The following is a 53,848-nucleotide window of genomic DNA, read 5'->3' as shown; positions in this document are numbered from 1 at the left end:
CCCCGCGGGGGTTTGACGGGGGGGCGCTCCTCGGGCTCCCGCCCCGGGGCTGCGGGCCGGGGGGGGGGGGGGGGGGGGGGCGGGGGGGCGCCCGGGCGGGGGGGGGCCCCCCGCGCCCCCCCCACGGCGGGTGCCGCGTCGCCCAGCCGGCGGGCTCCGCTCACCCCGTCGAGTCCGACGCGGGCCAGCGGCCGGGTGAGGTCCAGGGAGACCTGCGGGACGATCGTGGCGGCGGAGGCGTCGACCGCGTACAGGCCGCCGTCGTCCGCGGGCACCAGCAGCAGGTCGGCGACGGCCGCGTCGGCGATGCCGGGCAGTTCGCCGCGGAGCAGGCCGTCACCGGCCGGTACGGTGGCGAAGCCGGCGCCGGGAGCGGTGTGCAGGCCCACGGCGAGCGCGGCGACCGCGGTCCCGGACGCCAGGCGCGCGAGCAGGTCGCCGGCCCCGCACTCCAGCAGCGCCTCGGTGGCGGCGACGGCGCTCGTCAGGTACGGCACGGGTGCGACCGCCCGCCCCAGTTCCTCCAGGACGACGGCGGCTTCCCGGTGCGTGGCGCCCTGGCCGCCCAGTTGCTCGGGGACCAGCAGGCCCGCGAGGCCCATCCCGCCGGTCAGCTTGCGCCACAGCGGGACGTCGTGGGGTGCGTCCGACTCGGTGCGGGCGAGCAGCGCGGCCGGGTCGCGGCGGTCGGTCAGCAGGGCCCGGACCGCCGACCGCAGGGCCTCTTCCTCCTCGGAGTACAGCAGGTCCGTCATCGGGCGAGGTCCTTCCAGGCGACGTCCTTGTCGGTGCGAGGTTCGGCGGGCAGACCCAGGACGCGCTCGGCGACGATGTTCAGCAGCACCTCGCTGGTGCCGCCCTCGATGCTGTTGCCCTTGGCGCGCAGGTAGCGGTATCCGGCGTCGCGGCCGGTGAAGTCGACGAGTTCGGGGCGGCGCATGGTCCAGTCGTCGTACAGCAGGCCCTCCGCGCCGCGGAGTTCCACCTCCAGGCCGCTGATCTCCTGGTTGAGGCGGGCGAAGGCGAGTTTCGTGCCGGCGCCCTCGGGTCCCGGCCGGCCGGCGGCGAGCTGCTGGCGCAGCCGTTCGCCGGTGAACCGGGTCACCTCGGCCTCGACCCACAGCTTCAGCAGCCGCTGGTGCAGCTCGTGGGTGCGCAGTGCGGGGCGTTCGCGCCAGGTCCTGGCGACGGGGCCGATCATGCCGCCCTCGCGGGGCAGGGCCGTGCCGCCGATGGCGACGCGTTCGTTGTCGAGCGTGGTCCGGGCGACCCGCCAGCCGTCGCCGGTCTCGCCGAGGCGGTGGGTGTCGGGGATGCGGACGCCGGTGAGGAAGACCTCGTTGAACTCGGCCTCGCCGGTGATCTGGCGCAGCGGCCGGACCTCGACGCCCGGATCGGTCATGTCGCAGACGAAGTAGGTGAGGCCCTGGTGCTTGGGTACGGCGGGGTCGGTGCGGGCGATCAGGATGGCCCAGCGGGCGAGGTGGGCGCCGGAGGTCCACACCTTCTGGCCGTCGACCACCCAGTGGTCGCCGTCCCGCACCGCCCGGGTGCGGAGCGCGGCCAGGTCGGAGCCGGCGCCGGGCTCGCTGAAGAGCTGGCACCAGACCTCCTCGCCGGTCCACAGGGGCCGCAGGAAGCGCCGCTTCTGCTCCTCGGTGCCGTACGCGAGGATCGTCGGGGCGGCCATGCCGAGGCCGATGCCGATGCGCCGGGGGTCGTTGTCGGGGGCTCCGGCGGCCTGGAGTCCGGCGTCCACGATCCCCTGGAGCGAGCGCGGGAGGCCCAGTCCGCCGAGGCCCTCGGGGTAGTGCACCCAGGCGAGGCCCGCGTCGAAGCGGGCGCGGAGGAAGTCCGGTCGGGCGGTGCTCGCGGGGGGATGCGCGGCCAGCAACTCCTCGGTGCGGGCCCGCAGTTCCGCGGCGCCGGTCATGCCGCCCGCTCCGGCACGACGGCGATCCGGCCGGTCGTGCGGCCGTCCGCCACCCGCTGCACCGCGGCGGCGGCCCCGTCCAGCGGTACCCGCTCGCTCACCAGCGGCCTGATCGCGCCGCGGGCGGCCAGCGCGGTGAGCTGCTCGTGGCAGTGCCGGACCAGCTCGGGGTTCCGGGTGTTGTAGAGGCCCCAGTGCAGGCCGAGGATCGCGTAGTTCTTCACCAGGGCGTGGTTCAGGGCGGGGCTCGGGACCGTGCCGCCGGCGAAGCCGACGACGACGATCCGGCCCTCGAAGGCGGCCAGCCGGGCGGACTGCGCGTACGCCTCGCCGCCGACGGGGTCGTAGACCACGTCGGCGCCGCGGCCGCCGGTGGCGTCCTTCACGGCGGCGACCACGTCCTCGGCGCGGCGGTCGACCACCACGTCGCAGCCGAGGTCCCGGGCGACGGCGGCCTTGGCCGCGCCGCCCACGACGCCGATGACGGTGGCGCCGGCCGCCTTGCCGAGCTGCACCGCCGCGCTGCCCACGCCGCCGGCGGCGGCGTGCACCAGCAGGGTCTCCCCCGGCTCCAGGCGGGCCCGGCGGTGCAGGCCGAACCAGCCGGTCTGGTAGCCGATGTGCAGGGCGGCGGCCTCGGCGTCGTCCAGCGACCCGGGCGCGGGGAACAGGGCGCGGGCGTCGGCGAGGACGTACTCGGCGAAGCCGCCGTGGGGCAGCACCGGGTTGGCGATCACCCGGCGGCCGTCCGCGGTCTCGCCGCAGATCTCCACGCCGGGCGTGAAGGGCAGCGGCGGGCGTACCTGGTACTGGCCGCGGCACAGCAGCGCGTCCGGGAAGTTGACGTTGGCGGCGCGCACCCGCAGCAGCACCTGGCCGTCACCGGGCACCGGGCGCTCCACCTCCGCCAGGCGCATCACCTCGCTCGGCTCGCCGTTCTCGTGCACTTGCCATGCCTGCATGCGGGGCCTCCACGGGACTGCTTCGTCTGACCGGGTCCGAGCGCATACTAAGCGGTCGCTTGCCGATCGGGGAACAGCCCCCCGGCGTCACTTCCGCGACGCCGGCCGGGCCCGTACGTGCATCCGCTCCCCCTGCGGCCCGAACAGGGAGAGGAACTCCACCGGCCCCTCCCCCGTCGACCCGAACCAGTGCGGCACCCGCGTGTCGAACTCGGCGGCCTCCCCCGCGCCCAGCACCACGTCGTGCTCGCCGAGGACCAGGCGCAGCCGGCCCGCGAGGACGTAGAGCCACTCGTAGCCCTCGTGGGTGCGCGGGTCGGGCTCCTGACTGCGCTGCGGTTCGAGGACCTTGTAGGCCTGGAGGCCGCCGGGCTGGCGGGTCAGCGGCCAGTGGGTGCGCCCGCCCCGGAGGATCGGTTCGGAGCGCACCCGCGGGTCCCCCACCGGCGGCGCGCCGACCAGTTCGTCCAGCGGCACCTGGTGGGCCTGGGCGATCGGCAGCAGCAGCTCCAGGCTGGGCTTGCGCAGCCCGGACTCCAGCCGGGAGAGGGTGCTCACGGAGATGCCGGTGGCCCCGGACAGGGCGGCCAGCGTCACCTCGCGCTCCTTGCGGATGCGGCGCAGTCTCGGGCCCACGTCCGCCAGTACGTCGTCTGTGCTCATGTCCAACATTTGCGGGAACGGCAAGTGTGTTTGTCAATCCCGCGCACGCCGGGCGACCGTCGCGGCATGAGTGAGAACCGCAGGTACGAAGCAGTCGTCGTCGGCGGCGGGGCCGCCGGCCTGTCCGCCGCGCTGGTGCTGGGCCGGGCCCGGCGCCGCACCCTGGTCGTCGACGCGGGCGAGCCGCGCAACGCGCCGTCCGCGCACATGCAGGGCTACCTCTCCCGGGACGGCATGTCCCCGGCCGAGTTCCTGGCCGTCGGGCGCGAGGAGATCGCCCGGTACGGCGTCGAACTGGTGCGGGACCGGGTGGTGGACGCGGCCCGGGACACCGGCTTCACCCTCGCCCTGGCCGGCGGCGGGACCGTGCGGGCCCGGCAGCTGGTGATCGCCACCGGTCTGCGCGACGAGCTGCCGCCCGTGCCGGGGCTCGCCGGGCGGTTCGGCCGGGACGTGGTCCACTGCCCGTACTGCCACGGCTGGGAGCTGCGCGACCTGCCGACCGGCGTGCTCGCGACCTCGCCGCTCGGCGTGCACCAGGCGCTGATGGTCACCCAGTGGTCGAAGGACGTACGGCTTTTCCTCCACGAGGCCGACGAGTCCGCGCTGACGGCCGACGACCGGCGCCGGCTGCGCGCCGCCGGGGTCGTGGTCGTGCCCGGCGAGGTGGCGGAGCTGGTGGTCGCCGACGACCGGCTGACCGGGGTCCGGCTCGCCGACGGAACGGTGCACGACCGCGCCGTCCTGTACACCGCCCCGCGGCCCGTGCCGGACAACGCCCTGCTCGCCGGGCTGGGCGCCGAGCTGCGCGAGACGGCGTTCGGCAGCTACCCGGTGGTCGACGAGCGGGGGCTGACCAGCGTGCCCGGGCTGTGGGCGGCGGGCAACGCGAGCGGTTTCGCCGAGCAGGTGGTCAACGCGGCCAGCCGCGGCTACCGGGCGGGCGCGGCCGCCAACGCGGAGCTGCTCTTCGCCGACCTGGACGGCGCGGCCCCCGCGGACGGCCTGTGACACGGCCGGCCACGGCACCGCACCGCACCGCACCGCACCGGACGACACCGCGCCGCGCCGCACCGCACCGGTCCGGGCGCCGCGCGTCCGGCGGACCGCGCGTCCGGCGGAGCGCTGGGGCACCATGACTGCATGTTGCTGACCCGGCTCGCCCAGGTGTCCCGGGAGGTGGCCGCCACCGCGGCCCGGTCCCGCAAGACCGCTCTGCTCGCGGAGCTGTTCCGGGAGGCGGAGGCGGACGACGTGCCGATCGTCATCCCCTACCTGGCCGGACGGCTGCCGCAGGGCCGGCTCGGCGTCGGCTGGAAGGTGCTCGGCCGGCCGGTGGAGCCCGCCGCCGAGCCCGGCCTCACCGTCCGCGAGGTCGACGCCCGGCTCACCGAGCTGGGCAAGGTGTCCGGGCCCGGCTCCCAGGCGGAGCGGACCAGGCTCGTCGGCGAGCTGATGGGCGCGGCCACCGAGGAGGAGCAGCGCTTCCTGCTCGGCCTGCTCACCGGCGAGGTCCGCCAGGGCGCGCTGGACGCGGTCGCGGTGGAGGGCCTCGCCCGGGCGACCGGCGCCTATCCAGCGGACGTGCGGCGGGCCGTGATGCTCGCGGGGTCGCTCCAGGCGGTGGCCCGGGCCCTGCTCGGCGAGGGGCCCGCGGCGCTGGAGCGGTTCCGGCTCACGGTGGGCCGCCCGGTGCTGCCGATGCTGGCGCACAGCGCGTCCTCGGTCGCCGAGGCGGTGGAGAAGCTGGGCGCCTGCGCGGTGGAGGAGAAGCTGGACGGCATCCGGGTCCAGGTGCACCGGGACGGCGACACGGTCCGGGTGCACACCCGCACCCTGGACGACATCACCGACCGGCTGCCCGAAGTGACCGCGGCGGTGCTCGGGCTGCCCGGCGAGCGGTTCATCCTGGACGGGGAGGTGATCTCCTTCGACGCCGCGGGCCGGCCGCGGTCCTTCCAGGAGACGGCGGGCCGGGTCGGTTCGCGCACGGACGTGGCGAGGGCGGCGGGCGAGACCCCGGTCTCCCCCGTCTTCTTCGACGTCCTCGCGGTCGACGGCCGCGACCTGCTCGACCTGCCGTTCGCCGAGCGGCACGCGGAGCTGGCCCGCCTGGTGCCCGAGCCGATGCGGGTGCGTCGCGTGACGGCCTCGGGGCCGCGGGACGCCGCCGCGGCGGAACGGTTCCTCGCCGACACCCTGGCCCGCGGCCACGAGGGCGTGGTGGTCAAGGCGCTCGACGCCCCCTACAGCGCGGGCCGGCGCGGCGCCGCCTGGCTCAAGGTCAAGCCGGTGCACACCCTCGACCTGGTGGTGCTGGCCGCCGAGTGGGGGCACGGCCGCCGCACCGGCAGGCTGTCCAACCTCCACCTCGGGGCCCGCGACGCGGACGGGTCCTTCGCCATGCTCGGCAAGACGTTCAAGGGCATGACGGACGCGCTGCTCGCCTGGCAGACCGAGCGGCTCGGGGAACTGGCCGTCGAGGAGCGGCCCTGGGGGATCCGGGTCCGCCCCGAGCTGGTCGTCGAGATCGCCTACGACGGCCTCCAGCGCTCCTCCCGCTACCCGGCCGGCGTCACCCTGCGCTTCGCCCGCGTGGTCCGCTACCGCGAGGACAAGCGCCCCGAGGAGGCCGATACGGTGGAGGCCCTGCTGGCAGCCCACCCGGAGGTCAGGCCGTGACGGTGCGGACGACGAGGCGCAGCGCCGGACTGCTGTTGTTCCGGCACACGGACGAGGGCCTGGAGGTATTGCTCGGCCATATGGGCGGCCCGTTCTTCGCGAAGAAGGAGGCGGGGGCCTGGACCGTGCCGAAGGGCGAGTACGACCCGGACGAGCCGGCCTGGGAGGCGGCCCGGCGGGAGTTCCGGGAGGAGCTGGGCCTGCCGGCCCCCGACGGGCGGGCCGTGCCGCTCGGCGAGGTCGCCCAGGCCAACGGCAAGATCGTGACGGCGTGGGCGGTGGAGGCGGACCTCGACCCGGCGGCGATCGTGCCGGGCACCTTCACCATGGAGTGGCCGCCGCGGTCCGGCCGCACGCGGGAGTTCCCGGAGCTGGACCGGGTGGCGTGGTTCGGCGTGGACCGGGCGCGTGCGGTGATCATCACGGCGCAGGCCGCGTTTCTCGACCGGCTGGCGGAGCACTCGGGCTGACCAGGGGCCTGTCGCGTTGCGCCTTGCCGTGCCGCGCGCGAAGGTCGAGACAAGCCCGCTCCCAGGGAGGCCAGCCATGCCCATCGCCACGGTGAACCCGGCCAACGGCGAGACGCTCAAGACGTACGAGGCCATGGGCGAGGAGGAGCTGGAACGCCGGCTCCAGCTCGCCGAGGCCACGTTCCGCACGTACCGGACGACCTCGTTCGCCGACCGCGCCCGACTGCTGCGCAGGGCCGCCGACCTGCTGGACGAGGACCGGGCGGAGATCGGCCGGACCATGACCACCGAGATGGGCAAGCCGGTCGGGCAGGCCCGCGCGGAGGCCGCCAAGTGCGCCAAGGCGATGCGCTGGTACGCCGACAACGCCGAGCGGCTGCTGGCGGACGAGGAGCCCGCCGAGTCGGACGTGCGGGACTCGGGGGCCGCCCGGGTGCGGGTGCGGTACCGGCCGCTGGGACCCGTCCTCGCCGTGATGCCCTGGAACTTCCCGCTCTGGCAGGTGGTCCGGTTCGCCGCGCCCGCGCTGATGGCCGGGAACGTGGGGCTGCTCAAGCACGCGTCCAACGTGCCGCAGACCGCGCTGTACCTGGAGGACCTGTTCCACCGGGCGGGCTTCACGGAGGGCTGCTTCCAGACGCTGCTGATCGGCTCCACCGCGGTGGACGACGTCCTGCGCGACGAACGCGTCAAGGCGGCCACCCTGACCGGGAGCGAACCGGCGGGCCGGGCCGTCGCCTCCACCGCCGGGGAGATGATCAAGAAGACGGTGCTGGAACTGGGCGGCAGCGACCCCTATGTCGTCATGCCGTCCGCGGACCTGGACCGCGCGGCCGAGGTGGCGGTGACCGCGCGCGTGCAGAACAACGGGCAGTCCTGCATCGCCGCCAAGCGGTTCATCGTGCACACCGAGGTGTACAACGCCTTCGCCGAGAGGTTCGTCGCGGGCATGGCGGCCCTCAGGACCGGCGATCCGCTGGCGGAGGAGACCGAGGTCGGGCCGCTCGCCAGCGAGCAGGGCAGGAAGGACCTGGAGGAACTGGTCGACGACGCGCGGCGGAGCGGGGCACGGGTGCTGTGCGGCGGGGAGCGGCCGGACGGGCCCGGCTGGTACTACCCGCCGACCGTGCTCGCCGGTATCACCCGGGAGATGCGCATCCACCGCGAGGAGGCGTTCGGGCCGGTCGCCACGCTGTACCGGGCGGACGACCTGGACGAGGCGGTGCTGATCGCCAACGACTCTCCGTTCGGGCTGAGTTCGAACGTGTGGACACGGGACGAGGACGAGGTGGAGCGGTTCGCCCGGGACCTGGAGGCGGGCTCCGTGTACGTCAACGGGATGACCGCCTCGCATCCGGCGTTCCCGTTCGGCGGGGTGAAGCGGTCGGGGTACGGGCGTGAGCTGTCCGGGCAGGGAATCCGGGAGTTCTGCAACATCACCACGGTTTGGCAGGGTGCGTGAGCGCCGCGCGGCTACCATCCCGTTCTGTGAACCGCGAAGTGACCCTGCCTCTGATCGTCGACGACCGCGGTGCCTTGCAGGTATCGGCGGCCGACGTGAGTAAGTTGTTGCGGACCGTCGGCGCGCGGTGGCTGCACCTCGTCGAGGCCGGGGAACAGGGGCTGGACGAGGACACGGTCGCCGCCCTGACCATCGAACTGGCGAAGCTGGCGGACCGCATCGACGTGGCGTGCATCGCGCACAGCAGCGGGGCGCCGTAGACGTGGGCCGCGGGGCCGTGCCCGGCGGGGCGCGTGCGCGAACCGCACCCGCCCGCCGGCTCGACGGCCGCCCGGCCGGGCACGGTCGGGCGTGACGGCGGCCACGCCCTCCGGCGGATGACACGGCCCCCGCCGGCCGGGACCGCCCCCGGCTCGCCCCGACCCCCCGCCCGGGTCCCGCCCGGCCGCTCCCCCGAGAACGTGCCCCGGCCGGACGCCCCCGCCGTGCGGCCCTCCCCCGGCCCGACGGCCCCCACCACAGCGGGCCCGGCGGTCGTGGGTGTCCGTACCGCGGGTCGGCGGCGGCCCGGGCCGAACCGGCCGCCGTGGGCGGACGGGTCCCGGCGGGGTGGCGGGGGCGTCCTCGCGCGGTGGGCGGCCAGGGGCCCCGGGGTGCCGTCGCGCCCGGGCGGCCGGCGTTTTCCGGCGGGCGCGCGGGCGTAACGGCGACCCGGGCGTTTTCCCTCGTCCGGCGGCGGAAATCGCCGTCCGGAGCCGACCCGGCGTCCCCGGTTCGGAGTAATCCAGCGCGAGATCGTCGCCCTCCCGGGTGACGGTGGGTGGAGCACCCAAGAGGTGGACCCACCTTCTGACCGGTGGGCGCAGGTCTTCCGGAACACGGAAAGCAGGGACGGTTCATGGCGACTTTGTGCAGGCCCACGGTGTCGGTCCCGGAGTACGTGATCACGATGGAGGAGACGCTGGAGCTGGCGCGCCTCCATCACGCGGACCATCCTCAACTGCCGCTGGCCCTCAGGCTGATCGAGAACACCGGGGTCAAGACGAGACACATCGTCCAGCCCATCGAGGAGACCCTCAAGCACCCGGGCTTCGAGGAGCGCAACAAGCTCTACGGGGCCGAGGCCAAGGCCCGCGTCCCCGCGGTGATCCAGCGCGCGCTCGACGACGCCGAGCTGCTCACCCGCGACATCGACGTGATCATCTACGTGTCGTGCACGGGCTTCATGATGCCCTCGCTCACGGCGTGGCTGATCAACGAGATGGACTTCGACAGCACCACCCGCCAGATGCCGATCGCCCAGCTCGGCTGCGCGGCCGGCGGCGCGGCGATCAACCGGGCGCACGACTTCTGCTCGGCGTACCCGGACGCCAACGCCCTGATCGTGGCCTGCGAGTTCTGCTCGCTGTGCTACCAGCCCACCGACCTCGGCGTGGGCTCGCTGCTCTCCAACGGCCTGTTCGGCGACGGTGTCGCCGCCGCCGTGGTGCGCGGGCGGGGCGGCACGGGCGTCACCCTGGAGCGCAACGGGTCGTACCTGATCCCGAAGACCGAGGACTGGATCGCGTACGACGTCCGGGCGACCGGTTTCCACTTCCTGCTGGACAAGCGGGTGCCCACGACCATGGAACCGCTCGCGCCGGCGCTCAAGGACCTGGCCGGCCTGCACGGCTGGGACGCGACCGACCTGGACTTCTACATCATCCACGCGGGCGGCCCCCGCATCCTCGACGACCTCAGCAAGTTCCTCAAGGTCGACCCGCACGCGTTCCGGTTCAGCCGGGCCACGCTGACCGAGTACGGCAACATCGCCAGCGCCGTCGTCCTGGACGCGCTGCGCCGGCTGTTCGACGAGGGCGGCCCCGGCGACCGGGCGCGCGGGCTGCTCGCCGGGTTCGGCCCCGGCATCACCGCCGAGATGACGGTGGGCCGCTGGGCCGACGGGGACGGCTCCGCCGGATGACCGCGCAGACCACGCTGACCGGCGTCCGGCCGCCGGTGCGGCACTGGCCGGCGGTCGACCTCCCGGGGGCGCAGTTCGACCCGGTGCTGGCCGAGCTGATGGCCGCGGGCCCGGTCAGCCGGATCCGGCTGCCCAACGGCGAGGGCTGGGCGTGGCTGGTCACCCGGTACGAGGACGTGCGCAGGGTGGCCAACGACCCCCGCTTCGGCCGTGAGGCGGTCCTGGCCAAGCAGGTCACCCGGCTGGCCCCGCACCTCATCCCGGACCGGGGCGCGGTCGGCTTCCTCGACCCGCCCGACCACACCCGGCTGCGCCGCGCGGTGGCGTCCGCCTTCACCTCGAAGGGGGTGGAGCGGGTGCGGGAGCGGGCGCGGGCCGTGCTGGACGGGCTGGTCGGCGACCTGCTGCGGGGCGGCCCGCCCGCCGACCTCACCGGCGCGGTGCTCGGCCCGTTCCCGATCGCGGTGATCTGCGAGGTGATGGGCGTCCCGGCCGGCGACCGGCACCGCATGCGCCGGTGGACCCGGCGCATCCTGTCCTCCTCCCACGGCAAGGAGGTCAGCGAGCGGGCCAAGCGGGAGATGGCCGCGTACTTCTCCGGCCTGATCGGGCGGCGCGGGGACGGCTCCGGCGAGGACGTCACCTCGCTGCTGGGGGCCGCGGTGGGCCGCGGGGAGGTCACCCGGGAGCAGGCGGTCGGCCTGGCCGTCCTCCTCCAGATCGGCGGCGAGGCGGTCACCGCCAACAGCGGGCAGCTCTTCTACCTGCTGCTGACCCGCCCCGACCTGGCGGACCGGCTGCGGGCGGAGCCGGAGATCCGCCCCCGGGCGATCGAAGAACTCCTGCGCTGGATACCCCACCGCAACGCGGTCGGGCTGTCCCGGATCGCCCTGGAGGACGTGGAGGTCGCCGGGGTGCGCATCCGCGCGGGCGACCCGGTCTACGTCTCCTACCTGGCCGCCAACCGGGACCCGGACGTCTTCCCCGACCCGGGGACCGTCGACTTCTCCCGCAGCCCGAACCCGCACCTGGCGTTCGGCTCCGGACCGCACTACTGCCCCGGCGGCATGCTGGCCCGACTGGAGGAAGAACTCCTCGCGGACGCCCTGCTGGACCGCGTGCCGGGTATGAGACTCGCTGTACCTCCGGATCAGGTCTTCTTCAGGAAGGGCGCCTTGATCCGGGGCCCCGAAGCCCTTCCGGTGACCTGGTGAGCGGCCCATGACGACCGAAGGACTGTACGTGCCGCCGGGCCACGGCCGCGTGGTCGAGACCCCGGCCCAGCGGGTGACGTTCAAGGTCACCGGCACCCATTCGCGGATGGCCTCGACGTTCGAGGTGGAGGTCCCGCCCGGCTTCGACGTGGGCGCCCACGTGCACACGCGCAGCGAGGAGCTGTTCTACGTCCTCGACGGCGAGCTGGACGTGCTCGCCTTCGAGCCGCGCATCCGCACGCCGGACAACTGGCAGCGGTGGGAGTCGAGTTCGGGCAACCGGGTGGTCCGGGCCACCCCGGGCACGGTCATCGTGGTGCCGCCGGGCTGCCCGCACGCGTTCTCCAACCCGACGGACACGCCGGCGAGGATGTTCTTCCAGGCGAGCCCGCCGCCGGACCACGAACTGTACTTCGAGGAGCTGCTGGAGATCCTGGGCTCCGGCGGCCCTCCGGACCAGGAGGCGATCGAGGCGCTGCGGGCGAAGTACGACATCGAGCAGCTCACGCCCCTGCGGCACAGGTGAGCTGCCCGCCCGCGGGGGCGCGGCGTGCCGGCCCGGGCGCCCCCGCCGGGCGGGCGGGGCGGGGGCGCGGCACCCGGCGGCGGGCCCGCGCCCGCCGCGGCGCTAGCGGATCGGCATCCCCGCCAGCGTGCGCGCGATGACGAGCCGCTGGATCTCGCTCGTCCCCTCGAAGATCGTGTAGATCGCGCTGTCCCGGTGCATCCGCTCGACCGGGTACTCGCGGGTGTAGCCGTTGCCGCCCAGGATCTGGATCGCCTGGGCGGTGACCTTCTTCGCGGTCTCGCTCGCGTACAGCTTGGACATCGAGCCCTCGGCCGCGGTGAACGGCCTGCCGTTGACCGCCATCCACGAGGCGCGCCAGACCAGCAGGCGGGCGGCGTCGATCCGGGTCCGCATGTCGGCGAGCTGGAAGGCGACGCCCTGGTTGTCGATGACGGGCCGGCCGAACTGCTCCCGGGTGCGCGCGTAGTCGAGGGCGACCTCGTAGGCGGCGCGGGCGGTGCCGACCGCCATGGCCCCGACGGCGGGCCGGCTCGCCTCGAACGTGGCCATCGCCGCGTTCTTCACCCGCTCGCCGCCGCCCGCCCTGGCCCGCTCCCGGGCCCGGGCGAGCCGCTCGTCCAGCCTGTCCTTGCCGCCGAGCAGGCAGGAGCCGGGCACCCGGACGTCCTCGAGGACGACCTCGGCGGTGTGCGAGGCGCGGATGCCGTGCTTCTTGAACTTCTGGCCCTGGGACAGGCCGGCCGTGCCGGGCGGGACGATGAAGGAGGCGTGGCCCTTGGAGCCAAGCCCGGGGTCGACGACGGCGACGACGACGTGGACGTTGGCGATGCCGCCGTTGGTCGCCCAGGTCTTCGTGCCGTTGAGCACCCACTCGTCCTTGGCCTCGTCGTACACGGCGCGCGTGCGCATGGAGGCGACGTCGGAGCCCGCGTCCGGCTCGGAGGAGCAGAAGGCGGCGACCTTGACGTCGTTCGGGTCGCCGTACATCTGCGGGATCCAGGTGCCGATCTGCTCCTCGGTCCCGTTGGCGAGGACGCCCACGGCGGCCAGGCCGGTGCCCACGATGGACAGGGCGATGCCCGCGTCGCCCCAGAACAGCTCCTCCATGGCCATCGGGATGCCGAGGCCGGTGGGGTCGAAGTACTGCTGCGCGTAGAAGTCGAGGGAGTAGATGCCGACCTTCGCGGCCTCCTGGATGACCGGCCAGGGAGTCTCCTCGCGCTCGTCCCACTCGGCGGCCGCGGGGCGGATGACGTCCGCGGCGAAGCCGTGCAGCCAGTCGCGGACCTCCTTCTGTTCGTCGTTGAGCTCCATGGTGAACTCGGCCATGTCCCCTCCAGCGGCGGCGATGCGATGTTACTAACGGTAACGGAAGTCTGTTACCGGCTGGTAGGAAAAGTCAACCGCCGAGGGCGCGTCGGCCTCCCGTTCGATGTCAGGGGCGCGGTCAGTGTTACTTTGCGCGTGCGTCACCGAATCAGCACGGGTGGGGAGAGCACATGGACACCACGCAGCGGACCGAGCAGCAGCGGTCCGCCGACCGCCGACGGCGCGAGCTGCTGGAGGCCGCCGACCGGGTGGTGCTGCGCGACGGCCCGCAGGCGTCGATGAACGCGATCGCCGCGGAGGCCGGTATCACCAAGCCCATCCTCTACCGCCACTTCGGCGACAAGGGCGGCCTGTACGCCGCCCTCGCCCAGCGGCACACCGACGCCCTGCTGTCCTCGCTGCGGGCGGCGCTGGACGCCCCGGCGGCCCGGCGCGAGCGCGTCGAGGCCACCCTCGACACCTACCTCGCGGCGATCGAGGCCCGGCCCCAGGTGTACCGGTTCCTGATGCACCCGGCCGAGGGCAGCTCCGGAAGCGACCAGGGGTTCGACGTCGGCAAGCACAGCGCCCCGCTGCTGCGCAGGATGGGCGAGGAACTGGCGCAGGTCATCGAGGAGCGCGTCGACCTCGGCCCGGAGAGCCAGCGGCTCGCCCGGGTCTGGGGGCACGGCATCGTCGGGATGATGCACGCGGCCGGCGACTGGTGGCTGGGCGAACGGCCCTGCTCCCGGGCCGAGCTGGTCCGCTCTCTGGCCGACCTGCTGTGGGGCCGGCTCGCGGCCGCCGGGGACCGGGTGGGCGGCCCCGGGTTCTGACGGGCGCCCCTCGGCCACGGGCGCGCGGCGGCCGGTCCCGCCGGTCATGCCGGTCCCGGCTCCCCCGCCGCGCCGCCCGCCCGGTGCCACGGCGCCCGCGCGATCTGCCGGTCCAGCCTGCGCCTGCGCCATCCCGCGAGGTGGTCCGCGTACACGCGGCCCGCCAGGTGGTCGTACTCGTGCTGCAGGCACCTGGCGAAGAAGCCCGTGCCGTGCACGGTGACCGGATCCCCCGTCACCGTGCGGCCCTCGACGACCGCGTGGTCGTGGCGCTCGGTCCCGGCCTCCAGGCCCGGCAGGGACAGGCAGCCCTCCGGCCCCCGGACCACCACGCCGTCCGCCTCCACCAGCCGCGGGTTCACCACGTGCCCGAGGTGCCGCACGTCCTCGTCGTCGGGGCAGTCGTAGACGAACACCCGCAGACCGACCCCGATCTGGTTCGCGGCCAGACCCACTCCGCGGGCCGCGTACATCGTGGCGAACAGGTCCTCCACGAGCGCCGCGAGGTCCGGGCCGAAGTCGGTGACGTCCCGGCACGGCCGGTGCAGCAGCGGGTCGCCGAGCAGGGTGAGAGGCCGGACGCGCCCGCGGGCGCCCGGAATGGATCCGTGTCGCATGGCGGCAAGGGTACGGTTCCTACAGCCCATGCCCGCCGCTCGAGACATGGGCCGGGATTCGGGTGTGCGAATGGATCTCGATAGGCTGAGGCTCACACCACGCTGCCGGATGGCCCCAGGCGCGGCGCGTACGCAAGGAGGATCGAGAACTGATGGCAGGCAACTCGGACCCGCTCTCGCCGCGGGCCAAGCTGGCCGTGACCGCGGGCAAGGCGGTCGCCGCGGCATCGCGGGCCGCGGGACGCGGCAGCGGGTCGGTGATCGGTGGCCGGGTCGCACTGAGGCTCGACCCCGACCTGCTCGGGCGGCTCGCCCAGAACCTGGACGTCGTCCTGGTGTCGGCCACCAACGGCAAGACCACCACCACCAGGCTCATCGCGGAGGCGCTGCGCGCCGCGGGCCCGGTCGTGTCGAACGCGCTCGGCGCCAACATGCCGGCCGGCATCACGTCCGCGCTCGCGGGCGGCTCGGAATCGAAGTTCGGCGTCATCGAGGTCGACGAGAAGTACCTGGCCGGGGTGGCCCGGGACACCGACCCCAAGTGCATCGCCCTGCTGAACCTCTCCCGGGACCAGCTCGACCGCGCCGCCGAGACGCGGATGCTCGCCGAGAACTGGCGCGAGGGACTGGCCGGCACCAAGGCGGTCGTCGTCGCCAACTGCGACGACCCGCTGGTGGTCTGGGCCGCGTCCTCCTCCCCGAACGTGATCTGGGTCGCGGCCGGGCAGATGTGGAAGGACGACGCCTGGTCCTGCCCGTCGTGCGGCGGCGTGATGCAGCGTCCCGGCGACGACTGGTTCTGCGGTGAGTGCGGCTTCCGCCGGCCCACGCCGACCTGGGCGCTCTCCGGCGACCACGTGCTGGACCCGCACGGCTCCGCCTGGCCGATCCACCTCCAGCTGCCCGGCCGCGCCAACAAGGCGAACGCGGCCAGCTCCGCGGCCGTCGCCGCCGTCTTCGGCGTGCCGCCGCAGGTCGCGCTGGAGCGGATGTACCAGGTGCAGGCCGTCGCCGGCCGGTACGACGTCGTGCAGTTCCAGAACCGCGACCTGCGCCTGCTGCTGGCCAAGAACCCGGCCGGCTGGCTGGAGACGTTCTCCCTGATCGACCCGCCGCCCGCCCCGGTGATCCTGTCCGTGAACGCGCGCGGAGCCGACGGCACCGACACCTCCTGGCTGTGGGACGTCGACTACACCCGGCTGACCGGCCACCCGATCTTCGTCGTCGGTGACCGCAAGCTGGACCTCGCCGTCCGCCTGGAGGTCGCCAACCAGCACTTCCAGGTCTGCGACGACCTCGACCAGGCCGTGCAGATGTGCCCGCCGGGCCGGATCGAGGTCATCGCGAACTACACCGCGTTCCAGGACCTGCGCCGCCGCGTCGGCAACTGACCTTCGAAGGGCGACCACCTCATGAGCGACAACCAACTGCGGCTGGTGTGGATCTACCCGGACCTGCTGAGCACCTACGGCGACCAGGGCAACGCCCTCGTGGTGGAGCGCCGGGCGCGGCAGCGCGGCCTGGACGTGGCCCGGCTGGACGTGCGCAGCGACCAGCCGATCCCGACCTCCGGGGACATCTACCTGATCGGCGGCGGCGAGGACCGTCCGCAGCGGCTCGCGGCCGAACGGCTGCGCCGCGACGGGCACCTCCAGCGCGCGGTGGAGAACGGCGCGATCGTCTTCTCCGTCTGCGCCGGCTACCAGATCCTCGGCCACGAGTTCATCAACGACCTCGGCCAGCGCGAGCCGGGCCTCGGCCTGCTCGACGTGGTCTCGGTGCGCGGCGAGGGCGAGCGGTGCGTCGGCGACGTGCTGGGCGACATCGACCCGCAGCTGGGCCTGCCCCAGCTCACCGGCTTCGAGAACCACCAGGGCGTCACCCACCTCGGTCCCACGGCCCGCCCCCTCGCCCGGACGGTGGTCGGCCGGGGCAACGGCACCGGGGACGGCACGGAGGGCGCGTACAACGGGACCGTCTTCGGCACGTACATGCACGGGCCGGTCCTCGCCCGCAACCCGCTGATCGCCGACCTGCTGCTGAAGCTGGCCCTCGACGTCAACGCGCTGCCGCCGATCGACGACCGCTGGTACGAAGCGCTGCGCGACGAGCGCATCGCCTCCGCCCAGCAGCCCGCCTGACCGGCCGGCGCCGAGGGCGCGCGACGGCTCGCGCGCCCTCTCCCCGGCGGGCTTCCCGCGCGGTCCGAAGGGCCCGCCTGACGGCCCGTCCGCTCACATGTGCGGGCGCGTCCAGCAGGCGGACGCCCGCTACGGAGCCACCCCCGGACGCCGGTAGGGTGACCGGGAATCCGCCGGACAACGTGGTCCGGTCTACCCGGCCCACGTCGAGAAGGTAATACGGGCTATGCGCATTGGTGTCCTCACGTCCGGGGGCGACTGCCCCGGCCTGAACGCCGTCATCCGGTCCGTCGTGCACCGTGCCGTCGCCGACCACGGCGACGAGGTCATCGGCTTCCGGGACGGCTGGAGAGGCCTGCTGGAGTGCGACTATCTGAAGCTCGACCTCGACGCCGTGGGCGGCATCCTGGCCCGCGGCGGCACCATCCTCGGCTCCTCCCGGGTCCGCCCGGAGCACCTGCGGGACGGCGTGGAGCGGGCCCGGGGCCACGTCGCGGAGCTGGGCCTCGACGCGATCATCCCGATCGGCGGTGAGGGCACGCTGAAGGCGGCCCGGCTGCTGTCGGACAACGGACTGCCCATCGTCGGCGTGCCCAAGACGATCGACAACGACATCGCCGTCACGGACGTCACGTTCGGCTTCGACACCGCGGTGACCGTCGCGACCGAGGCCCTGGACCGGCTGAAGACCACCGCCGAGTCCCACCAGCGGGTGCTGATCGTGGAGGTCATGGGCCGTCACACCGGCTGGATCGCCCTGCACTCCGGCATGGCCGCCGGCGCCCACGCCGTCGTCGTCCCGGAGCGGCCCTTCGACATCGACGCGCTGGCGCGGAAGGTCGGCGAGCGGTTCGAGGCGGGCAAGCGGTTCGCGATCGTCGTCGCCGCCGAGGGCGCCAAGCCGCGCCCCGGCTCGATGGAGTTCGACGAGGGCGGCAAGGACGTCTACGGGCACGAGCGCTTCGCGGGCATCGCGCGGCAGCTCTCGGTCGAGCTGGAGGAGCGGCTCGGCAAGGAGGCCCGGCCGGTGATCCTCGGGCACGTGCAGCGGGGCGGCACGCCGACGGCGTACGACCGGGTGCTGGCGACCCGGTTCGGGTGGCACGCGGTGGAGGCCGTGCACCGGGGCGAGTTCGGCACGATGACGGCCCTGCGCGGGACGGACATCGTGACGGTGTCGCTGGCGGAGGCCGTGGAGACGCTGAAGACGGTGCCCGCCGAGCGGTACGACGAAGCGGAGTGCGTCCTGTAGGGAGGCGCCGCAGGGGGGCCGTGCCGTTCTCACCGCGTGGGCGCGCCGCAGCCGACCCCGGTCGAGGAAGTGACCGGGGCCGGTTCTACGCTGGGGCCGGACAGAATCGCCCAACCCCCACGAAACAGGAGCCGGCGGATGGATCACAGCGGGCACGGCATGACCATGGATCTGCCGCCGTTCACGCTGGCGCGAGGGCTTGAGTGGTCGGCCGACCCGTTCTTCCTCACCGCCTGCCTGGCCGGCCTGGCCCTGTACGGCTGGGGCGTGGTCCGGCTGCGCCGACGCGGGGACGCCTGGCCGGTGAGCCGTACGGTGGTGTACGCCGCCGGGGTGCTGACCGTCGCGCTCATGATGTGCACCCGGCTGAACGACTACGGCATGGTCATGTTCAGCGTGCACATGGTGCAGCACATGGTGATCAGCATGCTGTCGCCGATCCTCATCCTGCTCGGCGCCCCGGTCACGCTGGCGCTGCGCGCGCTGCCGACCGCGGGCAAGGGCCGCAAGGGGCCCCGCGAGCTGCTGCTGATGCTGCTGCACAGCCGGTACATGCGGGTCATCACCCACCCGGCGTTCACCATCCCGATGTTCATCGCGAGCCTGTACGCCCTGTACTTCACGCCGCTGTTCGACTTCCTGATGGGCTCCCGGACCGGGCACATCGCGATGATGGTGCACTTCTTCGCCGTCGGCGTCGTGTTCTTCTGGCCGATCATCGGCGTCGACCCCGGACCGCACCGGCCGGGCCACCTGATGCGGATGCTGGAACTGTTCGCGGGCATGCCGTTCCACGCGTTCTTCGGCATCGCGCTGATGATGGCGTCGACACCGATGGTGAGCACCTTCGAGCACCCGTCCGCCTCGCTCGGCATCGACGCCCTGTCCGACCAGAACGCGGCGGGCGGCATCGCCTGGGCGTTCAGCGAGATCCCGTCGGTGCTGGTGCTGATCGCGCTGCTGTTCCAGTGGTACCGCTCCGAGCAGCGCCAGGCCAAGCGCAAGGACCGGGCCGCCGACCGCAACGGGGACCAGGAGCTGGAGGCGTACAACGCCTACCTGGCCTCGCTGAACGGGCGCCAGGGCTGAGCCGCCCCACCCCCCGCGGGCCGGAGCCGTCACGGTTCCGGCCCGTCGCCGTATGCCGTCCGGGTGGATTCCGGGGCACCATGGTCAGGGACGGACCACGACGAGGGGGTCGCGATGCCCGGTTCCACGCACGGTTCCACCAAGGCGATGGGGGCGCTCACGGTCGGCGGGCTGGTCGTCGTGACCGCCTACACGGTCGCGCTCGGCAGCAACGGCTGGCTGTGGTTCGGCTGGGTCGTGCTGGGGCTGCTGACACTCGCCCTGGTCGTGACCCAGTCCTGACCGGCGGCGCGCGGGCGGGCCTGGTTACAGTGCCCGCATGAACAGCAGGGCACCGTCGTACGACGAGCTGGACCGCCGGATCGTCACCGCGCTCATGGCGAACGCGCGGACCAGCTTCGCCGAGATCGGGGCGGCGATCGGGCTGTCCGCCACGGCGGTGAAGCGGCGCGTGGACCGGCTGCGGGAGACCGGGGTGATCACCGGGTTCACGGCGACGGTGCGGCCCTCCGCGCTCGGCTGGCGCACGGAGGCGTACGTCGAGGTGTACTGCGAGGGCGCCGCCCCGCCCCGGCGGCTGGCGGAGGTGGTCCGCAACCACCCGGAGATCGCGGCGGCCATGACGGTGACCGGCGGCGCCGACGCGCTGCTGCACGTGCGGGCCCGCGACGTGGAGCACTTCGAGGAGGTGCTGGAGCGGATCCGCGCCGAGCCGTTCATCCGGAAGACGATCAGCGTCATGGTGCTGTCCCATCTGCTCCCGGAAAGCCCGGAAGCGGGCGCCAGCCACGCTGCCCCGCACTGACCCCCGCGACGCGCCGGACTCGTGCGTCGCCGCCGGGAACAACGCAGCGATGCTGCACAGCCACGCAGCTCTCCGCGCTTGTCGCCCGTCTGCCGGGGTTCCTACCGTGGTGTCACCCCTCAGTGACACACTGGAAACCGGAGGAAACCCTCTGTGTCCGAACGTCGTGTGCCGCGTTCCCGGCGTTTTCTCGTCTGCGAACCCAGACACTTCGCCGTCCAGTACGCGATCAACCCCTGGATGCATCCCGACCGGCCCGTCGACGTGGACCTGGCCCAGGACCAGTGGCAGACGCTGATCAGCGCCTACCGGACCCACGGCCACACCGTCGACACCCTGCAGCCGGTCGCCGGCCTGCCGGACATGGTGTTCGCCGCCAACGCGGCGTTCGTGGTCGGGGGCCGGGTCTTCGGCTCCCTGTTCCACGCCCCGGAGCGACGCCCGGAGTCCGGGCACTACGACACCTGGTTCAAGGCCGCGGGATACGCCGTGCACCGTCCCGAGTCGGTGAGCGAGGGCGAGGGCGACCTGGTGTGGACGGGCCGCTACGTGCTCGCCGGCACCGGGTTCCGCACCACCCGTGAGGCGCACCGCGAGGCGCAGGAGTTCCTCGGCCACCCGGTGATCGGCCTGACCCTGGTGGACCCGTACTTCTACCACCTGGACACGGCGCTGTTCGTCCTCGACGAGGACAACATCTGCTACTACCCGGAGGCGTTCTCGCCGGGCAGCCGGGAGGTCCTCAAGCGCCTGTACCCGGACGCGGTGCTCGCCACCCGCGGCGACGCGCTGGCGTTCGGCCTGAACTCCGTGTCCGACGGCCGGCACGTCTTCATCGCACCCCAGGCAGAGGCGCTGGCCGAGCGCCTCGCCGACCATGGTTACGCCCCCGTCCCCGTCGACCTGTCGGAGTTCCACAAGGCCGGCGGCGGCATCAAGTGCTGCACCCAGGAGATCCGCTGATGACCGCACCCGCGCACACCCGCACGTCCGGCGACCTGATCCGTGCGGAGGAGCCGGTCCTCGCGCACAACTACCACCCGCTGCCCGTGGTCGTGGCGCGGGCCGAGGGCACCTGGGTGGAGGACGTCGAGGGGAACCGCTACCTCGACATGCTCGCCGGTTACTCGGCGCTCAACTTCGGCCACCGGCACCCGGCCCTGGTGGAGGCCGCCCACCGCCAGCTCGACCAGCTCACGCTGACCTCCCGCGCCTTCCACAACGACCGGCTGGCGGAGTTCGCCGAGCGGCTCACGGCCCTGACCGGCCTGGACATGGTGCTGCCGATGAACACCGGCGCCGAGGCGGTGGAGAGCGGCATCAAGGTGGCCCGCAAGTGGGCGTACGACGTGAAGGGCGTCCCGGCCGACCGGGCGACGATCGTGGTCGCGGCGGAGAACTTCCACGGGCGGACGACCACGGTCGTCGGCTTCTCCACCGACGAGACGGCGCGGTCCGGCTTCGGCCCCTTCACCCCGGGCTTCCGGATCGTCCCGTACAACGACCTGGCCGCGCTGGAGGAGGCGGTCGACGAGACGACGGCTGCCGTGCTGATCGAGCCGATCCAGGGCGAGGCCGGTGTGATCATCCCGGACGACGGCTACCTCACCGGGGTGCGGGAGCTGACCCGCCGCGCGGGCTGCCTGTTCGTCGCGGACGAGATCCAGTCGGGCCTCGGCCGCACCGGCCGTACCCTCGCCGTCGAGCACGAGGACGTCGTGCCGGACGTGCTGCTGCTCGGCAAGGCGCTGGGCGGCGGGATCGTGCCGGTGTCGGCGGTGGTGGCCCGGCGCGAGGTGCTGGGTGTGCTGCACCCGGGCGAGCACGGTTCGACGTTCGGCGGCAACCCGCTCGCCGCGGCCGTCGGCACGGCCGTGGTCGGTCTGCTGGAGACCGGTGAGTTCCAGCGCCGGGCGGCCGAGCTGGGGGCGGTCCTGCGCGAGGGGCTCGGCGACCTGGTGGGCCGGGGCGTGACCGGTTTCCGGGCGCGCGGGCTGTGGGCGGGCGTGGACGTCGACCCCTCCCTCGGCACCGGCCGGGCGATCAGTGAGCGGCTCATGGGCGAGGGGGTCCTGGTCAAGGACACCCACGGCTCGACGATCCGGCTGGCGCCGCCGCTGACCATCACCGCGGAGGAGCTGCGCTCGGCGCTGGCGGCCCTGGAGAAGGTGCTGGCCTGAGGGACCGGGCGGGGGGGGGGGGGGGGGCCCCCCCCCCCCCCCCCCCCGCCCGGGCCCCCCCCCCCCCCCCCCCCCCCCCGCCGCACAGGGGCGGGGGGGGGGGGGGCGGCTTGGGGGCGCCCCCGGGGGGGGGGGGCGGGGGGGGGGGGCGCCCGGGGGGGGGGGGGGGGCCGGGGGCCCGGGGGGGGGGGGGGCGGGGCCCCCCGCCCCCCCCCCGCCGTGGCGTCAGCTCGTGCCGAGGAGCTGCCTCATCTCCCTGATCTCGGCGTTCTGCGCGGTGACGATGGCGTCCGCCGTCTTCTTCGCGGCGGCGCTGCGGCCCTTGTCCCGCTCGGTGACGGCCATCTCGACGGCGCCCTGGTGGTGCCGGACCATCAGCGCCAGGAACCTGGTGTCGAACTCCTTGCCGGTGGCCTTCTCCAGGGCGGACATGTCGGCGTCGCTCATCATCCCGGACATGCCGACGTGGCCCGAGTGGTCCATGCCCGCCATGGGCACGTCCTCGCCCCACGACTTCAGCCAGCCGGTCATGGTGCGGATCTCCGGGTCCTGCGCCTTCTCGATGCGGGCGGCGAGGTCCTTCACCCGCGCCGAGGAAGCCCGGTCGTCGGCGAGCCGCGCCATCTCCAGGGCCTGCCGGTGGTGCGGGATCATGCCCTGCGCGAAGGCGACGTCCTGCGCGTTGTGCGCGGCGGCCGGCGCGCCCGCGGTGGCGGAGGCGCCCGGGGCGGCGGAGGAGCCGTGGCCGGTGTGGCCGCCGCCGTCGTTGCCGTCGTTGCCGCCGCAGGCGGCCAGGACGAGGGCGCTGGTCACGGCGGCCGCGGCGAGGGCGGCACGGCGCGCCCGGGTACGGATGGTCATGCGGGTTCTCCTGGTGGATCGCTGGGATGTCGGGACACGCGTGGGAACGGCCGCGGCGGCTGCCGGGCCGTGGGTGCCTCTAGATCCGCAGGAGCTGGAGTTCCGCAAGGGAGGGTGGGGCGCGGGCGCCGTCCGGGGTACGGGGCCGGCACGGGCGCGGGGCGGCGGCCGGCACGCCGGCGGTCGCCGGGGCGGCCGTGAGGGCGGGCAGCCGTGGCCCGTCGTCCACGGCGCCGGAGGCGCAGGCGGGGTCCGCGTGGTGCAGCCGGCCGCCACCGCAGTGGCCGTCCCCGCCGGGGCAGTCGTCCACGGCGGCGAGGGCGGTGGCGAGGTGCCCGCCCCGGGCGTGCTCGGTTCCGCCGCCGGGGGCGAGGGCGTGCATGCCCAGCAGCCCGATCAGCAGCGCCAGCACGGACAGGGCGCGGCACCGCCGGAGCGGTCGCCGAGGGTGCTCTGCCGTGCTGCGCATCGGGGCCATCGTACGGGGGCCGGGCCCGGCGGACGCCCCCGGCCCCGCGGGGCCCCGCCCCCCCCGCGGGGGGCGCGGGGCGGGGGGGGGGGGGGGCGCCCCCCGCGCCCCCCCCCCCCCCGGGGGGCCCGGCCCCCCCGGGCCGGGCCCGGCGGGCCGGGGTGGTTCAGCGGCGACCGCGGCGCAGGGTGCGGCCGAACCGGCGGCGCGGGCGGCGCGGGCCAGGGTGTCGCGCCAGGCGGCGAGCCGGCCTCCGGGGGCGCGCAGTTCGCCGGCCGGGTCGGGGGCCGGGCACCCGGGGCGCCCGGCCGGTGGCTGGAATCGGGGGGGTACGGCCAGGTCAGGCCGTGACGGTGATCTCGCCGAGGTCGGGGAGGGCCAGCAGTACCGGCGGCTCGGTGAACCGGCGGGTGAAGCTGCCCGTGCTGCTGTAGCCGACCTGCACGGAGATGTCGGAGACGCTGAGCGGTGTCGTGAGCAGCAGCCGTTTGGCCTCCTGGAGCCGGACGGCGCTGAGGAACCGGCCGGGCGTGACCCCGGTGACGCGGCGGAACGTGCGCAGGAAGTGGAACTTGCTGACCACGGCCGACTGGGCCGGTTCGTCCAGGCTCAGTGGCTCGTGGTACCGCTCACGGATCGTGTTGACGGCGTACATCAAGTGCTCCATAACCCGTCCCCCTGAAAGTGGCATGGGGACGGGTTATGGAGCTCATGGACGAGACGTCGTCCTGGCAGAGGCGCGGAGGCCGGCCGGCGGTGGTCTTCGCGTCGGCCGGTCCCCGAGCGGCACGAACCGGCGGAGCCCCGCCCCGCGGCCCCGGGAGGCGCTGCTCCCAGTGCGCGGGACGGGGCTCCGCCGGGCGCTCGTGACCGGCCGGCGCCGGCTCAGCCCTCCCAGCTCCAGTCGGCGACCTCCGGCAGGTCCGTGCCGTGTTCCCGGATCCAGTCGTGGTGGCGCTGCCGCGTGTCCTCCATGTGCTGGCGGACGGCCGCCGCCCGGACGGCGAGGCCGGGCACCCGGTCGATGACGTCCATCACGAGGCGGTAGCGGTCCAGGTCGTTGCTGACCAGCATGTCGAACGGCGTGGTCGTGGTGCCGATCTCCTTGTACCCGCGCACGTGGAGGTTCCGGTGGCCGGTGCGCCGGTAGGCCAGGCGGTGGATCAGCCACGGGTAGCCGTGGTAGGCGAACAGGACCGGCTTGTCCGCGGTGAACAGCCCGTCGTACTCGAAGTCGCTCATGCCGTGCGGGTGTTCGCCGCTCGGCAGCAGCCGGGCGATGTCGACGACGTTGACGACGCGCACGGCCAGCTCGGGCAGGTGCCGGCGCAGGAGCTGGGCCGCGGCCAGCACCTCCTGGGTGGGCACGTCGCCCGCGCAGGCCAGCACCACGTCGGGTTCGCGGGTGCCGTCCTCGGTGCCCGCCCACTGCCAGACGCCGGCGCCGCGCGCGCAGTGGACCTTCGCCTCCTCCATGGACAGCCAGTCGAAGCAGGGTTGCTTGCCCGCGACGACCACGTTGACGTAGTCCCGGCTGCGCAGCACGTGGTCGGCGACGGACAGCAGCGTGTTGGCGTCCGGCGGGAAGTACACCCGCACGGCCTCGGGGCTCTTGTTGAGGATGTGGTCGACGAACCCGGGGTCCTGGTGGGAGAACCCGTTGTGGTCCTGCCGCCACACGTGCGACGTCAGCAGGTAGTTGAGGGAGGCGATCGGGGCGCGCCAGGAGAGGCGGCGGGTGGTGCGCAGCCACTTGATGTGCTGGTTGACCATCGAGTCGACGATGTGCGCGAACGCCTCGTAGCAGGAGAACAGCCCGTGCCGTCCGGTCAGGAGGTAGCCCTCCAGCCAGCCCTGGCAGGTGTGTTCGGACAGGATCTCCATCACGCGGCCGTGCCGGTCGAGGTGCTCGTCCACCGGCAGCGTCCCGCCCTGCCAGGCCTTGCCGCTGGCCTCGTACACGGCTTGGAGCCGGTTGGAGGCGGTCTCGTCGGGGCCGACGAGCCGGAAGTCCCGGCGGCCGGCCGTGGCGCGCATGACGTCTTCGAGCAGGTCGCCCAGGACGCGGGTGGGTTCGTGCCGGGTCGCGCCGTGCTTGGTGACGTCGACCGCGTACTTCTCCAGCGGCGGCAGGGGCAGTTCGCGCACCAGCAGGCCGCCGTTGGCGCGGGGCGTGGCGCCGAGCCGCCGGCGGCCCTCCGGGACGCACGCCAGGACGTCGGCGCGCGGGGCGCCGTGCTCGTCGAAGAGTTCCTCGGGCCGGTAGGAACGCAGCCACTGTTCCAGTTGCCGCAGGTGCTCCGGGTTGTCGCGCACGGCGGCCAGGGGCACCTGGTGGGCGCGCCAGGTGCCCTCGACGGGCACTCCGTCGACCTCGGCGGGGCCGGTCCAGCCCTTCGGGGTGCGCAGCACGATCATCGGCCAGCGGGGCCGCTCGGTGGCCCCGTCCTCGCGCGCGGCGCGCTGGAAGGCGGCGATGCGGTCCAGCGCGGTGTCCATCGCCGCGGCCATGGCGCGGTGGACGGCGGCCGGCTCGTCGCCGGTGACGTGGATCGGGTCGTGGCCGTATCCGCGGAGCAGCTCGTCCAGCTCGCTCTCGGGGAGCCTGGCCAGCACCGTCGGATTGGCGATCTTGTAGCCGTTCAGGTGCAGGACCGGCAGCACGGCTCCGTCGTGCACCGGGTCGAGGAACTTGTTGGAGTGCCAGGAGGCGGCGAGCGGGCCGGTCTCCGCCTCACCGTCACCGATCACGCAGGTGACGAGCAGGCCGGGATTGTCCAGTGCGGCGCCATAGGCGTGCGAGAGCGCGTAGCCGAGTTCCCCGCCCTCGTGGATCGAGCCCGGGGTCTCCGGGGCCACGTGGCTGGGCACCCCGCCGGGGAAGGAGAACTGCTTGAACAGCCGCGCCATGCCGGCCGCGTCCCGTGTGACGTCCGGGTAGGTCTCGGTGTACGACCCCTCCAGCCATGAGTTGGCGAGGACGGCCGGGCCGCCGTGCCCGGGGCCCCAGATGCACAGGGCGTCCTGGTCGCGGGCCTTGACGACCCGGTTGAGGTGCGTGTGCACCAGGTTCAGGCCGGGTGAGGTGCCCCAGTGGCCCAGGAGGCGCGGTTTGACGTGCTCGGGGCGCAGTGGTTCGGTCAGCAGCGGGTTGGCCATGAGGTAGATCTGGCCCACGGCCAGGTAGTTCGCGGCGCGCCAGTGGGCGTCCAGGGAGGCGAGCTCCTCATCCGAGATCTCGGCGGGCGCCTGCTGCGTGTCGACGGACATCCGGGTTCCTTTCGGTGTCGAGGCAGCGGTCGGGGTGTCGTGCGCCTTCGCACGATCCACCTTCCACCGGTACGGCGAGTACCCGACAGGGCCGTTCGGGCCACCCCGGACGGGAGATCCGGCCCGCCGCGCGGGGCCGGCCGGGTGCCGTGCGGGGGTCCGGGGCTCCGTCCGGGTACCGCGCGGAGGGGTGCCGCGCGGGGGTCCGGCCGGGTGCCGTGCCCGTGCGCGCCGCTCACCGGGGCGGGAGGCGGACGGCGAGGAGGGCGACGTCGTCGTCGAAGACCCGGTCGCCGCGCGTGATCAGGGTGTCGCAGAGGTCGTCCAGGGGCGCCCCGGCCAGCCGGGCGGCCCGCTCGGCGAGCCGGGCCAGGCCGGTGTCGATGTCCTCGCCGCGGCGCTCCACCAGACCGTCGGTGAACAGCAACAGGGTGGCGCCGGGCGGAAGCGGGTGCGTGTGGTCGAACCGCGGCAGGGACGCGTCGATGCCCACGGGGATACCGTGCCGGGCGGGCGCCAGGTAGCGGGCGGTGCCCTCCGCGCCGATCAGCAGCGGGGGCGGGTGCCCGGCGTTGGTCCAGACGAAGGAGTGTCCCCCGGGCCCGGACTCGACGCGGCCGAACACGAGGGTGGCCGTCGGCGGCTCGGCGAACATCGTCAAGGCGCGGTCCAGGCGGGAGACGACGGCGGCGGGCGGGCCGCACCGGTCGAGGGCGAGGGCGCGCAGCATGTTGCGGATCTGGCCCATCAGCGGCGCGGCCTCGACGTCGTGGCCGGTGACGTCGCCCACCACCACGCAGGCGGCGCCGTCCGGCAGCATGATGGCGTCGTACCAGTCCCCGCCGAGCCGGGGCGGCTCGGACGCGGGCTCGTAGCGGGCCACGACCGACAGGGGCGCCAGGTCGGGCAGGACGGGCAGCATGCGGCGCTGGAACTGCTCGGCCGCGCGCGTGACCCGCCGGTACAGCCGGGCGTTCTCGATGCTGATGCTGGCGGTGCTCGCCAGCGCGGTCAGCAGGTTCTGGTCGTCGTCGGTGAAGGGCGTGCCGTCCGTCTTGTCGGCGAGGTAGAGGTCGCCGTAGACGGTGCCGCGGACCATCAGCGGTACGCCCACCAGGGTGCGCATGACCGGGTGGCCGGGCGGGAAGCCGGCGGACCGGGGGTGGGCGGCCACGTCCGCCACCCGCAACGGCCGCCGGTCGTCCACCAGGACGTGCAGCACGCCGTGTCCCTGCGGCAGGCCGATGGCGGCGCACAACAGGTCCGGGTCGTCCATGCCCACGGTGATCAGGTCCGTGAAGGCGCCCTCGTCCCCGAGCACGCCCAGGGCGCCGTAGCGCGCGCCGATCAGGTCGGCCGCCGCGTCCACGATGCGGTGCAGCACGGTGCGGGTGTCCATGTCGGCGCTGATCGTCGCGACGGCGGCCAGCAGCCGCTGCAGCCGCTGCGGGCTGAGCACGAACTGCGGCACCTGCGCGGCCGCGCCGTCCCGGAGGGCGCGTGGCGGGGCGGCGGCCGGCGGGGTACCGGACTCCGCGCCGCCCTGGGACCGCCGCGATGGATCGTGCGCCACGGTGCTGCCTCCCGGCGCCTGGGCGCCGTCGTCGTTCCGCCCCGCTCTGCCACCCTACGCGCGCACCGGACGGCGGGCAGGCCGTACGGAGGCGGCGGTCGCCGATGTGGGGCGAGCCGGACCCACCGGCCCCGCGCCCCCGCCGGGCGGAGCCGGTCCGCTGTCCCTCCGGTGTCCGCCGCGCCGCGGAAGGGCTCCACCCGCCATGCGGAAGTTCCCCCCTGGACGACCCCGGGGGCTCGATCGGATCAGCCCGGGTCCGCGACGCCCGATGCGGTCGTTCAAGAGACCCCCGACCGGGCGGCCGGGGCCGTGCGGTGCCCCGGCGGCACGGTGCGGCCGGGTGCCGTCGGGCGGGTCCGGCCGGTCGGGCATCCTTGTGGGGGTGTTTCCGCGGGAGGTGCCGCGGGCCGGTGAGGGGACATGTGGTGGACGGACACGCGCGGGGTCCGCGTGCGGCGGGGGCGTCCGGCACGTCTCCCCGGCCGCGGCTGGACGTGCTGCTGGAGGACCTCCAGCAGCAGGTCGAACAGGTCGGGGCGGCCCGGGACCGGGTCCACACGCTGCTGGACGCGGTGCTGGCCGTCGGCTCCGACCTCGACCTGGAGGTGGTGCTGCACCGCATCGTGGAGTCGGCGGTCACCCTGGTCGACGCGCGGTACGGGGCGCTCGGGGTGCTCGGCGAGGACGGCACGATCAAGCAGTTCGTCACCGTCGGCATCGACGCGGGGACGATCGCCCGCATCGGGCCCTACCCGCGCGGCGAGGGCATCCTCGGTCTGCTGATCCGCCACCCGGAGCCGCTGCGCCTGGCGAACCTGGCGGAGCATCCGGCCTCCGCCGGCTTCCCGGCCGGGCACCCGCCGATGACCGGTTTCCTGGGCGCGCCGATCCGGGTCCGCGACCACGTCTTCGGCAACCTGTACCTGACCAACAAGCGGAGCGGCGCGGAGTTCGGCACCGACGACGAGGCGGTGCTGCGCACCCTGGCCGCGGCGGCGGGCGTGGCGATCGACAACGCCCGGCTGTACGACGACGCGCACCGCCGGCAGCGGTGGCTGGCGGCCAGCAACGAGCTGACCCGCAGCCTGCTGTCCGGCGCGGAACCCGCCGCCGTCCTGGAATCCTTCACGGCCACCGTGCGGGAGATGGCCGGCGCCGATCTGGTCACCCTGGCCGTCCCGGTGGGCGAGAAGGGCGAGCTGGTCATCGAGGCCGCGTCGGGGGAACGCGCCGAGGAGGTCCGCGGACTGGTGCTCCCCGCCACGGCACTGGCCACGCAGGTCTACGTGTCCGGGGAGACCGTCACGAGCGGGGCCGTGAGCGCCGACCCGCGCGCCGAGGGCGGCAGCGCGTCGGTGGTGGAGCTCGGCCCGGCGTTCCTCGTCGCGCTCGGCACCCGGGAGCATGTACGCGGGGTGCTCCAGGTGGCGAACGTGCCGGGCGGCCCCTGCTTCACCGACGCCGTGGCCGACATGGTGACCGGGTTCGGCAACCAGGCCGCGCTGGCGCTGGACGTCGCGGAGCACCGGCGGGACGCCGAGCGCATGGTGGTGCTCGACGACCGGGACCGGATCGCCCGCGACCTGCACGACCTGGTCATCCAGCGGCTGTTCGCCGGCGCGCTGTCGCTGCAGTCCACGCTGGGGCGGGTGACCGACCGGCCCCGGGTGAGCGAGCGGATCCAGCGGGTCGTGGACGACCTGGACGACACCATCAAGATCGTCCGCTCCACGATCTACGGCCTGCGCGAGCACGACCGGGCCCGGGGCGGCAGCGGGCTGCGCGGGCAACTGGTCGCGGCCACCGAACGGGCCACGGAGTGGCTCGGCTTCGTGCCGGCCCTGCGCATGACCGGGCTGCTGGACACGGTCGTCTCGGCCGACCGGGCCGAGCAGTTGCTGGCGGTGCTCGACGAGGCCCTGTCCAACGCCGCCCGGCACGCCGGCGCCACCCAGGTGGACGTCGGCGTCGAGGCCACCGACGCCGCGCTGCGGCTGCGGGTGGCCGACAACGGGCGCGGGATCGACCCGGCGGTCACCCGGCGCAGCGGCCTCGCCAACCTCCGTGCGCGGGCGGAGGAGTTGGGCGGCACGTTCACCCTCCTCCCCGGCCTGCCGAGCGGCACGGTCGTCGAATGGGTGGTCCCGCTGTCCTGACCGGCGGCGTGGCGCCGGGCGCCCGGGGCCACACCCGGGACGCGGGGTGTCCTCACGGGGTGCCGGATCCGCCTCGCCGGAGATGTGCCGCGCGGGGCCTCAAGACCCGTCCGCGGACCGGCTGGCGGACGCAAGGGCCCGCTCGCGCACGAGCCCGGCGGTCCGGCCCGGGGATTCGGGGACCTGGGACGAGAACCACCCGAGCCCCCGGCCCCGGTGTGCGGGCCGGGCACCGCCGGGGCATCTCGGAGCCGGGTGCCGTGGCCCGGCCGGACCACCGGGCCGTGGGGAGACGCTCCGCGGGGGCCCAGAGCGCCGCGCGCCGTTCGTTCACCGGGCCCACCGCCCCGGGGTGGCGCGTACGGTGCGTCCGGCCGCCCGGGAATCAGGGCAGACGTGCCGGGCGGCCGGACGGTGACCGGCCCGGACCGTGCGCCGCATCCGCGACGGACGGCGGTGGAGGCAACCGCACGGTTGCCGGTCGCGGGGATACACGGGACACCTCCGGATCGGTCGTCGATCAGCTTGCGGTGTCGGCCGCGTCCCGCACGGCGGCCGTTCGGCCCCGTGTGAGGGACCGACAGTCCCTCCGTCCGGGAGACGGGTCCGGGAGACGGACCGGGCACGCCCACACACACCGCCGGCGCACCCCGACGCCGCGACCGCTCCCGCGCGCCCAGCCCGGCGCACGGCACACCACTCGGCGGGCGCCCACGCCCCGGCGCGGGCGCCCGCCGGACGTCCAGCCGTGGCAGGTCGGGTGTCCGCGCCGGGCGGGTGTCCGTCCCAGGCGGGTGTCCGCGCCGGGCGGGTGCCCGCGCCGGGCGGGATCAGGACGCCGCGGCGTGGGCCGCGTCCGGGCCGCCGGACCGCGGGGACCCGTGGCCGGTCCGGGTGCGCCGGGCCAGTTCCTCGTCCAGTTCCCCGAGCAGCCCGGCCAGCCGGGAGCCCGGTGCCACGGCGAGCATCGGCAGCACGAGCCCGTTCTGCTTCGCCACGTGCTCCTCGAAGAGGACCTGCAGGGCCCGGGCCTCGGCCGCCGCGCCGAACGGGGTGGGCGCGGTGCGCACGGCGCGGACCAGTGCCATCAGGCGGGTGTGCTCGGCGATCAGGCTCTCCACGAGCAGCCGGCTGTCGGGCAGGTGCCGTGCGGCGGGATGGAGCACGGCCTCCTCCGCGGCGGCGTGCGGCAGCAGTTCCCGCTCGCAGAAGGCGACGAGTCCGACGCGTGTCCGCTCGGCCGCGTCGGCGTCCCGGCCCACGGCGCTCAGCAGCATCACCACCCGCCCGGCCAGTTCCCCGGCCAGCCGGGCGTGCTGCGCCTCCACGGTGGCGAGGGCGGCGGCGTCCTCGGGGGCCGAGGTGATGGTGGCGACACTCATCAGGGTTTCTCCAGCGGGTCACGGCCGGTCCGGCCGGCGGGTGCGGGCAGGGCTGTCCGTCCGCCGCGTCCCTGACGCCACCGGCGCCGCCGCCCGCCGGCTCGTGGCGGGCGGAGACGCCGGGGACGCGGCGGACGCCCGTCCGGTGTGGAGGTGGAACGACGCCGGACGGGGACCGGGCCGCGGGCGCACGCGCCGGCCACCGCCCCCGCGGACGCGAGCGGAGCGGCCGGGTGGCGACGCGGCGCTCGGTGGGTGCCCCCGGCCGGTCGGGCATCAGCTTCCCCGGGGCGTCCGGTCCGGCGCCTGGACCGGTCGGCCCCTGCGCGGCCGGGACCGTGGGTCCGGCCGGGCCCGCGGCGGTGCGCTCGGCCCGCACGGAAAAGCGCCCCGCACGGAGTCGCGGCCCCGCATCGGCGCGCGCGGGGCCGCGGTCCGGCCGGGCCCGCGCACCCCGTACGCGCCGGGCGCGCCGTGTCGTCAGCGGCGGCCGCCCGCCGGGCCGACGCGGTGGTGCCCCGGCGCCCGGCCCTGGACGGCCCGGCCGCGGACGGCCGCGAGGGTGAGGAAGAGGCCGACCAGCCCGGCGGGCACGGTGGCGGCCGTCCACCCGTCCGCGCCGCGCCCCGCGGCCGTCCCGAGGGCCGCCACGGCCACGGCGGCGGCCAGCCCGAGGCCGATCAGGGCGACGACGGCCTTCCGGCCGCGTCCGGTGCCGGGGAGCCGCCGGTCCTGCCCGAGCGCCGCCCAGTCGCGTGCGGCCTCCCGCCCGTCGCGGCGGCGCTGCACGACCGCGCGCACCCGGAGGGCCGCCGTGACGGCGGTGCCGGCCGCCGCCGCGCCGGCGGGCGTCCACCACTCCGCGCGGACGAGGAGCAGTACCGCGACGATCGCGGTCGTGGCCCAGCCGCTGAGGCAGGCCGTGGCGGCTCTGCGCCGGGCGAGCGGCCGGTCGGCTCCCGCGCGCAGGTCGGCGAGCGCCGGCAGGTACCAGACGCACCCGGCCGCGGTCACCGTCGCCGCGCCCAGGGCGAGGACGGGGTGCGCCATCGTCTACCTCGCCGCCTCGTCGAGCGCGGCGATCTCCGGGTGGTGCAGGTCGAACGCCGGGGACTCGCTGCGGATCCGCGGGAGGGAGACGAAGTTGTGGCGCGGCGGCGGGCAGGATGTCGTCCACTCCAGGGAGCGGCCGTAACCCCACGGGTCGTCCACGCCGACCGGCTTGCCGTACTTCGCGGTCCTCCAGACGTTGTAGAAGAACGGCAGGATCGACAGGCCGAGCAGGAACGAGCCGATGGTGGAGACGGTGTTGAGGGCGGTGAAGCCGTCGGCGGCGAGGTAGTCGGCGTAGCGGCGGGGCATGCCCTCGGCGCCCAGCCAGTGCTGGACCAGGAACGTGCTGTGGAAGCCGACCGTGAGCGTCCAGAAGGTGATCTTGCCGAGGCGTTCGTCCAGCAACTTGCCGGTGAACTTGGGCCACCAGAAGTGGAATCCGGCGAACATGGCGTACACGACCGTGCCGAACACCGTGTAGTGGAAGTGCGCGACGACGAAGTACGAGTCCGAGAGGTGGAAGTCCATCGGCGGGGAGGCCAGGATGACACCGGTCAGGCCGCCGAAGAGGAACGTGATCAGGAAGCCGACGGTCCACAGCATCGGTGTCTCGAAGGACAGCGAGCCCTTCCACATGGTGCCGAGCCAGTTGAAGAACTTCACGCCCGTCGGGACCGCGATCAGGAACGTCATGAAGGAGAAGAACGGCAGCAGCACACCGCCGGTGACGTACATGTGGTGCGCCCACACCGTCACGGACAGGCCGGCGATCGCGATCGTCGCACCGATCAGCCCCATGTAACCGAACATCGGCTTGCGGGAGAAGACCGGGACGACCTCCGAGACGATGCCGAAGAACGGCAGCGCCAGGATGTAGACCTCCGGATGGCCGAAGAACCAGAACAGGTGCTGCCACAGCAGCGCGCCGCCGTTCGCGGGGTCGAAGACGTGGGAGCCGAACTTGCGGTCCATCTCCAGCGCGAACAGCGCGGCGGCCAGCACCGGGAACACGATCAGGACGAGTACGGCGGTCAGCAGCACGTTCCAGGTGAAGATCGGCATCCGGAACATCGTCATGCCCGGCGCGCGCATGCAGATGATCGTGGTGATGAAGTTGACCGCGCCGAGGATCGAGCCGAAGCCGGACAGCGCCACGCCCATGATCCACAGGTCGGCGCCCAGGCCCGGCGAGTGGACGGCGTCGGACAGCGGCGCGTACAGGAACCACCCGAAGTCGGCGGCGCCGTCCGGGGTGAGGAAGCCGAAGGCCGCGATCGCCGAGCCGAACAGGAACAGCCAGTAGGCGAGCATGTTCAGCCGCGGGAACGCCACGTCCGGGGCGCCGATCTGCAGCGGCATGATCCAGTTGGCGAACCCGGTGAACAGCGGCATCGCGAACATCAGCAGCATGATCGAGCCGTGCATGGTGAACGCCTGGTTGAACTGCTCGTTCGACATGATCTGCAGGCCTGGCCTGGCCAGCTCCGCGCGCATCAGCAGCGCCAGCACACCGCCGACGACGAAGAAGGCGAAGGCGGTGACGAGGTACATCGTCCCGATCTTCTTGTGGTCGGTGGTCGTCAGCCACTCCGCCCACGACGGCCGCTCGGCCCGTCCGGTCTCTCCTGCGGCCGCGGTGACCGCGACGCTCGGCCGCTCGGTCGCCACCGGGTGTATCTGTGCCTCGTCCACCGGACGGTGCCCTCCTCTTCCGACATGTCGACGACGGCGGAAAGGACCCTGGTGCGGGTGTGGATCCGGGCCTTCCCGGCCGCCGCCCCATGATCGTCCGAGGGGTACCGGGGCCGGATAGGGCCGGACAGCCCCGGGACGGTCCCGGGGCGGGGACCGATGGTCCCTCGTCCCCCGGGGGCGGCGGACGGGGTCAGGACGCCCCGGGCCGGACGAGGACGTTCTCGCCGTGCCGGCCGGAGAAGTGGTCCTGGACGTTGGCCACGGTGGTCCGGGCGATCTGGCCGACGGCGTCCCGGGTGAAGTACGCCTGGTGGGAGGTGACCAGCACGTTGGCGAAGGTCATCAGCCGGGCGAGGCGTTCGTCGGCCATCACCTCCAGGGACTTGTCGAGGAAGAACACACCGGCCTCCTCCTCGTACACGTCGAGGCCGACACCGCTCAGCCGTCCGGCGCGCAGCGTCTCCAGCAGGGCGTCGGTGTCCACCAGGCCGCCCCGGCTGGAGTTGACCAGGATGGCGTCGTCCTTCATCAGGCCGAGGGCCTCGGCGTCGACGAGGTGATGGGTGTCGGGCAGCAGCGGCACGTGCAGGCTGACCAGGTCCGCCTCGGCGAACAGCCGCTCGCGCGGGACGTATTCCATGCCGAGGGCGAGGCACTCGGGGTTCTCGGCGACGTCCCAGCCCAGCAGCCGCATCCCGAACCCGTGGGCGATCCTGGTGAACGCGGTCCCGATCTTGCCGGTGCCCACGACCCCGGCCGTCCGGCCGCGCAGGTCCCGGCCCATCAGCCCGTCGAGGCGGAAGTCGAACTCCCGGGTGCGGTGGGCGGCCCGGACGATACGGCGGTCGACGGCCAGTGCCAGGGTCCAGGCGAACTCGGCGACCGAGTACGGCGAGTAGGAGGAGACCCGGGCGACGGTGAGCCCGTGCTCCCCGGCGGCGGCCAGGTCGATGTTGTTGTAGCCGGTGGACCGCTGGGCGATCAGCCGGGTGCCGCCCCGGGCCAGCACGCTCAGCACACCGGCGTCCAGGGTGTCGTTGACGCTGCTGAGCACGACCTCGTGGCCGGCGGCGGTCGGGGCGGTGTCCCGGTCGAGGAACAGCCCCAGGCAGCGCAGCCCGTGCCGGCCCCCGAACGCCTCGTCGAACGCCTGCCTGAGCAACGGCTCCTCGTCCGCGAGGACGCCGTACGCGACGATCTCCACCTGCTCTCCTTCGGTCGGAGCGGACGGTCACCTCCCCACCGTAGGCGGGGCCGCCGCGGGGAGGAGGGCCGGCGGGCACGGTCCGCGGGGCCGGGTCAGTGGTGCGCGACGACCGCGACGGGGGCGGTGGCGTGGTGCAGGACGGCCTGGGTGACGGTGCCGATGCGGGCGCCCGCGGCCAAGCGGCGGACGCGCCGGCCGACGACGACCAGCGAGGCCTCGCGGGAGGCCTCGACCAGGAGCAGCGAGGGGCTGCCGTAGCGCGACTCCTCGACGACCTCGACGTCCGGGTACTTCCCGCGCCAGGGACGCAGCACCTCGCTCAGGACGAGGGCGTCGCCCGTCGCCGTCTCCCGTTCGGCCGCGGGTTCCAGGGCCATGCCGTAGACGTGGTACGGCGGCGGGTTCCAGGCGTGCACGACCCGCAGGGGCGCGCTGCGGCGGGCGGCGGCCTCGAAGGCGAAGCCGAGCAGCGCCTCGTCGGGGTCGGCGACGTCGAGGCCGAGCAGCACGGGGCGGAACGCCGTTCCCGCGCGGGGGCTGCCCGCCGCGTCCTTCCGGTGCTCGTCCGCACCCTGTTCACCGGCCCGGACGAGGACGACGGGCCGCTCGGTGCGCGCCACGGCCGCGTGGCCGACCGAGCCGACCAGCCAGCCGCGGACGCCGCCCAGGCCGCGCGAGCCGAGGACGAGCATCTCGGCGTCCTCGGCGGCGTCGGCCAGCGCCTCGGCGGGCCGTCCGGTGAGCCGTTCGGTGCTCACCTCGACGCCGGGGTGGCGCAGTCGCAGCTCCTCGGCGGCCTCGCGGGGAACCTGCTCGGTCCAGTGCCGGTGCGTCTCGGCGCCGAGCAGCGGGGCCTGGCCGATGGGCCCCGGGACCGGCTCCCAGACCTGGACCAGCCGCACCGGCAGTCCGCTCGACGACGCCTCGCGGGCCGCCCATCGGGCGGCGGCACGGCTCTCGGGCGAACCGTCGAGACCCACGGTGATGGTGCGGGGCATGTTCTCCTCCTCCTGTCGCACGGCCCTGGAGGGGCCTGACTCCAGGGTGGTGCCGGGGAGTTGCCCGGGACAGGGGCCGCTGGTCCCGCGCGGGGGGACCAGGAGCCCCGGGTCGGCGCCGGCCGGCTCGTGAGAGCGGTGGCCGGCGTGCCGGCTCAGTGGCCTGCCTGCCGCTGCCGGTCCTGGACCTGGGTGGCGATGACCGCGGCCTGGATGCGGCGCTCGACGCCGAGCTTGGCCAGCAGGCGGGAGATGTGGTTCTTCACGGTCTTCTCGGCCAGGTAGAGCCGCTGGCCGATCTGACGGTTGGTCAGCCCCTCGCCGATGAGGGCGAGGATCTCCCGCTCCCGGTCGGTCAGGCCCCGCAACCCGTCGGGCTGCTCCTCCTCCTGCGGGCCGCCCCGCAGGCGGGCCATCAGCTTGGTGGTGGCGCTGGCGTCGAGCAGGGACTGGCCGCGCGCCACGGTGCGCACGGCGGACACCAGGTCCGAACCCTGGATCTGCTTCAGGACGTACCCGGAGGCGCCCGCCATGATCGAGTCCAGCAGGGCCTCCTCGTCGTCGAAGGAGGTCAGCATCAGGCAGGCCAGCTCGGGCATGCGCGAGCGCAGCTCCCGGCACACCGTCACGCCGTCGCCGTCGGGCAGGCGGACGTCGAGCACCGCCACCTGCGGGCGCAGCGCGGGTACGCGCACCAGTGCCTGCTCGACCGTGCCGGCCTCGCCGACGACCTCGATGTCCGGCTCGTCGTCGAGCAGGTCGCGCACCCCGCGCCGTACCACCTCGTGGTCGTCCAGCAGGAAGACCCGTATCGGGGCGTCGGCGCCCGGCTGCTCGCTGTCCGCCATCGAAGTGCTCCCTGGTTCTCGTCGTCCGCCGGTGCCCGCCCGGGGACGGAATCGGTTGTGCCGTACCGGGATCCTCCCCCGTGCCGGGGCCGAAGGGCCAGGGCCGGTCGGCCCTGTCGTCGACCCCAGTCTCCCGCGCCCGGGAAGCCCCCGGCCAGCCGGGGCGGATCGGCCCGCCGGCCCCCCGGTGACCTGGGGCGACAGGGCCGGCCGGCCGTAAGGGGCGGGCGCGGTGGCCGTCGCGCCCGCCGGGAGGGGGCGGGCCGGCCGCCCCGCTCCGGGGCGCGGCCGGGGCGGGCCGCCGCGCCCGGAGAAGGGCCGAACGGCCCTGGCACGCGGAGCGGGCGAACGGCTCCAATGGCGTGATCCGCCTCTTCCGCGTCCCCGGCCGGGAGCCACGGGCGGGCGGCCGCCACGTCCCGGAAGGACGACGGACCCGCGTACCGGCGCACCGGCCGGGGCCCCGGCGACGGGCCGTGCGGCCGGCGGGCCGCCCCGGCCGAGGACACCCGGCAGTGAACCCACGAGAGCGCACGGAAGCCGCCATGACCATCGACACCACCCGGGCCCCCGGAGCCGGGCCACGCCGGAGCATCGAGCTGGACGGCGGCGAGGCCCTGCGCCTGCTGGGCAGCGTGTCCTTCGGCAGGATCGTGTTCACCCGGCACGCCCTGCCGACCATCCGCCCGGTCAACCACGTTCTGGACGGCGGGCACATCGTCATCCGCACCCACGAGGGCGCGGCCCTGACCGCGCGCGCCGGGCAGCCCGGCGGCCAGGGGGTGGTGGTGGCGTACGAGGCCGACGCCATCGATCCGGACACGCACCTCGGCTGGAGCGTGGTGGTCACCGGCTACGCCCACCTGGTGACCGACGCGGCGGAGCTGTCCCGCTACCGGTCCCTGCTCGCTCCCTGGGTGCACCGCGCCATGGACTACGCGGTGCGGGTCCGCCCGGACCTGATCACTGGCGTCCGGCTCGTCCCCGGGGACGGGACCCGCGAGACCTGATCACCGTCCGCGGCCGGCCGTGCCCCCGCGGCACCCGTCCGTCAGGCGATGAGGTTCAGGCCGTACACCGTGCGGCCCCCGGTGAGTTCGCGCCCGGTGACCAGTTCCGGCTCGATGCGCACGAAGACCTCCGCGGGCGAGGGGGCCCAGGAGCCGGGGCCGACCCGTTCCAGGCGTGCCGTCTCGGCGGTGTCCGTCACGATCGCGGCCCGGCCGGTGACGACGACGCTCCACCCGGAGTGCGTGTCCGGGTCGACCGCGTCCGCCTCGAAGGCCACGACGGCGCCGTCGACCGCGCGGGACAGTTCGGACGCCGCCGAGGTGCGCAGCAGCACCGCTCCGTCGGCGTCCAGCGCGAAGTTGACCGGCACGATCGCGGGCAGGGCCCGGCGCGTGTGGACGACCCGGCCGACCGGTGCCGTCGCCAGCAGGCGCAGGCACTCGTCCCGGCCGAGTTCGCGGAAGCCGTCGTTCGCGTACATGAGTCCGTCCGTCCTTCACCTGGGGAGTGCTGCCCATGGTGGTCCCGGCGGCGGCCCCGGCGGGAGGGCCACGGGTCCCGCCCCGGCCGGAGAGCGGCCCGGGGGGCCGCGGCGGCCAGGGGGGGCCGGACGGCCCTCCCGGCGCGCCCTCCGGTCCCGGCCCGGGACCGCCGCGGCAGGGGCACGGCACCGGGGCGGCCGAATCCCGCCGCCACCGGGTCCGGCCGCCCGCCCGGCGCAGGGCCAGCATGAACACCGCCGAACGCGGTTACAGATGACTACAGGTGCACGAGGGTCCGATTCCGCGATCCGTGCGCTGACCCGCTCGGACCCCGGTCAGCGGCGGACCTGCCAGAGTGAGGGGCGAGCCGTGTTCTACCACCTGCTCAAGTACGTGCTGCTGGGGCCCCTGCTCAGACTGGTCTTCCGGCCCCGGATCGAGGGGCTGGAGCACGTGCCCGCGTCGGGGCCGGCCATCGTCGCCGGCAACCACCTGTCCTTCGCGGACCACTTCCTGATGCCGGCGATCCTGAAGCGCCGCATCACCTTCCTCGCGAAGGCGGAGTACTTCACCGGTCCCGGGCTGAAGGGCCGGCTCACCGCGGCCTTCTTCCGCGGCGCCGGCCAGATCCCGGTGGACCGCTCCGGCAAGGAGGCCGGGCAGGCCGCGATCCGCGAGGGCCTCGGGGTGCTGGCCAGGGGCGAGTTGCTCGGCATCTACCCGGAGGGCACGCGCTCGCACGACGGCCGGCTGTACAAGGGCAAGGTCGGCGTGGCCGTGATGGCGCTGACGGCGGGGGTGCCGGTGGTGCCCTGCGCGATGATCGGCACCTTCGAGGCCCAGCCGCCCGGCCGGCTCGTGCCGAGGATCCGCCCGGTGACCATCCGGTTCGGCGAGCCCCTCGACTTCTCCCGGCACGCCGGCATGGAGCACGAGAAGGCCGTGCTGCGGGCGGTCACCGACGAGATCGTCCACGCCGTCATGGGGCTGTCCGGGCAGGAGTACGTCGACGAGTACGCGGCCGTCGTCAAGGAGCGGCGGGCGGCCGGGCAGGGCGGGCGGGAGCGCAGGTTCCCGCGGGCGCCGCTCGGCTGACCTCTGCCGTGGGCAGAAGCGACGCGCCCCGGCCGGCCCGCGTGCCTAGGCTCGCCGCATGAAGAGGGCTGTGGTGATCGGGGCGGGCGGGCAGATCGGCCGCCCGGTGGTGACGGCGCTGGCGCGCGACGGCTGGGCGGTGACGGCCGCGTCGCGGGGCGGCGGCCGGGACCCGGCGTGGGACGAGGGCGTGCGCACGGCCCGGCTGGACCGGGACGACGACGCGGCGCTGGCGGGGACGGTGGGCGACGGCTGCGACCTGCTGGTCGACGTGGTCGCCTACGACGCGGGGCACGGACGGCAGTTGACGGGCCTGGCGGACCGGATCGGCTCGGCCGTGGTGGTCTCCAGCGTGTCGGTGTACGAGGACGGCGACGGGCGGGGGTTCGACACCCAGGACGAGCCGGACGGTTTCCCCGTCTACCCGGTGCCGGTCCCCGAGACACAGCCGACGGTCGCCCCGGGTGACTCGACCTACAGCAGCCGCAAGGCCGCGCTGGAGCGTGAACTCCTCGCGGCGGGCGGCCGGTTGCCGGTGACCGTGCTGCGGGCGGGGGCGGTGCACGGGCCGTACGGCCCGCTGCCGCGCGAGCTGTACTTCGTGCTGCGCAACCTGGACGGGCGGCAGCGGCGGGTGCTGGCGTACCGGGGGGAGAGCCGGTTCCATCCGTCGGGCACCCGGAACATCGCCGAGCTGGTGCGGCTGGCGGCGGCCCGGCCGGGTTCCCGGGTGCTCAACGCCTGTGACGGGCAGGCGCCGACGGCCGCCGGGATCGGCGCGGCGGTCGACGCCGTGATGGGGGTGCGGACCGGCACCGCGTACCTGGACGGACCGCCGGCCGGCTCGGTGGGCCGGACCCCGTGGTCGGTCCCGCTGCCGATGGTGTTCGACATGTCCGCCGCGGAGCGGGAGCTGGGCTACCGGCCGGTCGTGTCGTACGCCGACAGCCTGCCCGAGACGGTGCGGTGGCTCACCGGGGTGCTGCGCGGGCGGGACTGGCGGGCGTGCTTCCCGCTGCTCGCCCGGGTGTACCCGGACCTGTTCGACTACGCGGCGGAGGACGCCTGGCACGCGGGATAGCGAAGGGGCGGCCGGGAGACCCGGCCGCCCCTCGTCAGCACCGCGGTGCGGTCACGGCTTGGGCGTGGCGTGCGGGGTGCAGGTCACGTCCTTGGCGTCCAGCGTGCCGGCGAGCAGGTAGGCGTCGACGCGCTGGTTGATGCACGGGTTGACCAGGCCGGTCACACCGTGGGAGCCCGCGTTCTCCTCGGTGATCAGACGGGAGCCCTTGAAGCGCTTGTGCAGCTCGACGGCGCCCGCGTACGGCGTGGCGGCGTCACGGGTGGACTGCACGATCAGCACCTGCGGCAGGTCCTTGCCGGTCTTGACGTCCACCGGGTTCCGCTGCTTGGCGGGCCAGGTGGCGCACGGCAGGTTCATCCAGGCGTTCGCCCAGGTCATGAACGGGTAGCTCTGGTTGAGCCGGGTGTTGTCCCGGTCCCACTTCTGCCAGCTCGTGGGCCACTTGGCGTCGGCGCACTCGACGGCCGTGTAGACGGCGTTGGAGTTCTCCGAGGCGATGTTGCCCGCGGTGTCCGACAGGTCCGGGGCCGCCGCGTCGACCAGTGCCTGGGTGTCACCGGCGACGTACTTGCTGAACACCGTCGCGACCGGCACCCACGAGGAGTCGTAGTACGGGGCGCTCTGGAAGAAGGAGATCAGCTCGGCCGGGCCGACGACCCCGCCGATGGGGTTCTTCTTCGCGGTGGCGCGCAGCTCCAGCCACTTGGCCTGGACGGCGGCGCGGGTGGTGCCGAGGTGGAAGGCGGCGTCGTTCGCGGCGACCCAGTCCTGCCAGTCCTTCCAGCGGCCCTCGAAGGCGATGTCCTGGTTCAGGTTGGCCTGGTACCAGATGTTCTCGCGCGAGGGGTCCACCACGCTGTCGACGACCATGCGGCGCAGGTGGCCCGGGAAGAGGGTGCCGTAGACGGCGCCCAGGTAGGTGCCGTACGAGACGCCGAGGTAGTTCAGCTTCTTCTCGCCGAGCGCGGCGCGGATGACGTCCAGGTCGCGGGCGGTGTTCGGCGTGGTCATGTGCGGCAGCATCGCGCCGCTGCGCTCACCGCAGCCGTCCGCGTACTCGCGGGCCAGCTTGCGCTGCGCCCGCTTGTCCGCCTCGCTGTCCGGCACCGGGTCGGCCTTCGGGGCCTTGACGAACTCCTGCGGGTCGACACAGGAGATCGGCGCCGAGTGGCCGACGCCGCGCGGGTCGAAGCCGACGAAGTCGTACGCCTTGGCGACCTTCGCCCAGACGACGTTCTTGTTGGTGACGCGGGCGGGGAAGCGCAGGCCGGAGCCGCCGGGACCGCCCGGGTTGTAGATGAGCGCGCCCTGGCGCTCCTGCTCGGTGCCGGTGTTGCCGATGCGGTCCACGGCGATCTTGATCTGCTTGCCGTACGGGTGGGCGTAGTCCACCGGCACGCTGACCCAGCCGCACTGGATGGGCTTGGCCAGCCCCCAGTCGGCCGGGCAGTCCTGCCAGGCGATGCCGGTCTCGGCGGCCCGGGCGGCGGCGATCGCGGCGCCTCTGGCCTCGCGGTCCTGGCCGGGCCGGGACGTGGCCCCGGCCGTGGGCGCCGCCACGGCGCCGGCGACCAGCGTCGCGGTGACGAGCACTCCGGCCGAACCGAGTGTCACCAGACGGTTCTTCGGCTTGTTCTCCCTCAAGTGGGACCCTCCCCCTACCTCGCTGTGCGTCTCAGACGGGGATCCTCTCGGCTGTGAGGCCACTGGGAACAGGGGTCACCACGCAACTTTACCAATCCGATAACCGGATGATCAGGTCTCGCTGAGCGGAGCGGCGGCGCACCACCGCCCGCGGGCCCCCGGTGAGCCTCAGCCGAGGCCGGCCAGCGCCTCGTCCAGGAGCCGCCGCAGCCGCAGCGCGTCCGGGGCGACCGCGCTGACCAGGACGGCCGGACCGGCCAGCGGTACCAGCGCGGCGGTCTCGCCCAGGGCCCGGGCGCCGACCGGCCGCTCCGCGTACTCGGGACGGACGACGACGAGCTGCCCCACCGCGCGGTGCCCCGCCAGGACGGCGGGCCCGTCCCAGCCGCCGGGTGCGCCGGGTCCGCAGGCCAATTCCTGGTCCAGCACGGTCCGGCCCGCGCTCCGCACGGTCAGCCTGCTGGTCAGCCGCCCGGACGGCTCCCCGGCCCGGCCCAGCACCTGCTCCTCGCGCAGCACGAGCCGGGCGCCGGCGCCCGCCTCGACCCGGGTGGAGACGTACAGGTCGCTGTCCCGGACCGAGATCAACTGCTCGGGCAGCCAGTGCAGTTCGGCGCCGTCGGCCACGTCGAGCCGGACGTCGTAGCGGGCCTCGCGCTCCACCTGGCCCGGCAGGGCGATGGTGGCGGCGGCCGACCCGACGTGCAGCCGGGCACCGCTGTCCACCCGCACGTCCACGGTGAAGCGGTCGCCGCCGAGCGGGCCGCTCATCGCGCCCACGAGCACGACCTTCGCCCCGGGCCCGCCGGACCGGGTGCGGCGCGGCGCCAGCGGGCCCTCGCCCTCCAGGACGGGCAGGGCCGTGCCGCCCCGCCCGTCGGCGCGGGCCACGATCCGCGCGCCGGCCCGGACCCCGGTGACGGTCACGCGGTCCACGCGGCGAGCCGCCCGCGCACCCACCCGGCCACGTCGGCGACGCCGCTCTCGCCCCGCAGCGACTGGAACACGACCGGGAGCCCGCCCCGCTGCGCCTTGGCGTCGGCGGCCATCCGCGCGAGGTCGGAGCCGACATGCGGGGCGAGGTCGGTCTTGTTGACGACGAGCAGGTCGGCGGTGGTGACACCGGGGCCGCCCTTGCGCGGGATGTCGTCGCCGCCGGCCACGTCGATGACGAAGATCTGGGCGTCCACGAGCCCCTTGGAGAAGGTCGCGGTCAGGTTGTCGCCGCCGGACTCGACGAGGATCAGGTCCAGCGGGCCGACCGCGTCCTCCAGGTCCTCGACGGCTTCGAGGTTGGCGGAGATGTCGTCGCGGATCGCGGTGTGCGGGCAGGCGCCCGTCTCGACGGCGCTGATCCGCTCGGGCGGCAGCACGGCCTCCCTGAGCAGGAACTCGGCGTCCTCGCGGGTGTAGATGTCGTTCGTGACCACCGCGAGGGACAGCTCGTCGCGCAGCGCCCGGCAGAGCGCGGCGACGGTGGCGGTCTTGCCGGACCCCACGGGCCCGCCGAGCCCGACGCGCAGGGCCCGCCGGGTGCCGTCCGCGCGGTGGGCGTCGGCGCTGACGGCCGCGGGGCCGGTGTGGGTGTGGTCGAGGTGCATGTAGGGCTCCTGGATGAAGAAGGATTCTGGGGCCCCGGCCGGCGGAGCGGGCGGGGCGGGCGTCCGGCTCAGGACGCGAAGAGGCGGACCGGCCAGTCCGCGTGCCACTGCGCGGCGACCTCCAGCAGCGGCCCCGATGCCGCGGGCAGGGCGTCGACGCCCTCGTCCCGCACGCGTCCGGCGGCGGCCACGGCACGCTCCGCCACCCGGTCCAGCTCCGGCGCCAGCCGGGCCAGCACGCCCGTGGCGTCGAAGGGGTCCAGGCTCAGCAGCCGGACGGTGGCCGTCGCCGGCCCGCTGACGCTCTCGTACACCGCGCAGTAGGCGGCGTCCTCGGGGCGCAGGCCGGCCGCCCGGGCGGCGAGCCCGAGCACCACCGGCTGATGGGCGCCCTTGGGGAACTCCCGTGCCAGCGCTTCGAGTTCGGCGGACGGCCAGGCCGCGCGGGCGGCCCGCACCAGTTGCCGGCCCAGGCGCCGCGCGGCGGCCCGCAGCGCCGGGGACGGGGTGCGGGCGTCGGCCGCCGCGTCCAGCTCGACCGGGTCGGCGCCGAGGACGGCCGCCGCGGCGAGCGCCCCCGCGACCAGCCCGGCGGTGTGCAGCCGTCCCCGGCAGAACTCCTCCAGGCCGGCGGCGTCGGTGACGCGGCCCGCCTTGACCGCGGCCTCCGCCCCGCCGGAGTGCGCGTGCCCTCCCGCCGGGAAGCGGCCGTCGGCCAGGACGAGCAGTGCCGCTCGTGTCATCACGCCCGCCCTCAGAAGAGGAAGTAGCGCTGGGCCATGGGCAGTTCGGCGGCGGGGGTGACCTCGGCCAGCTCGCCGTCGATGTGCACGGCGAAGCTGTCGGGGTCGATCCGCACGTCCGGCAGGGCGTCGTTCTCGCGCATGTCCGCCTTGGTGACCGCACGCGTGGACTCGATCGCCGCGAACCGCTTGCCGAGCCCGAGCCGTTCCGGCAGCCCGTCCTCGATCGCCGGGGACGACACGAAGTTGACGGAGTTGGCGGCCGGGGCCCGGCCGATCGCGCCGTACATCGGGCGAGGCAGGATCGGCTGCGGGGTGGGGATGGAGGCGTTGGCGTCGCCCATCTGCGCGTAGGCGATCTGGCCGCCCTTGATCACGAGCAGCGGCTTGACGCCGAAGAACGCGGGCTCCCACAGCACCAGGTCGGCCAGCTTGCCGGTCTCGACGGAGCCGATCTCGGCGGCGAGCCCCTGGGCCAGCGCGGGATTGATCGTGTACTTGGCGACGTAGCGCCGCACCCGGTGGTTGTCCGCGCTGCCGTCGCCGGGCAGCGCCCCCCGCCGGCGCTTCATGACGTGGGCGGTCTGCCAGGTGCGCAGGACGACCTCGCCGACGCGGCCCATGGCCTGGGAGTCGGAGGAGATGATCGAGATCGCGCCGAGGTCGTGGAGGATGTCCTCCGCGCCGATGGTGGAGGGCCGGATCCGGGACTCGGCGAACGCCAGGTCCTCGGGGACGGCCGGGTTCAGGTGGTGGCACACCATCAGCATGTCGAGGTGTTCCTCGGCGGTGTTGACGGTGAACGGCCGGGTCGGGTTGGTGGAGCTGGGCAGGACGTTGGCCTGCGAGACCACGGTCATGATGTCGGGGGCGTGCCCGCCGCCCGCGCCCTCGGTGTGGTACGAGTGGATGCCCCGGCCCGCGATCGCGGCGAGCGTGTCGCCGACGAAGCCCGCCTCGTTCAGGGTGTCCGTGTGGATGGCGACCTGGATGCCGGTCCGGTCGGCGACGGTGAGCGCGGCGTCGATGACGGCCGGGGTGGAGCCCCAGTCCTCGTGCAGCTTGAGCCCGACGGCGCCGCCGCGGATCTGGGAGAGCATCGCCTCGTGGCTGACGGTGTTGCCCTTGCCGAGGAAGCCGACGTTCACCGGGTAGGCCTCCATCGCCTCCAGCATCCGGGCGAGGTGCCAGGGGCCGGGGGTGACGGTGGTGGCCTTGGAGCCCTCGGCGGGGCCGGTGCCGCCGCCGACCAGGGTGGTGATGCCGGAGGCCAGTGCCTCGTCGGCGACCTGGGGGCAGATGAAGTGGACGTGGGCGTCGATGGCGCCCGCGGTCAGGATGCGCCCGTTGCCCGCGATGATCTCCGTCTCGGGGCCGATGACCAGGTCGGGGTGGACGCCGTCCATGGTGTCGGGGTTGCCGGCCTTGCCGAGGGCGGTGATCCGGCCGTCGCGGATGCCGACGTCGGCCTTGACGATGCCCCAGTGGTCGACGACGACGGCGCCGGTGATCACGGTGTCGGGGGTGCCCTCGGCCCGGGTGGCCCGGGACTGGCCCATGGACTCGCGGATGACCTTGCCGCCGCCGAAGACGGCCTCGTCGCCGGAGCCGCCGGGGCCCGCGGAGCGGTCCTCCTCGATCTCGATCAGCAGGTCGGTGTCGGCGAGCCGGATGCGGTCGCCGGCGGTGGGCCCGAACAGGTCGGCGTACGCGCCGCGGGAGATCTCAGGCATCGAGGGCACCTCCGGTCTCGCCGCGCAGGCCGGGCACGATCCGGGCGCCGGTCAGCGGCACGAGTTCGATCTCCACGGGGATGCCGGGCTCGAAGCGCACGGCGGTGCCGGCGGCGACGTTCAGCCGCCTGCCGCGGGCGGCGGCGCGGTCGAACTCCAGGCCGGGGTTGGCTTCGGCGAAGTGGTAGTGGGAACCGACCTGCACGGGGCGGTCGGCGGCGTTCAGTACGGTCAGACGGGTGACCTCGCGACCGGCGTTGAGGGCGACGGGGTCGTCGGCGAAGAGGAACTCTCCGGGAATCATGGTGCGCGCCCTCAGATGATCGGCTCGTGGACGGTGACGAGCTTGGTGCCGTCCGGGAAGGTGGCCTCGACCTGGACGTCGTGGATCATCTCCGACACCCCGTCCATGACGTCGTCCCTGGTCAGGATCTTGCGGCCGGAGGCCATCAGCTCGGCGACGGTACGGCCGTCCCGCGCGCCCTCCAGGATGTGCGACGTGATGAGGGCGACCGCTTCGGGGTGATTGAGCCGGAGCCCGCGGGCCCGTCGTTTCTCCGCGACGTCAGCCGCCACGTGAATGAGCAGCCGCTCTTGTTCGTGCGGGGTCAGTTGCACGTCCCACCTCACAGTTCTCGCTCCGGACCGTGCGGGATCCGGGTGCCGCAGCCACCGCGACGGGGATAGGTGTAACACACAGACAAATCCCCGGTACGACCTCAATCCGGGCAGAAAAACACCTGGTGGCGGTGATCGGCAGACTGGAGCGTGCAAGTTTCAACGACGTTAACCAGAGTTTGGGCGGCGCATGACCCTCCGATGGGCTCCCCCAGAGACGAGCGGCTAGGGGGCGTCCGGCCTGCGGTGCTCCGCGGCGATCCCGAAACGCTGCCGTTCGCGCGGGACTGAACCGCTCTCCCCCCATCCGTGAAACGGAACTGACGACCTGTTCGGCGCATGTCCATGCCCATGACCCGACCGTCCGCCCGCCACGTCCTGCCCGAGTTCACCGAGCGCACGGGGGCCGCCGTGCGCACCCTCGATCCGTACGCGAAGCTCTTCGAGGACCGGATCGTCTTCCTCGGCACCCCGGTCGACGACGCGGCGGCGAGCGATGCGACCGCCCAGCTCATTCCCTGGAACACGCCGCTCCGGACCGGGACATCACGCTGTACGTCAACGCCCCGGGCGGTTCGTTCGACGCCATGACGACGGTCTACGACACGATGCGGTACGTGAGCTGCGACGTGGCGACCTACTGCCTCGGGCAGGCGGCCGGCCCGGCCGCGGTGCTGGTCGCGGCCGGCGCCCCGGGCAAGCGGTTCGCCCTGCCGGGCGCCCGCGTCGTGCTCGCACAGCCGGCCCTGCCGGAACCGGTGCGCGGGCAGCCCGACGACCTCCTCCTCCGGGCCGGGGAACTGTCCCGGATGCGGACGGCGCTGGAGGGGATGCTCTCCCGGCACACGGGGCGCACGGCCGGGCAGGTGCACGAGGACCTGGAGCGCGACCTGATCCTGGACGCCCCCGGGGCCCTCGCGTACGGCCTGGTGGACGGCATCGTGCCCAGCCGCCGGGACACGCCCGGCGCACCGGGCGCGAGGTGAGCCGCCCGTGCTGCCGGAGCTGCCGCCGCTGCCCGCCCTGACCCGGGCCGAGGGCGAGTTGATCGACCGATACCTGGAGGCGGCCGACCTGCTGGGCCGCATCAATCCCGCCCGGCACGGGGACACCTACGGCGGCCTGCGGGCGGCCCAGGCCCTCGTCCGCAAGGCCGCGGAGCTGAGGGACGCGCTGGAACTGATGCACCGGCGGGGCGAGACGGAGCTGGACGGGGGCACGCTGGCACGGGCGCTGCGGGTGCTGGACGGCGACCGCCGGACCGCTCGCGTCGCGCTCCCGCCGGACGGCGGCGGCTGAGGCGGACGCCCGTGCGGCCGGCCCGGACCCCCGCGTCGACACGCGCCGTTCGGACCGGCTGCGAAACGGCCCGAACGACGTACGCCCGACCGGTGTACATCTCGGTCCCCTTCGCGGGCTCCCGAGTTGCGCGGGGCACCGGTCGAGGCCTCGTTCCGGGGCATTTCTTCCCAGGTCCGGGGCCACGTACGGGTTCTGACGGGTGCTCGAACGGAGCAGTGTCCACCCGAAAGGGTGAGTGGTGAGTAACCCCACAAATCCCCGATTCCGTTGGGATTTTCGGACTGTCGTGAGTCAAGATCCGTGTCTGACGACAAGCCCCCGCCACCGCGGCGGGGCGGTCCGGGCGGACGCCGAATCCTGCCGCCGCCCGGATGACCGGTCGACGGAAGTGGATCGGCAGGAGTGGAGGACCCGAGCAAGACGGGTCGCCGGAACGGATGTCCGACTGTTCGCACGGTCGGGCCGACGCTCCGAGCAGCCCTTGGGGTGAAGCCGTGGCAACACGGCCGGGCAACTTCGCCAGCCCGAATCCGACAGGTCATCCTTCACAGGCGGCTGACGAAGGGTTGCGCATGACTGCGCTCAATCGTGTCCCGTCGCTGATGGCCCGGGCCGGCACGGCCTCGGCCCTGACCATCGCCGCCGTGGGCGGCTCGATCGCGGTGCCCGGCCTGGCCGGCGACGCCTCGGCCGCCACCATCGCCTCGAAGGCGCTCAACGTCGCGGCGTCGAAGAAGGGTGCCCCGTACTCGTGGGGGGCCAGCGGGCCGCGCAGGTTCGACTGCTCGGGGCTGACGCTCTACTCGTTCAAGAAGGCGGGCAAGACACTGCCGCGCACCGCCGCCCAGCAGTACAACAGGACCCACCACATCTCCGCCGGCAACCGCAAGGCGGGCGACCTGGTCTTCTTCCACTCGGGCTCCAGCGTCTACCACGTCGGCATCTACGCCGGCCGCGGAAAGATCTGGCACGCGCCCAAGACGGGGGACGTGGTGCGCCTCCAGAAGATCTGGACGAAGAGCGTCTGGTACGGCCGGGTCAGCTGACCCGGCCCCGGCCCGGGGAGCGGCTCCAGCAGCGGGGCCGCGCCCGGGCCGTAGGCGCCGTTCCGGTACCCGCCCGGAGCCCGTGGGCGGCCCGGCACCGGCGCACCCGATCAGCGTGAACGGCGCCGACGACACCGGTGACCGGCGGGGCCCCGGGCCGACCCCATCGGCCCCCGGCCCCGCCGAGGCCCTCCCCGATCCCCCGCACGGCCCCTGGACGGTCCACCGCCCTCACCGGACGGTCCCGGGCCCTGCCCCACCGCCGGCAGCCACACGGGCCGGACACCGCGCGGCACGACGCCGGAGGCCGCCGCGCAATCGCTGCCGCGGGCACGCGGCGCAGCAGCGGCCCCTGAGCCCTGCGGGGCCCGGCCGGGCCCATCGGCCCGCAGGCCCTCCCGGCGCCCTCCCCGAGCCCCTGGACGGGCGAGCGGCCCCAGGCCCCACCCCATCGCCGGCAGCCGCGGGAAGCCCGGACACCGCGCGGCACGACGCCCAAGGCCGTCAGCCCGGACAGGGCGCCCCTGCCGAGCCCTCGCGCGACGCCGACGAGACGGGCCCGGCCGGCCCGGTGGGCGACGGACGCCGGCGCCCTGCGGCCCAGGCCCGCGCGAGCCGGTCGGCCACGCCTCACCCGCTCCGCCCGGGCCCCCGCCGCCCCGCCCGGGAGGCCGCCGCGAGCATCATCACCGGTTCATGACGTGGTCCATCGCCCGAGCGAACCTCACGTGCGCCACCCGGCCCCTCGCCCCGGCCCCCGCCGTGCCCTTCACGGTTTCCGCGGCCGTCCCGCCGGGACCGGCGCGGCCGGGATGGTCCAGGGGAGTTCGATCGAGACGGTCTTGCCGCCCTCCCGGGTGGGGCGGATGCGGAGCCTGCCGCCCCACTCCGCGGTCAGGCAGCGGATGATGACCATGCCGCGGCCGTTGTCCTGCTGGACGGCCGCCGGAAGTCTCTTCGGGAACCGGGGATGGCTGTCCGTGACACCGATGCGCAGGTGCGCGTCCTGGTGCAGCGCGATGTCGACCGTGAAGGTGGGGGACTGGCCCAGGGTGTGCTGCACGGCGTTGGTGGCGAGTTCGGAGACGATGAGCCGGACGGTGTCGGCCACGTCGGTGTCCGCCGCCAGGCCCCACTCCACGAGGGTGCCCACGACGTAGGAACGGGCGGCGGAGACCGAGGCGGGATCGCTCGGCAGAGTAACGGATGCTTCCAGATGATCTGCCATGGCGACGTCGTCCCTTTCCCACGGGACCGCGGTCCGACATACGGCGGAGAGTTCGAGTACGGTCCCGGACTGGTGCTTGCCCGTCAGACTGCCATCACCGGCCCGGTCACGGGGGTGATCCACCTGGATATGCATATATCTGTCGCTCGAAGCGGTGAACTGTGCGCCGTGAAACCGTATTTGGGCGGCCCGGAAGGAGTAAGGAGAAACCCATGCAGAACGGTCCGGCGGTGCGCCGTCGCAAACTGGGCGCCGAACTGCGCACGCTGCGTACCGGCGCCGGGATCACGAGCGGTGAGGCGGCCCGGCTGGTCGGCTGGCACCAGTCGAAGGTGAGCCGGATCGAGACGGGAGCCAGCGGTGTGAAACCGGCCGATCTCAGATTACTGCTCGACGCCTACGAGGTGCGGGACGGGCACCTGCGCGAGTTGCTGCTGATGCTGGCGGGGTCGGACGACACGGGCGGCCGGCACCGCTGGTGGCACGCCTACCGCGGGGTACTGCCTCCCACGTACCGCGACTTCATCAGCCTGGAGTCGCAGGCCCGCGCGATGCGCACGCTGGAGACCACGGTCGTGCCCGGCCTGCTCCAGACCCCCGAGTACGCCCGCGCGGTGACCCGGGCGGCCGTCAACGACCTGGACGAGGACCGCCTGGACACGCTGGTGGAGGTGCGCCTGGCCAGGCAGGACGTGCTGCGTTCGGACCCGCCCCTGGCGCTGAGCGCGGTACTGGACGAGGCGGTGCTGCGCCGCGGGGTCGGCGGCCCCGAGGTGATGGCCCGCCAGTTGGAACGGCTGATCGAGGCGGCCCGCCTGCCCCAGGTTCGGCTCCAGGTCCTCCCGTTCTCGGCGGGCGCACATGTCGGCCTTACCGGGCCTTTCGTTATCTTCTCTTTTCCGAGCACTTCTGATCTGGATGTAGTTGTTCTCGACCAGTTGACGAGTAGCCTCTACCTGGAACGGAAAGAAGACCTCGTGGCCTACTCCGAGGCCTTCAGCACTCTCCAGTTCCACGCCCTTTCCCCCGAGGAATCGTTGGACTACATCGCCGGGATAGGTGACGGCGCGTAAGGAGGCACCAATGACAGCTCTGCCTCGGAATGTTCCCGCCAGTACCGATCTGCTCGCCGTGCGGTGGCTGCGCAGCAGCCACAGCACGGGAGCCAACAACTGCGTGGAGACGGCCCGGCCGCGCTCCGGCCCCGCGGCCGGACTGCTCGCCGTGCGCGACTCGAAGAATCCGGCCGGACCCGCGCTGCTCTTCTCCCCCGCCGGCTGGGCCGGCTTCATCTCCGCCCTCTGAACCGCGCCCGACCGCACTCCGCACAACACAACAGTCCGCACCACAGTTCGCAGCGCAATTCGATCAGGAACGATCAGATCTGTTGCGTACTCGTGCGACGCACGGCCGTGTCACGCCGACTCATGGCCGCGTCTCGCCGATGACCCGTACAGCGCGTTCGATCTCGGCCCCGGTGAGGTCCGCCCGGGCCGTCAGCCTCAGCCGTGAGATGCCGTCGGGCACGGAAGGAGGACGGAAGCAGCCCACGAGCAGGCCCGCCGTCCGGCAGTCGGCCGCCCAGCGCACCGCCTGCTCCGGGGAGGGGGCCCGTACGGAGACCACCGCGGCGTCGGGGCGTACCGCCTCCAGACCCGCGGTGGTCAGCCGTGCGTGCAGGTCCGCGGCCACCGCGCGGGCCCGCGCGGCCCGTTCGGGCTCGCGCCGCAGCAGCCGCAGCGCCGCCAGCGCGGCACCGGCCGCCGCGGGGGCCAGACCGGTGTCGAAGATGAACGTCCGGGCCGTGTTGACCAGGTGGTCGATCACCCGGGCCGGGCCGAGCACCACCCCGCCCTGACTGCCCAGCGACTTGGACAGGGTGGCCGTGACCACCACGTCCGCGGCGCCCGCGAGCCCGGCCGCGTGCGGCGCTCCCCGGCCGCCGTCGCCCAGTACGCCGAGCCCGTGCGCGTCGTCCACCACCAGCCCCGCGCCGTGCTCCCGGCACGCCGCGGCCAGCGCGGCCAGCGGCGCCCGGTCCCCGTCGACCGAGAACACCGTGTCGGAGACGACGACGGCCGTCCCCTCGTGGCCGCCGAGGGCCTTGCGCACGGCCTCCGGGTCGGCGTGCGCGACGACCTGCGTCCCGCCCCGGGCGAGCCGGCAGCCGTCGATGAGCGAGGCGTGGTTGCCCGCGTCGGAGACGATCAGCGAGCCGTGCGGGCCGAGCGCGGTGACCGCGGCCAGGTTGGCGGCGTACCCGGAGGAGAACACCAGGGCCGCCTCGAACCCGCAGAAGTCCGCCAGTTCCCGCTCCAGTTCGCCGTGCAGGCCGGTGGTGCCGGTGACCAGCCGGGAGCCGGTGGCGCCGGCGCCCCAGGTCCGGGCGGCCCCGGCCGCCGCCCCGGTGACCTCGGGGTGGCGGGCCAGCCCCAGGTAGTCGTTGCTCGCCAGGTCCAGCAGCGGGGAGTCGGCGGGGCGCGGACGCAGGGTGCGCACGAGTCCGGCGCGGCGGCGCGCCCCGGCCTGCTCCTCGATCCAGCCGAACGCCATGGGTCCTCCGGTGCTTTTGTAGGTAGCGGACAGACCCTAGCGGTACGGCCCACCACCCAGGGTGTGGCAATACCCACACGGTGAACC

Annotated in this window: 52 protein-coding genes, 1 pseudogene and 1 riboswitch; of the genes and pseudogenes, 26 read left to right on the top strand and 27 right to left on the bottom strand. The window is 74.3% G+C overall.

From position 1 onward, the window contains the following. The 4 genes from ACZ4K2_RS31250 to ACZ4K2_RS31235 form a co-directional block, all read right to left on the bottom strand. On the bottom strand, window positions 1-755 hold a 755-nt coding region (locus tag ACZ4K2_RS31250; protein WP_467769986.1), incomplete at its 3' end, for an acyl-CoA dehydrogenase family protein. Beyond that, window positions 752-1,933 carry an acyl-CoA dehydrogenase family protein gene (locus tag ACZ4K2_RS31245; RefSeq protein ID WP_467478532.1) on the bottom strand — a complete coding sequence of 394 codons (1,182 nt, stop codon included), beginning with the start codon at window positions 1,931-1,933 and terminating at the stop codon, window positions 752-754. The genes ACZ4K2_RS31245 and ACZ4K2_RS31250, both read right to left, overlap by 4 nt. Next, window positions 1,930-2,895 carry an NADPH:quinone oxidoreductase family protein gene (locus ACZ4K2_RS31240; RefSeq protein WP_467478534.1) on the bottom strand — a complete coding sequence of 322 codons (966 nt, stop codon included), beginning with the start codon at window positions 2,893-2,895 and terminating at the stop codon, window positions 1,930-1,932. Before ACZ4K2_RS31240 ends, ACZ4K2_RS31245 begins: the two co-directional genes overlap by 4 nt. Before the next feature lie 87 nt (window positions 2,896-2,982). Then, window positions 2,983-3,558, bottom strand: coding sequence for a helix-turn-helix domain-containing protein (locus tag ACZ4K2_RS31235; protein ID WP_467478536.1), 576 nt, complete (start codon window positions 3,556-3,558; stop codon window positions 2,983-2,985). A gap of 66 nt (window positions 3,559-3,624) precedes the next feature. Here ACZ4K2_RS31235 and ACZ4K2_RS31230 point away from each other — a divergent pair, with 66 nt between their 5' ends. The 8 genes from ACZ4K2_RS31230 to ACZ4K2_RS31195 all read left to right on the top strand — a co-directional run bounded on the left by ACZ4K2_RS31230 (window position 3,625) and on the right by ACZ4K2_RS31195 (window position 11,875). Next, the gene (locus ACZ4K2_RS31230) at window positions 3,625-4,569 is read left to right on the top strand and encodes an NAD(P)/FAD-dependent oxidoreductase (RefSeq protein WP_467478537.1); all 945 of its coding nucleotides are present in this window, start codon (window positions 3,625-3,627) and stop codon (window positions 4,567-4,569) included. 132 nt (window positions 4,570-4,701) lie between these two features. After that, complete coding sequence (locus ACZ4K2_RS31225; RefSeq protein ID WP_467478538.1) at window positions 4,702-6,240, top strand: ATP-dependent DNA ligase; 1,539 nt, start codon at window positions 4,702-4,704, stop codon at window positions 6,238-6,240. Further along, window positions 6,237-6,710: an NUDIX hydrolase gene (locus tag ACZ4K2_RS31220; RefSeq protein WP_467478539.1), complete on the top strand. Its 474-nt coding sequence runs from the start codon at window positions 6,237-6,239 to the stop codon at window positions 6,708-6,710. Before ACZ4K2_RS31225 ends, ACZ4K2_RS31220 begins: the two co-directional genes overlap by 4 nt. A 76-nt stretch (window positions 6,711-6,786) precedes the next feature. Beyond that, window positions 6,787-8,172: an NADP-dependent succinic semialdehyde dehydrogenase gene (locus tag ACZ4K2_RS31215; protein ID WP_467478541.1), complete on the top strand. Its 1,386-nt coding sequence runs from the start codon at window positions 6,787-6,789 to the stop codon at window positions 8,170-8,172. Window positions 8,173-8,198: 26 nt separating this feature from the next. Next, on the top strand, window positions 8,199-8,432 hold the full coding sequence (locus ACZ4K2_RS31210; protein ID WP_360749383.1) for a DUF6213 family protein: 234 nt from the start codon (window positions 8,199-8,201) through the stop codon (window positions 8,430-8,432). A 638-nt stretch (window positions 8,433-9,070) separates the two neighbouring features. Continuing rightward, on the top strand, window positions 9,071-10,135 hold the full coding sequence (locus ACZ4K2_RS31205; protein WP_467478543.1) for a type III polyketide synthase: 1,065 nt from the start codon (window positions 9,071-9,073) through the stop codon (window positions 10,133-10,135). Next, window positions 10,132-11,349 carry a cytochrome P450 gene (locus tag ACZ4K2_RS31200; protein ID WP_467478545.1) on the top strand — a complete coding sequence of 406 codons (1,218 nt, stop codon included), beginning with the start codon at window positions 10,132-10,134 and terminating at the stop codon, window positions 11,347-11,349. Before ACZ4K2_RS31205 ends, ACZ4K2_RS31200 begins: the two co-directional genes overlap by 4 nt. A gap of 7 nt (window positions 11,350-11,356) precedes the next feature. After that, entirely contained in the window at window positions 11,357-11,875 is a 519-nt protein-coding gene (locus ACZ4K2_RS31195) for a cupin domain-containing protein (RefSeq protein WP_467478547.1), read from the top strand. Window positions 11,876-11,977: 102 nt separating this feature from the next. On the opposite strand, the gene ACZ4K2_RS31190 is transcribed toward ACZ4K2_RS31195, so the two are convergent. After that, on the bottom strand, window positions 11,978-13,207 hold the full coding sequence (locus tag ACZ4K2_RS31190; protein ID WP_467478548.1) for an acyl-CoA dehydrogenase family protein: 1,230 nt from the start codon (window positions 13,205-13,207) through the stop codon (window positions 11,978-11,980). A gap of 170 nt (window positions 13,208-13,377) precedes the next feature. Between ACZ4K2_RS31190 and ACZ4K2_RS31185 the strand changes: the two genes are divergently transcribed. Beyond that, window positions 13,378-14,022, top strand: a complete 645-nt coding sequence (locus tag ACZ4K2_RS31185; protein WP_467478550.1) for a TetR/AcrR family transcriptional regulator — start codon at window positions 13,378-13,380, stop codon at window positions 14,020-14,022. 44 nt (window positions 14,023-14,066) lie between these two features. On the opposite strand, the gene def is transcribed toward ACZ4K2_RS31185, so the two are convergent. Continuing rightward, a complete protein-coding gene (def, locus tag ACZ4K2_RS31180) occupies window positions 14,067-14,639 on the bottom strand; it encodes a peptide deformylase (protein WP_467478552.1) in 573 nt (190 codons plus the stop codon). Between the two features lie 152 nt (window positions 14,640-14,791). Between def and ACZ4K2_RS31175 the strand changes: the two genes are divergently transcribed. The 8 genes from ACZ4K2_RS31175 to rocD all read left to right on the top strand — a co-directional run bounded on the left by ACZ4K2_RS31175 (window position 14,792) and on the right by rocD (window position 22,106). After that, window positions 14,792-16,030 (top strand): MurT ligase domain-containing protein, encoded by a 1,239-nt coding sequence (locus ACZ4K2_RS31175; protein ID WP_467478554.1) that lies wholly within the window; start codon window positions 14,792-14,794, stop codon window positions 16,028-16,030. A 21-nt stretch (window positions 16,031-16,051) separates the two neighbouring features. Further along, window positions 16,052-16,780, top strand: a complete 729-nt coding sequence (locus ACZ4K2_RS31170) for a type 1 glutamine amidotransferase (RefSeq protein ID WP_467478556.1) — start codon at window positions 16,052-16,054, stop codon at window positions 16,778-16,780. A gap of 226 nt (window positions 16,781-17,006) precedes the next feature. Further along, entirely contained in the window at window positions 17,007-18,032 is a 1,026-nt protein-coding gene (locus tag ACZ4K2_RS31165; RefSeq protein WP_467478558.1) for a 6-phosphofructokinase, read from the top strand. A gap of 138 nt (window positions 18,033-18,170) precedes the next feature. After that, the gene (locus tag ACZ4K2_RS31160; RefSeq protein ID WP_467478559.1) at window positions 18,171-19,121 is read left to right on the top strand and encodes a cytochrome c oxidase assembly protein; all 951 of its coding nucleotides are present in this window, start codon (window positions 18,171-18,173) and stop codon (window positions 19,119-19,121) included. A gap of 114 nt (window positions 19,122-19,235) precedes the next feature. Next, the gene (locus tag ACZ4K2_RS31155) at window positions 19,236-19,403 is read left to right on the top strand and encodes a hypothetical protein (protein ID WP_467478561.1); all 168 of its coding nucleotides are present in this window, start codon (window positions 19,236-19,238) and stop codon (window positions 19,401-19,403) included. A gap of 37 nt (window positions 19,404-19,440) precedes the next feature. Beyond that, the gene (locus tag ACZ4K2_RS31150) at window positions 19,441-19,926 is read left to right on the top strand and encodes an Lrp/AsnC family transcriptional regulator (protein ID WP_467478562.1); all 486 of its coding nucleotides are present in this window, start codon (window positions 19,441-19,443) and stop codon (window positions 19,924-19,926) included. 153 nt (window positions 19,927-20,079) lie between these two features. Continuing rightward, a complete protein-coding gene (ddaH, locus tag ACZ4K2_RS31145; RefSeq protein WP_467478564.1) occupies window positions 20,080-20,889 on the top strand; it encodes a dimethylargininase in 810 nt (269 codons plus the stop codon). Beyond that, complete coding sequence (gene rocD / locus ACZ4K2_RS31140) at window positions 20,889-22,106, top strand: ornithine--oxo-acid transaminase (protein WP_467478566.1); 1,218 nt, start codon at window positions 20,889-20,891, stop codon at window positions 22,104-22,106. Before ddaH ends, rocD begins: the two co-directional genes overlap by 1 nt. 225 nt (window positions 22,107-22,331) lie before the next feature. Here the strand turns inward: rocD and ACZ4K2_RS31135 are convergent, their stop codons facing one another. The 5 genes from ACZ4K2_RS31135 to ACZ4K2_RS31115 all read right to left on the bottom strand — a co-directional run bounded on the left by ACZ4K2_RS31135 (window position 22,332) and on the right by ACZ4K2_RS31115 (window position 28,279). After that, window positions 22,332-22,967, bottom strand: coding sequence for a DUF305 domain-containing protein (locus ACZ4K2_RS31135; protein ID WP_467478587.1), 636 nt, complete (start codon window positions 22,965-22,967; stop codon window positions 22,332-22,334). 79 nt (window positions 22,968-23,046) lie between these two features. Then, window positions 23,047-23,436 (bottom strand): DUF6153 family protein, encoded by a 390-nt coding sequence (locus ACZ4K2_RS31130; RefSeq protein WP_467478589.1) that lies wholly within the window; start codon window positions 23,434-23,436, stop codon window positions 23,047-23,049. Between the two features lie 340 nt (window positions 23,437-23,776). Beyond that, window positions 23,777-24,103, bottom strand: a complete 327-nt coding sequence (locus ACZ4K2_RS31125) for a helix-turn-helix domain-containing protein (protein WP_467478591.1) — start codon at window positions 24,101-24,103, stop codon at window positions 23,777-23,779. A gap of 218 nt (window positions 24,104-24,321) precedes the next feature. After that, on the bottom strand, window positions 24,322-26,706 hold the full coding sequence (locus ACZ4K2_RS31120) for a phosphoketolase family protein (protein WP_467478593.1): 2,385 nt from the start codon (window positions 26,704-26,706) through the stop codon (window positions 24,322-24,324). 235 nt (window positions 26,707-26,941) lie between these two features. Beyond that, window positions 26,942-28,279, bottom strand: coding sequence for a PP2C family protein-serine/threonine phosphatase (locus ACZ4K2_RS31115; RefSeq protein ID WP_467478594.1), 1,338 nt, complete (start codon window positions 28,277-28,279; stop codon window positions 26,942-26,944). Window positions 28,280-28,707: 428 nt separating this feature from the next. Between ACZ4K2_RS31115 and ACZ4K2_RS31110 the strand changes: the two genes are divergently transcribed. Beyond that, window positions 28,708-30,438 (top strand): sensor histidine kinase, encoded by a 1,731-nt coding sequence (locus tag ACZ4K2_RS31110; protein ID WP_467478595.1) that lies wholly within the window; start codon window positions 28,708-28,710, stop codon window positions 30,436-30,438. Between the two features lie 830 nt (window positions 30,439-31,268). Here ACZ4K2_RS31110 and ACZ4K2_RS31105 read toward each other — a convergent pair. The 6 genes from ACZ4K2_RS31105 to ACZ4K2_RS31080 all read right to left on the bottom strand — a co-directional run bounded on the left by ACZ4K2_RS31105 (window position 31,269) and on the right by ACZ4K2_RS31080 (window position 37,621). Next, window positions 31,269-31,820, bottom strand: a complete 552-nt coding sequence (locus ACZ4K2_RS31105) for a hemerythrin domain-containing protein (protein ID WP_467478596.1) — start codon at window positions 31,818-31,820, stop codon at window positions 31,269-31,271. Between the two features lie 480 nt (window positions 31,821-32,300). Continuing rightward, window positions 32,301-32,870, bottom strand: coding sequence for a hypothetical protein (locus ACZ4K2_RS31100; protein ID WP_467478598.1), 570 nt, complete (start codon window positions 32,868-32,870; stop codon window positions 32,301-32,303). Window positions 32,871-32,873: 3 nt separating this feature from the next. Next, window positions 32,874-34,565, bottom strand: a complete 1,692-nt coding sequence (gene ctaD, locus ACZ4K2_RS31095) for an aa3-type cytochrome oxidase subunit I (RefSeq protein WP_467478601.1) — start codon at window positions 34,563-34,565, stop codon at window positions 32,874-32,876. 193 nt (window positions 34,566-34,758) lie between these two features. Next, window positions 34,759-35,772, bottom strand: a complete 1,014-nt coding sequence (locus tag ACZ4K2_RS31090) for a 2-hydroxyacid dehydrogenase (protein ID WP_467478603.1) — start codon at window positions 35,770-35,772, stop codon at window positions 34,759-34,761. Between the two features lie 95 nt (window positions 35,773-35,867). Next, window positions 35,868-36,773, bottom strand: a complete 906-nt coding sequence (locus tag ACZ4K2_RS31085) for a universal stress protein (RefSeq protein ID WP_467478605.1) — start codon at window positions 36,771-36,773, stop codon at window positions 35,868-35,870. A 155-nt stretch (window positions 36,774-36,928) separates the two neighbouring features. Next, window positions 36,929-37,621, bottom strand: a complete 693-nt coding sequence (locus ACZ4K2_RS31080; RefSeq protein WP_467478607.1) for a response regulator — start codon at window positions 37,619-37,621, stop codon at window positions 36,929-36,931. 545 nt (window positions 37,622-38,166) lie between these two features. On the opposite strand from ACZ4K2_RS31080, the gene ACZ4K2_RS31075 reads away from it, so the two are divergent. After that, window positions 38,167-38,631 (top strand): pyridoxamine 5'-phosphate oxidase family protein, encoded by a 465-nt coding sequence (locus tag ACZ4K2_RS31075; protein WP_467478609.1) that lies wholly within the window; start codon window positions 38,167-38,169, stop codon window positions 38,629-38,631. Window positions 38,632-38,672: 41 nt separating this feature from the next. On the opposite strand, the gene ACZ4K2_RS31070 is transcribed toward ACZ4K2_RS31075, so the two are convergent. Further along, window positions 38,673-39,113, bottom strand: coding sequence for a pyridoxamine 5'-phosphate oxidase family protein (locus tag ACZ4K2_RS31070; RefSeq protein ID WP_467478610.1), 441 nt, complete (start codon window positions 39,111-39,113; stop codon window positions 38,673-38,675). A gap of 370 nt (window positions 39,114-39,483) precedes the next feature. On the opposite strand from ACZ4K2_RS31070, the gene ACZ4K2_RS31065 reads away from it, so the two are divergent. Continuing rightward, window positions 39,484-40,209, top strand: a complete 726-nt coding sequence (locus tag ACZ4K2_RS31065) for a lysophospholipid acyltransferase family protein (RefSeq protein ID WP_467478612.1) — start codon at window positions 39,484-39,486, stop codon at window positions 40,207-40,209. Between the two features lie 70 nt (window positions 40,210-40,279). After that, window positions 40,280-41,290 carry an NAD-dependent epimerase/dehydratase family protein gene (locus tag ACZ4K2_RS31060; RefSeq protein ID WP_467478819.1) on the top strand — a complete coding sequence of 337 codons (1,011 nt, stop codon included), beginning with the start codon at window positions 40,280-40,282 and terminating at the stop codon, window positions 41,288-41,290. A 51-nt stretch (window positions 41,291-41,341) separates the two neighbouring features. On the opposite strand, the gene ACZ4K2_RS31055 is transcribed toward ACZ4K2_RS31060, so the two are convergent. The 7 genes from ACZ4K2_RS31055 to ACZ4K2_RS31025 form a co-directional block, all read right to left on the bottom strand. Beyond that, window positions 41,342-42,937 (bottom strand): alpha/beta hydrolase, encoded by a 1,596-nt coding sequence (locus ACZ4K2_RS31055; RefSeq protein ID WP_467478614.1) that lies wholly within the window; start codon window positions 42,935-42,937, stop codon window positions 41,342-41,344. A gap of 168 nt (window positions 42,938-43,105) precedes the next feature. Then, window positions 43,106-43,873: an urease accessory protein UreD gene (locus ACZ4K2_RS31050; protein WP_467478615.1), complete on the bottom strand. Its 768-nt coding sequence runs from the start codon at window positions 43,871-43,873 to the stop codon at window positions 43,106-43,108. Beyond that, entirely contained in the window at window positions 43,861-44,538 is a 678-nt protein-coding gene (gene ureG / locus ACZ4K2_RS31045; protein WP_467478617.1) for an urease accessory protein UreG, read from the bottom strand. The genes ACZ4K2_RS31050 and ureG overlap by 13 nt, the downstream gene beginning before the upstream one ends. A gap of 68 nt (window positions 44,539-44,606) precedes the next feature. Then, entirely contained in the window at window positions 44,607-45,281 is a 675-nt protein-coding gene (locus ACZ4K2_RS31040) for an urease accessory protein UreF (RefSeq protein WP_467478619.1), read from the bottom strand. An 11-nt stretch (window positions 45,282-45,292) separates the two neighbouring features. After that, complete coding sequence (locus tag ACZ4K2_RS31035; protein WP_467478621.1) at window positions 45,293-47,014, bottom strand: urease subunit alpha; 1,722 nt, start codon at window positions 47,012-47,014, stop codon at window positions 45,293-45,295. Then, window positions 47,007-47,318 (bottom strand): urease subunit beta, encoded by a 312-nt coding sequence (locus ACZ4K2_RS31030; protein ID WP_467478623.1) that lies wholly within the window; start codon window positions 47,316-47,318, stop codon window positions 47,007-47,009. Before ACZ4K2_RS31030 ends, ACZ4K2_RS31035 begins: the two co-directional genes overlap by 8 nt. An 11-nt stretch (window positions 47,319-47,329) precedes the next feature. Then, on the bottom strand, window positions 47,330-47,632 hold the full coding sequence (locus ACZ4K2_RS31025; protein ID WP_467478625.1) for an urease subunit gamma: 303 nt from the start codon (window positions 47,630-47,632) through the stop codon (window positions 47,330-47,332). A 351-nt stretch (window positions 47,633-47,983) separates the two neighbouring features. On the opposite strand from ACZ4K2_RS31025, the pseudogene ACZ4K2_RS31020 reads away from it, so the two are divergent. From ACZ4K2_RS31020 to ACZ4K2_RS31010, 3 genes and pseudogenes are all read left to right on the top strand, one after another. Beyond that, window positions 47,984-48,618, top strand: a pseudogene (locus tag ACZ4K2_RS31020) (ATP-dependent Clp protease proteolytic subunit). A 7-nt stretch (window positions 48,619-48,625) separates the two neighbouring features. Continuing rightward, complete coding sequence (locus tag ACZ4K2_RS31015) at window positions 48,626-48,931, top strand: hypothetical protein (RefSeq protein ID WP_467478627.1); 306 nt, start codon at window positions 48,626-48,628, stop codon at window positions 48,929-48,931. Between the two features lie 351 nt (window positions 48,932-49,282). Continuing rightward, a riboswitch (cyclic di-AMP (ydaO/yuaA leader) is annotated at window positions 49,283-49,502 on the top strand. A gap of 4 nt (window positions 49,503-49,506) precedes the next feature. Further along, window positions 49,507-49,980: a C40 family peptidase gene (locus ACZ4K2_RS31010; RefSeq protein ID WP_467478629.1), complete on the top strand. Its 474-nt coding sequence runs from the start codon at window positions 49,507-49,509 to the stop codon at window positions 49,978-49,980. A gap of 769 nt (window positions 49,981-50,749) precedes the next feature. Here the strand turns inward: ACZ4K2_RS31010 and ACZ4K2_RS31005 are convergent. Further along, entirely contained in the window at window positions 50,750-51,208 is a 459-nt protein-coding gene (locus ACZ4K2_RS31005; RefSeq protein ID WP_467478631.1) for an ATP-binding protein, read from the bottom strand. Between the two features lie 212 nt (window positions 51,209-51,420). On the opposite strand from ACZ4K2_RS31005, the gene ACZ4K2_RS31000 reads away from it, so the two are divergent. Together ACZ4K2_RS31000 and ACZ4K2_RS30995 are read left to right on the top strand one after the other, a co-directional pair. After that, window positions 51,421-52,281: a helix-turn-helix domain-containing protein gene (locus tag ACZ4K2_RS31000; RefSeq protein WP_467478633.1), complete on the top strand. Its 861-nt coding sequence runs from the start codon at window positions 51,421-51,423 to the stop codon at window positions 52,279-52,281. 10 nt (window positions 52,282-52,291) lie between these two features. Further along, window positions 52,292-52,513: a DUF397 domain-containing protein gene (locus ACZ4K2_RS30995; protein ID WP_467478635.1), complete on the top strand. Its 222-nt coding sequence runs from the start codon at window positions 52,292-52,294 to the stop codon at window positions 52,511-52,513. A 120-nt stretch (window positions 52,514-52,633) separates the two neighbouring features. Here ACZ4K2_RS30995 and ACZ4K2_RS30990 read toward each other — a convergent pair whose 3' ends face one another. Next, the gene (locus tag ACZ4K2_RS30990; RefSeq protein WP_467478637.1) at window positions 52,634-53,761 is read right to left on the bottom strand and encodes an 8-amino-7-oxononanoate synthase; all 1,128 of its coding nucleotides are present in this window, start codon (window positions 53,759-53,761) and stop codon (window positions 52,634-52,636) included. Window positions 53,762-53,848 lie beyond the last annotated feature (87 nt).

Source organism: Streptomyces sp. NPDC025833, assembly GCF_055558055.1.
This window is presented reverse-complemented; position numbering and strand designations above follow the sequence as displayed.

Coding starts and splice junctions, on each gene's coding strand:
- ACZ4K2_RS31245 (WP_467478532.1), bottom strand. CDS start 1,933: ATGACCGGCGCCGCGGAACTGCGGGCCCGCACCGAGGAGTTGCTGGCC.
- ACZ4K2_RS31240 (WP_467478534.1), bottom strand. CDS start 2,895: ATGCAGGCATGGCAAGTGCACGAGAACGGCGAGCCGAGCGAGGTGATG.
- ACZ4K2_RS31235 (WP_467478536.1), bottom strand. CDS start 3,558: ATGAGCACAGACGACGTACTGGCGGACGTGGGCCCGAGACTGCGCCGC.
- ACZ4K2_RS31230 (WP_467478537.1), top strand. CDS start 3,625: ATGAGTGAGAACCGCAGGTACGAAGCAGTCGTCGTCGGCGGCGGGGCC.
- ACZ4K2_RS31225 (WP_467478538.1), top strand. CDS start 4,702: ATGTTGCTGACCCGGCTCGCCCAGGTGTCCCGGGAGGTGGCCGCCACC.
- ACZ4K2_RS31215 (WP_467478541.1), top strand. CDS start 6,787: ATGCCCATCGCCACGGTGAACCCGGCCAACGGCGAGACGCTCAAGACG.
- ACZ4K2_RS31205 (WP_467478543.1), top strand. CDS start 9,071: ATGGCGACTTTGTGCAGGCCCACGGTGTCGGTCCCGGAGTACGTGATC.
- ACZ4K2_RS31200 (WP_467478545.1), top strand. CDS start 10,132: ATGACCGCGCAGACCACGCTGACCGGCGTCCGGCCGCCGGTGCGGCAC.
- ACZ4K2_RS31195 (WP_467478547.1), top strand. CDS start 11,357: ATGACGACCGAAGGACTGTACGTGCCGCCGGGCCACGGCCGCGTGGTC.
- ACZ4K2_RS31190 (WP_467478548.1), bottom strand. CDS start 13,207: ATGGCCGAGTTCACCATGGAGCTCAACGACGAACAGAAGGAGGTCCGC.
- ACZ4K2_RS31185 (WP_467478550.1), top strand. CDS start 13,378: ATGGACACCACGCAGCGGACCGAGCAGCAGCGGTCCGCCGACCGCCGA.
- def (WP_467478552.1), bottom strand. CDS start 14,639: ATGCGACACGGATCCATTCCGGGCGCCCGCGGGCGCGTCCGGCCTCTC.
- ACZ4K2_RS31175 (WP_467478554.1), top strand. CDS start 14,792: ATGGCAGGCAACTCGGACCCGCTCTCGCCGCGGGCCAAGCTGGCCGTG.
- ACZ4K2_RS31170 (WP_467478556.1), top strand. CDS start 16,052: ATGAGCGACAACCAACTGCGGCTGGTGTGGATCTACCCGGACCTGCTG.
- ACZ4K2_RS31165 (WP_467478558.1), top strand. CDS start 17,007: ATGCGCATTGGTGTCCTCACGTCCGGGGGCGACTGCCCCGGCCTGAAC.
- ACZ4K2_RS31160 (WP_467478559.1), top strand. CDS start 18,171: ATGGATCACAGCGGGCACGGCATGACCATGGATCTGCCGCCGTTCACG.
- ACZ4K2_RS31155 (WP_467478561.1), top strand. CDS start 19,236: ATGCCCGGTTCCACGCACGGTTCCACCAAGGCGATGGGGGCGCTCACG.
- ACZ4K2_RS31150 (WP_467478562.1), top strand. CDS start 19,441: ATGAACAGCAGGGCACCGTCGTACGACGAGCTGGACCGCCGGATCGTC.
- rocD (WP_467478566.1), top strand. CDS start 20,889: ATGACCGCACCCGCGCACACCCGCACGTCCGGCGACCTGATCCGTGCG.
- ACZ4K2_RS31135 (WP_467478587.1), bottom strand. CDS start 22,967: ATGACCATCCGTACCCGGGCGCGCCGTGCCGCCCTCGCCGCGGCCGCC.
- ACZ4K2_RS31130 (WP_467478589.1), bottom strand. CDS start 23,436: ATGCGCAGCACGGCAGAGCACCCTCGGCGACCGCTCCGGCGGTGCCGC.
- ACZ4K2_RS31125 (WP_467478591.1), bottom strand. CDS start 24,103: ATGGAGCACTTGATGTACGCCGTCAACACGATCCGTGAGCGGTACCAC.
- ACZ4K2_RS31120 (WP_467478593.1), bottom strand. CDS start 26,706: ATGTCCGTCGACACGCAGCAGGCGCCCGCCGAGATCTCGGATGAGGAG.
- ACZ4K2_RS31105 (WP_467478596.1), bottom strand. CDS start 31,820: ATGAGTGTCGCCACCATCACCTCGGCCCCCGAGGACGCCGCCGCCCTC.
- ACZ4K2_RS31100 (WP_467478598.1), bottom strand. CDS start 32,870: ATGGCGCACCCCGTCCTCGCCCTGGGCGCGGCGACGGTGACCGCGGCC.
- ACZ4K2_RS31085 (WP_467478605.1), bottom strand. CDS start 36,773: ATGCCCCGCACCATCACCGTGGGTCTCGACGGTTCGCCCGAGAGCCGT.
- ACZ4K2_RS31080 (WP_467478607.1), bottom strand. CDS start 37,621: ATGGCGGACAGCGAGCAGCCGGGCGCCGACGCCCCGATACGGGTCTTC.
- ACZ4K2_RS31075 (WP_467478609.1), top strand. CDS start 38,167: ATGACCATCGACACCACCCGGGCCCCCGGAGCCGGGCCACGCCGGAGC.
- ACZ4K2_RS31070 (WP_467478610.1), bottom strand. CDS start 39,113: ATGTACGCGAACGACGGCTTCCGCGAACTCGGCCGGGACGAGTGCCTG.
- ureG (WP_467478617.1), bottom strand. CDS start 44,538: ATGCACCTCGACCACACCCACACCGGCCCCGCGGCCGTCAGCGCCGAC.
- ACZ4K2_RS31040 (WP_467478619.1), bottom strand. CDS start 45,281: ATGACACGAGCGGCACTGCTCGTCCTGGCCGACGGCCGCTTCCCGGCG.
- ACZ4K2_RS31035 (WP_467478621.1), bottom strand. CDS start 47,014: ATGCCTGAGATCTCCCGCGGCGCGTACGCCGACCTGTTCGGGCCCACC.
- ACZ4K2_RS31030 (WP_467478623.1), bottom strand. CDS start 47,318: ATGATTCCCGGAGAGTTCCTCTTCGCCGACGACCCCGTCGCCCTCAAC.
- ACZ4K2_RS31010 (WP_467478629.1), top strand. CDS start 49,507: ATGACTGCGCTCAATCGTGTCCCGTCGCTGATGGCCCGGGCCGGCACG.
- ACZ4K2_RS31005 (WP_467478631.1), bottom strand. CDS start 51,208: ATGGCAGATCATCTGGAAGCATCCGTTACTCTGCCGAGCGATCCCGCC.
- ACZ4K2_RS31000 (WP_467478633.1), top strand. CDS start 51,421: ATGCAGAACGGTCCGGCGGTGCGCCGTCGCAAACTGGGCGCCGAACTG.
- ACZ4K2_RS30995 (WP_467478635.1), top strand. CDS start 52,292: ATGACAGCTCTGCCTCGGAATGTTCCCGCCAGTACCGATCTGCTCGCC.
- ACZ4K2_RS30990 (WP_467478637.1), bottom strand. CDS start 53,761: ATGGCGTTCGGCTGGATCGAGGAGCAGGCCGGGGCGCGCCGCCGCGCC.